The sequence below is a fragment of the Agrobacterium sp. ES01 genome, assembly GCF_050320885.1.
Taxonomy (GTDB): domain Bacteria; phylum Pseudomonadota; class Alphaproteobacteria; order Rhizobiales; family Rhizobiaceae; genus Allorhizobium.
Map to the genome: position 1 here is coordinate 57,672 of NZ_JBNQTH010000008.1, position 57,671 is coordinate 115,342.

Genomic DNA, 57,671 nt, shown 5'->3' on the forward strand with positions numbered 1-57,671 from the left:
GGCCAGTCTGGACGTTCATCGGTTCAGTCTTTCACGACAAGTTTGCGCGGCACATTAGAGAGGCATTCCACGCCGTTTTCGGTAATCAGGATGCTTTCGGTGGTCTCGAAGCCCATATCTTCCAGCCAGAGACCGGTCATGAAGTGGAAGGTCATTCCGGCTTCCAGAACGGTCTTGTCGCCCGGGCGCAGGCTCATCGTGCGCTCGCCCCAATCCGGCGGATAGGACAGCCCGATGGGGTAACCGGTGCGGTTGTCCTTGACGATGCCGTATTTGTTGAGGACCGCGAAGAAGGCGTTGGCGATGTCCTCGCAGGTGTTGCCGGGCTTGGCCACGGCGAGACCGGCTTCCATGCCCTCGAGCGTTGCCTTTTCCGCATCGATGAAGGCCTGCGTGGGTTTGCCGAGGAACACCGTGCGCGATAGCGGCACGTGATAGCGATTGTAACAGCCGGCAATCTCGAAGAAGGTCCCCTCGCCCGATTTCATCGGTCGGTCATCCCAGGTCAAATGCGGTGCGGATGCTTCGACGCCCGATGGCAGTAGCGGAACGATGGCCGGATAATCGCCACCGATCCAACCGTCCGGTCCCTGCACACCCCGCGTACCAGCGTCATAGATGTCGGCCACCAGATCGCATTTGCGCATGCCGACTTCCATCTTGTCGAAGATGCGCTGATGCATGGCTTCGACGATCCGCGCGGCATTGCGCATGTATTTGATTTCGGTCTCGCTCTTGACCGCACGCTGCCAGTTGACCAGCGCGGTCGCATCGACAAAACGGGCATTGGGGAGGTTCTTGACGAGCGAGGCGAAGGCGGCTGCCGAGAACCAGTAATTGTCCATCTCCACGCCGATGGTAAGCTTGCCATAGCCCTTGTCGGCCAGAACGTCCGACAGATAATCCATGGGATGGCGCTCGGTGGACTGCACATAGTTATCGGGATAGCCGATGATGTTGTCGTGCTTGATATAGGCCGTCAGCTTGGCACCATTGCCATCCTGTCCGCGCCCGAACCACATCGGTTCGCCAGATGGCGGCACGATCACACCCTGATGCACATAGAATGACCATCCGTCATAGCCGGTCAGCCAATTCATGTTGGAAGGGTCGCTGACGATCAGGAGATCGATGCCCTTGGCCTCCATGGCGCGGCGGGTCTTGGCAAGACGCGCCTCGTATTCGGCAAGAGAGAATTTGAGATTGGGTTGGGTCATGCGTCTTCCCTCATTGACCGGTCTTTGCCGGTGTCAGCTTTCGAAAATGGTGCCCGCCCCGGCGGTGCTGGCGCGGTCAAAGGCAAGCGTTGCAATGGCGGTGTCCTGAATGCCGGTGCCCGTCAGATCGGCAACCGTGATCTGTGACGTATCCGTCCGGCCGGATTTCTGCCCCGCGATAATCTGGCCAAGTTCGGCAAACTTGGCATCCGGCTCAACCAAACCCGCTTCAATGGCGTGGTGAAGTTCACCCAGCCGACGTGTCTGCTTCAGGCTGTCCGCAACATAGAGCCCGGCCTTGGCGATCAGCGCCGGCTCCAGCTCGTTCTTGTGCTCTGCATCCGATCCCATGGCCGTCACATGCTGGCCGGGAGCAAGCCAGTCGTATTTCAGGATCGGCGTCTCGGATGGTGTTGTGGTGACGATGATATCGGCGTCCTTGACCGCCTCTGCCGGATCGGTGATGGCCGAGACGGCATAACCGAGTTCCAAGGTGAGCTCGGCAGCGACCTTGCTGGCCTTGTCGTGATCACGCGCCCAGATGCGAGCGGTGCTTATCGGCCGCACAAGTGTCAGTGCCTTCAGTTGAAGTCTGGCCTGCATGCCCGCGCCGAAGATTGTGGCGATGGCGCTTTCCGGTCGCGAAAGATGTTTGGCTGCCACAGCACCGGCCGCTGCCGTGCGTACATCGGTCAGATAGCCATTGTCGAGCAACAGCGCCTGAACCAGTCCGGTACGGCTCGACAGCAGAACCATCATGCCATTGGTGCTGGGCAGGCCGAGCTTGTAGTTGTCGAAAAAGCCGGGGCTGATCTTGACGGCAAAGCCATCTATGCCGGGCACATAGGCCGTCTTCACGTCGACTTCGCCGCGATGTTCGGGAATGTCGAGCCGAAGGATCGGCGGCATGGCAACGGGCTTGGTTGCCAGCGCCTCAAAGGCCGCCTCAATGCAGGCGACAGTCTCCTGATCGAGGCTGACGATCTGTCGGAGGTCTTTTTCAGTCAGGATCTTCATCTGGCTCATGCAGCCTCCCTGAACGGATCGCTCTCGCCGTTGATCACCTTTCGATGCAGCTCCATGTCGACATTGCGCCCCGACAGGATGACGGCGACGGGACCGCTGATATTGGAGATCTTGCCCGCCACAAGCGCTGCAATCCCGACAGCTGCTCCGCCTTCGATGATCTCGCGCTCTTGCGTGTAGGCATGGCGGATGCCGGTCGCGATTTCGCTTTCAGAGAGCAGGATCAGATCATCCAGCAGGTGCCGGCACATGGCGAATGTGACGTGATTGTCGAGACCGATGCCACCGCCCAGTGAATCTGCAAGGCTTGGATATTCCTCCACCATGACCGGATGGCCGGCATCGATACTCGCCTTCATTGCAGCACCGCGCTCCATGGTGATGCCGATGATACGGGCCTTGGGCAGACGCGCTTTGACGGCAGCGGCAACACCTGCCGCCAAACCGCCGCCGGAGACGGGAATGAGAACTGTCGCGAGGTCTGGCATGTCATCGACAAGCTCCAGCCCCAGCGTGCCCTGGCCCGCTACGATATCGCGGTGGTCGAAGGGCGGCAGCATGACCATGCCCTCCTCCGAAACCAGACGATCGACCTCTTCCTGGGCCTCGTCCTGAGACTTGCCGATAATGCGAACATTGGCACCCAGACGCCTGATTTCGGATACCTTGTTGTCTGGCACCAGTCGCGACATGCAGATGGTGGCAACAGCACCCTCGGCTTTGGCGGCAAAGGCAAGGGCTCGACCATGATTGCCGGTGGATGCGGCAACGACGCCGCGGGCCCGCTCGTCAGGTGTCAATGCCAGCACCGCATTGGTGGCACCGCGCAGCTTGAACGCGCCTGTTGTCTGGTGATGTTCGAGCTTGAGACCAACCGGCACGCCGCAAAGCGAACTCAGCGACGAAGACGGGACAAAGGGCGTGCGCAGGACCTTGCCGGAGATGCGGACGGCTGCAGATTCGATATCGGACAGGGTGACGGGCAAAGCTGTCGTGGACATGGTTTATTCTCTTGGTAATGGCAGCGCCATCAACTGACCGAGTTCGGGCAATTCGGCATCGTCCCCGCAAAGGCGCAGACAGGCCCAGGCAGTCGCCAGATTGCTGGAGACCACAGGCTTGCCGACCGCAGCTTCGATTTCCGCGATCACAGATGCCGCACGGACCGCCGTGCAGGAGATGAACAGCGCATCGGAACCCGGTGCCATTGATTGCTTGGCGAAGGCCACGATTTCGTCGGTCGAAATACGGGCCATTTCCCTGTCATCGGTAAGGCCAAGGCAGGTGAAGCGGTCGATCTCGAAGCCGAGTCCGGAAAAATAATCGGCCATCGGCGTGCTGGTCCCGACCGTGTAGGGCGTCATCACAGAAATCCGTTTGGCGCCGAGCGCGCGCAATCCCTTGACGGCAGCAGCCGTGGGCGTGACCACCTGAGCTTCAGGCTTGGCCGCCTTGATCGCTGCTTCAATTTCGCGGTCGCCGATGACGACCGATGCCGACGTGCAGGAATACATCACCACATCGAGTGTCTCGTCAGGCAGGATCAGTCCGGCAGCCTCGGTCAAAGATGGCTGCATGGCGCGCAGGTTTTCAGAGGTCACCGGATTGGCATAGGGGATGCGTGTCACATAGACCCCGATGCGGTCGCTTGCGACCATGCGGCTGAAGTCCGGCTCTGTCGTGTGATCGGTCGACAGGATGATCAGCCCGATACGTTTCTCAAGCGGCCGGTCATCGAGTTGTGGCGGTCTGGAGGCCAGCTGAAGGGGAACGCCATGCGCCATCAGTGATCATCCTGATTGGAATAGCGGGCTTCCAGCAGCTTGAGGAACATCACCGAGATCAGGCTGATGACGAGGAAGAACACGCCGACCAGAGTCATGGGCTCGATATAGCGGTAATTGCTGTTGGCGATGCTCTTTGCCTGGTTCATCAGTTCCAGCACGGTAATAGCCGACAGAAGCGGTGTTTCCTTGAACATCGCGATCATGTAGTTGGCGAGCGCCGGGATCATGGGTGGGATCGCCTGCGGCAGGATCACATGGAACCAGGTCTGACGTGTGGTGAGGTTCGTGGCCTTGGCGCCTTCCCACTGGCCGCGCGGCACGTTTTCGATACCGCCGCGATATACCTCGGCGACATAGGTGCCGTAATGGATGCCAAGGCCGATGACGCCGGCCACCAGTGCTGGAAGGCGGATGCCGATATCCGGCAACACGAAGAAGATGAAATACAGCTGCACCAGCAGCGGCGTGCCGCGAATGAATTCGACGACGAAACCGGTGGCGCGCGCAATCGGCTTTGGAGCCGTCATGCGCAAAATGGCAAAGACCAGTCCGATCACAGCCGCCAGGGCTGCGCCGAGAACTGTGGCCAGCAAAGTGATCTTGAAGCCTTCAAACAGGGTTGGCAGGATCTGCCAGACGAATTCCCAATCCCATTCCATGGTTTAAGCCCTCACCCCGTCAAGGCCGCGTGTCACACGCCGCTCCAGCCATTTCATGCCGCGGGCAATCAGCCAGGACATGGCGAAATAGAGAACCAGGATGGTTGCGAACGGAATGAGCGTGCTGCCCGTTTGCGCCCGCACCACCTGCGCCTGAAAGGTCATGTCGCTGAGCGAGATCAACGAAACGACCGCCGTCCCTTTGAGCAGCTCAATGGCATTGTTGCAGAATGTCGGCAGCATCAACGGCAGCGCCTGTGGCAGGATGATATGGCGCATGGACTGGTAGCGCGTCAGGTTCAGCGCGACACAGGCTTCTTTCTGTTCGCGGCCCGTCGCCTTGATCGCGCCGCGCACCACTTCTGCGCCATAAGCCCCGACATTGAGGCCCAGGGCCAGAACGCCTGCCTGAAGCGGCGTGAGCGTAATTCCGGCAAAGGGCAAAACGAAATAGACCCAGAATAACTGGACGAAGATCGATGTGCCGCGAAAGAACTCGACATAGGTGGTTGCCAGTATGCGGACAGCCCGAAAGCGGCTGACCCGGCCCAGCCCGGCGGTAAAGGCTGCAACAAGCGCAAGTGCCGAGCCCATCACGGTCAGTTCAAGCGTGACGAGCGCCCCTTGCAGGATCAGCCCGATATAACCGGCCCAGTCAATCATCTTGGATGGCTTCCCATATCAGAGACATCGCGTATCAAGTGGCCTGCCCGGCCCCGCACACTGAATTTCCAATGCGGGGGCCGGGAAAGGTCGAGACGAAGCTTACTGCGCGGAGCACAGCTTTTCGCGCGAGGTCGACATCGCCGCTGCAGCCGAGAAGCCGTAGGGCTCGATGATCTTCGCGAATTCACCGGATTCCTTCATCTTGGCGAGTTCGACGTCGAAGGCATCGCGAAGGGCTTCATCACCCTTGCGGAACGCAGCGCCGTCGCAATAGACCGGCGCGCCCATGACGGGTGCCACGACTTCCAGCGTCGGGTCTTCAGCCTTTGACAGCAGATCGTTGATCGACAGAACCGGCAGCGAATAGACGTCGATGCGGCCATCCTGCAGCATCTTGATGCCGCTCTGGCCATCCGGCACCACAATCACGCGGTCGCGCGGCACACCGGCTTCAAGGGCCAGCTTTTCTTCCGTACCGCCGCCTGGCGCACCGATCTTGGCATCCGGATTGTCAGCGATATCCTTGTAGCTTTTCAGGCCGAGCGGATTGCCCTTTTTCAGCGCAAAGGCCTCTGCGTCGCAAAGGATCGGTTCGGAATAGGCAACTGCCGAGCAACGCTCAGGCTTCATGAACAGGCCGGCCGTGATGGCGTCATGGCGACCAGCCTGAAGGCCGGGGATCATGGCGCCGTATTCCGAAATAGAGGCGACCACATCCGGCACGCCCAATTTCTTGAAGATGGCGCGTGCAACATCAGGTGCGGCACCGGAAACCTTGCCGTCGGCACCGACTGCGGTGAACGGCGGCTCGTTGGCGATGGCGATACGGGCAAAGCCCTGATCCTTCAGTTCCTGCAGCTTGTTTTCATCGGCGGAAACCGGCGCGACCCAGAGGGCCACCAGAGCCGCAGCACTTGCGGCGAATGTGACGAGATGACGTGATTTCATGTTTCCCACTCCATTGTTTTGATTGTCAGATTGCTCGGGGCAATATCCAGGGCGAAAAGGCCTCAGACGCGGTGCCCCGCCGCGATGATCTTCTTGAGGAAGGCCTGCGTGCGCTCTTCCTTCGGATGACTGAAAATGTCGTCCGGCTTGCCCTGTTCGACGATTTTCCCCTTGTCGAAAAACAGCACCCGGTCGGCAAAGTCATGGGCAAAGCCCATTTCATGGGTCACCAGCAGCATGGTCATGTCGGTTTCGGCGGCCAGCCTGCGCATCACGCTCAGCACTTCTTCCACCAGTTCCGGATCAAGCGCCGACGTGACTTCGTCGAACAGCATGATCTTTGGCGACAGAGCCAGTGCACGGGCGATGGCGACACGCTGCTTCTGACCGCCGGAAAGCTGGGCCGGCATGCTCTTCGCCTTGTCCGCCAGCCCCACCATGTCCAGCAATTCCATGGCCCGTGCTTCGGCGTCGGCCCGCGAGACACCCTTGGTCAGCATGGGGGCAAGCGTCACATTGTCGAGCACGCATTTGTGCGGAAAGAGGTTGAAGTGCTGGAAGACCATGCCGATCTTTTCGCGCATCTTGTGCAGATGGCGCTCGTCGGCTGGCACCGTCGCACCGGCTTTTTGCATGTGGTAGAGCTGGTCGCCGTCGACCTCGATTTGGCCGCCATTGATATGCTCGAGCGTCATCAGGATGCGCAGGATGGTCGTCTTGCCGGAGCCGGATGGGCCGATCAGCGCCAACTTTTCTCCAGGCATGACATCCATGGACAACCCGTCGAGCACGGTCAGCGGACCAAAACTCTTGGTAATCTTGTCTATGCGGATGATCGGCGCAGTCATTTGCGTCTTTCCCTCTAGTCCCCGAAGTGGCCTAACGATGAACAGCGCTTTAAATCATGTCAATGTGTATAATAATATCAGTACAATATTTTCGGGGATGCCCAAAAAATGGCCAGTTGCGTTAAATCGCGTGCACCAGCGCTTCCGGGTTTCCGAGACATAAAGAGGCAATTATTCCAAGACCGGCACGCAATTCCGATTCCGACGTCGATCCGAGCGAGATGCGTACGGCCGGATGATCGCTGTCTGGCGTGGTTCGGAACGACAGGCCGGGGGCAATCGCCACGCCGCGCAGACGCGCCTGGGAGACGAATCCGTTTTCGGTGTGCCCTTGCGGCAGCTTGAGCCAGATGTGCAGGCTCTGTGGATGGCAGTGATAATCAAGCCCTGACAGCTTCTCGTCTGCAATGGCGTGTCGTTTTAAGAGTGCATCGCGCTGCCACTGAACAAGCGCTTTTGCCGTCCCGTCCTCCACCCAGCGTGTGGCAATCTCGGCGATTGCCGGCGTTGCCATCCAGTTGGTGACCAGATGCCGATTGGTCACTGCCGAAATATAGCGGTCAGGAGCGGTCAGATAGGCTATCCGCAATCCCGGAACAGTAATCTTTGTAAAGCTGGTGATGTAAATCGTCCGCTCTGGCGCAAAGGCCGCCATCGGCGGTGCCCGCCCTTCAACAAGTGGTCCGAGAATATCATTTTCGATAATCGCCAGGTCATGCCTGCGCGCCACCTCGGCAAGCGCTGCACGGCGCTCGGCACCCATCAAGGTTGCGGTGGGGTTGATCACCGAAGGTTGCAGAAATACAGCGCGGATGACGCCCGACCGACAGGCCTCGTCCAGCGCCTCCGGGATCATACCCTCATCGTCAATGGGCAGGCCTTCCAGATGTATTCCGAGATAGCTGCAGAGCGGTGTCAGCGTATGGTGGCTGATCGCCTCAGCCGCCATGGTGCATCCGGGAGGCACAGCACCCATGATGGCCACGGTCATTGCCGCCGTCGCCCCATTGGTGATGCTGATATTGAGCGGCGAAACCACGATCCCGCACGATGCCAGCCAATCGGCCGCGACCTTGCGATGGCGGGGAAAGACGGTGTTCGGGCGGAAGGAAAGTGCAGCCGTCGCTGGCAGATTGTCGGCCAACCAACCAAAGGCTTCGCGCATGCGGTCAAGATGGATCTGCTCGCAGACCGGCTTCAGGATCGACAGGTCGATGAGTTCGCCAAGGCGTTCGGGCAGATAGGGTGTTGCAGGCTCCTTGGCCTGCGTCTGCACGAAACTGCCGCGCCCGATCTCGCCACTGATGAGACCCCTGCGGATCAGTTCGTCATAGGCGCGACTGACGGTCTGCACTGACAGATGAAGGTCTTCCGCCAGTCGCCTATGGGTGGGCAGGCGGGCGCCATTGGGCAAATCCCCTTGCTGGATTGCACGAGAAAACTGCTCAGCCAACGAAAGATAGGCCGGACGACGAAGTTGCGAAGGATCAGGCTGCCAATTTGTCATGATATGACAGTGCAAAACATCATATCAATTGACAATGCCTAAATGCGTCCCCATTCTGTTTTTCCAGAATTTGACACGATTTGCCGCACTGCGGGACCCCATTTGCATGAAACTCGACGCGATTGATCTTCGCATTCTGGCTGCCGTTCAGGCTGATGGCCGGATTACCAAGCTTGCTCTTGCCGAAAAGGCCGGTCTGTCGCCGACGCCTTGCTGGATGCGGCTACGCAAGCTGGAAAAGGCGGGCGTCATTTCCGGTTATCACGCCCGTGTCGCCGTGCGTCGCATCGCGCCGGTTGCCAGCGTCTTGATGGAAGTGACACTTGCCAATCATCGGCAGGCCGACTTCGATCGCTTTGAACGCGCGGTTGCGGCCACGCCCGAGATCACCGCTTGCTGGTCGGTGGGCGGCGGCGTCGATTACATCTTAAAAATCGTTGCCTGCGATATCGACGCCTATCAGCGTCTGGTGGACAGCCTGCTTGGCCGCGAACTCGGCATCGACCGCTATTTCACCTACATTGTCACCAAGACAGTGAAGGAGGAAACCGAGCTGCCGCTGGATATGCTTTTGCCGCAAGCGCAGTAGACAATCTCTCTCTTTGGCGTGGTCTTTTTGGTCCAGCTGTCTGCCGCACTCCCCCGGAACAGACAATCTCTCGCCGTATGCGTGACACACTGCGATCATCAACCGCCGAGGAGATCCGCACATGAATGCCGTGTTTGCCCGCGCCGACTTCCATGATGGCCTCAACCGCCTGACTGATCGCCCCTTGCTGCGTCAGCTTGCCTATGTCGACGGACAGTGGACGGCTGGAAGCGATGCAAAGGCATTCGAAGTGACCGATCCCGCAACCGGGGCCACGCTTGCATGGGTCGCCTCGCTTGGCCGCGATGAGACCGAGCGGGCCGTCACCGCCGCGCAGAGAGCATTCAAGCCCTGGGCCAGTCTGCTTCCGCAGCAACGCGCAACGATCCTGCGCAAATGGTACGATCTGATCGTCGCGGCAAAGGACGATCTGGCACTGATCATGACTTTGGAACAAGGCAAGCCGCTCGCTGAATCGCAAGGGGAAATCGACTACGCCGCCGCCTTCGTCGAATGGTATGCAGAGGAAGGCAAACGGCTCAATGCCGAAAGCGTCACCAGCCATCTGCCGGACGCCGATATGAGCGTCAGCCGCGAGCCGCTTGGTGTCATCGGCATTGTCACACCTTGGAATTTCCCGCTGGCGATGATTACCCGAAAGGCCGCAGCAGCTTTGGCTGCCGGCTGCACCGCGATCGTTCATCCGTCTGCCGAAACGCCACTCTCCGCTCTGGCGCTGGCCGAACTTGGCGAGCGGGCAGGCATTCCAGCCGGCGTCTTCAATGTTTTAACCGGCGATGCCGCCACCATTGTCGGCAGGCTTTGCGAAGACAAGCGGGTGCGGGCCATGAGCTTTACCGGCTCGACCGGCATCGGCAAGATGATTGCTGGCCAATGCGCCCCGACCATGAAACGGCTGGTGATGGAACTGGGCGGGCACGCACCGCTCATCGTCTTCGCTGACGCCGACATCAGCAAAGCCGTCGACATTGCCATCAATGCGAAATTCGCAACCTCGGGCCAGGATTGTCTGGCGGCCAACCGCATTTATGTCGAGCGCGCCGTGATGGACGATTTTTGCGCAGCCTTTGCCGCCCGCATTGCCGCTTTGAAGGTAGCACCGGGACTTGAGGCAGGATCGGAGATCGGACCGCTGATGCATGAACGTGCTGTCCGAAAGGTCGAGGAACAGGTTGAGGACGCGATTTCCCGCGGCGCTAAGCTGGCCGTCGGTGGCGCGCGCGACAAGACAGGCCCGCTCTTCTATCAGCCAACGCTGTTGACCGATGTCCCCGATGACGCCCTGATCATGCGCGAAGAAACCTTCGGTCCGGTGGCCGCCGTTTGCGCCTTTGACGAAGAGGACGAGGTGGTCGCGCGGGCGAATGACAGCGAATACGGGCTGGTTGCCTATGTCGTGACAGACAATGGTGCGCGCCAGCGGCGTCTCTGCCGTGCGCTCGAATATGGCATGGTGGCCGTCAACCGGGTGAAGATCACCGGCGCCCCCGTTCCCTTCGGTGGCTGGAAGCAATCCGGAATCGGCCGCGAAGGCTCCCGCCACGGCATGGAGGCCTTCACCGAACTCAAATATCTCTGCATCGATACGGCCGCCTGACCGGGCGAGAAGACACCACGAAAGGAAAAGATATGCTCGACAGAAGTAACGAACTCACCGCCTGGGATCGGGACCACTTCTTCCATCCGTCCACTCATATGGGCATGCATGCGCGCGGCGAAATGCCGACCCGCGTGATCGCCGGTGGTGAAGGGGTCTATATTACCGATACCACGGGCAAGACGAGCCTCGATGCGTTTGCCGGCCTATACTGCGTGAATGTCGGATATGGTCGCCAGAAGATTGCCGACGCCATTGCAAGCCAGGCCAAGAACCTCGCTTATTACCATGCCTATGTGGGTCACGGCACGGAGGCGTCGATCACGCTCTCCAAGATGATCATCGACCGGGCACCCGAAGGCATGAGCCGTGTCTATTTCGGCTTGTCTGGATCGGATGCCAACGAGACCAACATCAAGCTGATCTGGTATTACAACAACATTCTCGGTCGCCCGGAGAAAAAGAAGATCATCTCGCGCTGGCGCGGTTACCACGGCTCGGGCGTCATGACCGGCTCGCTGACCGGGCTTGAACTGTTCCACAACGCCTTCGACCTGCCGCGCGCACCGATCCTGCACACCGAAGCACCCTATTACTTCCGTCGTGCTGACCGCTCCATGAGCGAAGAACAGTTCGCCCAGGACTGCGCAGACAAGCTGGAAGAGATGATCCTTGCGGAAGGCCCGGATACGATTGCAGCCTTCATCGGCGAGCCGATCCTCGGGACCGGCGGCATTGTGCCGCCGCCTGCGACCTACTGGCAGAAAATCCAGGCCGTGCTCGACAAGTATGACATTCTGCTTGTGGCCGACGAGGTCGTGACCGGCTTTGGTCGTCTCGGCACCATGTTCGGCTCCGACCACTACGGCATGAAGCCGGACCTGATCACCATCGCCAAGGGCCTGACGTCGGCCTACGCACCTTTGTCCGGGACGATCGTCTCTGACAAGATGTGGCAGGTGCTGGTGCAAGGGTCCGACAAGATGGGCGCTCTGGGCCATGGCTGGACCTATTCGGCCCATCCGATCTGCGCTGCCGCAGGCGTTGCCAATCTTGAACTGATTGATGAGCTCGATCTGGTCACCAATGCCGGCGAGACCGGAGCCTATTTCCGCGCGGAACTGACCAAGGCGCTGGGCGACCACAAGCATGTCGGTGAAGTGCGTGGCGACGGCATGATGGCTGCCGTCGAGTTCGTCGAGGATCGCGATGACCGCAAGTTCTTCGAACCGTCAGCCAAAATCGGCCCGCAGATCGCAGCCGCCATGGCAGCACGGGGCGTTATCGGCCGGGCCATGCCGCAGGGCGATATCCTCGGCTTTGCACCGCCACTCTGCCTGACACGGGAAGAAGCCGACGTCGTCGTCAAGGCAGCTGCTGCTGCCGTTGATGAGGTGTTTGAAGGCCTCTGAAATCACTGCCCGGCGAGAGCCGCAGTCCTTTCGCAGACATAAACGAATCCGTCCCGGAACACGGGGCGGATTTTTTCTGCCGGTCTCAAATGTTGGGTAGAGCCTCGGACTTCTTGAGGCGGGTCAGTTGATAAAATGCCAGACCTATACCCAGTAACGAGATCAGCGTGGCGCCGCCAAACAGGGCGGAATAGCCGAACCTGTCGGCAAGGAAGCCGGCGACTGACGACCCCAGCAGATACACCACCAGTTCCGCACAGGTCAAAATTGTAAAATCCGTTCCCGGCTGATCTGAAGAGGACGAGCGCATGAAGAAGGAATAGATGGCAACCAATTCCATATAGCGGATCAGCGTCTGAAAGGCGGAGGCGGTCATGGCGAACATGAAGCCCGGCAAAATATGCGCCGCACTGAGGGTGAAGCCCAGAAAGCATGTCGTTCTAAGAAGACCAAGCAAAACCAGTGTCGTCGTGAGCCCCGCACGGCGAATGATCAGCGCAGCCATGGCCGCCCCAACCAAACCCGCCGTCGCCGCAGCAGCGCCTGACAGATAACCGATCCAGTCGACCGGCAGTCCCAGATCGACAAGGAACGGGCCCTCCATGCCGCGCACCAAGCCTTCGCTTGCCCGGTAAGTCAGCGCAAAGCCCAGAACCAGCCAAGCGCTCGGCCTCGCAAAAAAGCCGCGCAGGCTAGCCCGAGCCCTGCCTTCAACGGGCTCAAGATCCGGCGTCTCACGCATCCAGATTGTCGCGAAGAGTGGTAACAGCGACAGTCCCGCCACCAGTAAAATGGTCGGCTGCCAGCCAAGCTTGTGAAATAGCACAAGCGCCAGCGTACCGCCCAGAATGACGCCAAGGGCAATCGATCCTGCCTGGATGGCATTGCCAACGGGACGGGAGGACTCATCCAGTTGCCGCACCGCATATCCGTCGGTTGCGATATCCTGCAACGACGAGAGAACCGTAATCAGGAAGCCGATCATAAAGAGCGGCCCTGCTTGTGAGGGATCGATCAACGCCATGGAGGCTATCAGGGCGCTGACCAGCAATTGTGTGGGAATGACCCAGCCGCGACGATGTCCAAAGCGGGCGATCAGCGCGGTTCGGTCCACATAAGGCGCGACAACGAATTTCAGGATCAGTGGCAGCATCAGCAGGGAAAACAGCCCGATGGCCGTTCGTGAAGCGCCGCTTTCACGCATTAAAGGCGGTAGTGCGACAAGCAGCAGATAGGAGGGTATACCCTGGGCAAGATAGAGGCCGCCCAGTACGGCATAGAGACGGCGTGCCCGCGTCGACAAGGCCCTGGCCGCCGGAACGTCTCCGCCGGCCTGCAAATCATATGCGGAACCAACCATGCTTAAAATACCTTGGTCAGCGATACGGCGAAGGTGCGACCGCGGCCCTTGTAGTCGAAGATCGATTCATCGGCCAAAGCGCCATAGAGGGCCTTGGCACGCTGGCCCCATATGGTGGTGTAATCCTTATCGAAGAGGTTATGAATGCCGAAGTTCAGGGTCGCATCCATGCTTTCCACACGATAGGCACCCGTCAGATCGAAGAGTGTATAGCCGTCGATCTTGTATCCATCGCTGTCGGACAGATCGAACACATGCTGGCCCTGCAATTGCACGCTGAGGGCCTCGCCTTTCCAGCCGATATGCGCGCCGAGCTTGGAGACGCTGGAGGAACCGACCGTATATTTGCTCCAGCCATCATCGTCCTTCACTTCAGTCTTGATCCACTGGCCCAGCATGCCGACGTCAAAGCCGTTATCGAGCTTGGCCCCGACCTTGCCCTCGATCCCGTAGACCCGCCGTTTCTGATCCAGCATTTCGATGGCAAGCGTTGTGCGATTGAGCGCTATGGATCGGTCGGAGAGCGAGTAGAAAGCGGCGGCATCAAAGCTGTATGTACCGTCATCCAGACGATAGCCGATTTCGAAGGAATTGGTTTTGATCGCCTCCAGTGCCGAATCGCCCACATTCACGCTGTCGGTAAGGGTGTAGTGCCCGCCGGCGAGGCTGTAGTTGCCAATGCCATAGTATTTCGCGGGGTCAGGCAGTTCGAAACCCTGACTGAAATTGGCATAGACCTGCTGGTCAGCGTCGACGCTATAGGTTGCTCCGGCATTGAACAGAAAATCGCCATAATCGGTCGACCCTCCGGGGATTGCGTCTGCAGATGTCGCTGAGCCTTGCAGGATCGCAATCTGCTGGGCAACGCCTACAAAATCGCCGACTTTGGTGTTCACATACTGATAGCGCACACCGCCACTGACCTTCAGAGCATCGGTTACATCGAAGGACGCCTCGGCAAAGGCAGCAACGGTTGTCACATCGATCGCCGGATAAAGCCCGGTTACGCCGACCGTATCGAAATCCATGGCGCCGGAGGCCATCGCCGTTGCCATGTCGAAGATGTTCTGGCTCGATGAGAATGAATCCCTGTCTGCGTCAATGCCATAGGTGATGCGCAGTCTGTCGGTCGGCTCCGCCACCAAGGCGGCCTTGATGCCGTAATAGTCGGTATCTTGGGAACTGCCGTAAAAATAGGTTGAGGCTGGAAACGGGTGGAAGCGTACTTTTTCGTTGCGATAAAATGCCTGCAACAAAAGGCTCTGCCCCAGAAAATCGTCGTCGGTATAGGTGGCATTGAGCATGGCGCGGCGCGTGCGGGGATCGAAATCCGACGCGTAGCCGCTGCGCGTTTCAAACAGGCTCGGATCGGCAAGTGCAGCCAGGTTGGTCCCGAAGAATATCCCGTAATCGGAATCCTGTTCGCTATCGAAATACTGGCCGCTGAATTCAACGCGCCGATTGACGTCGATCTGGTAACCGACCGAGCCCATGACGTCGACACGCTTGTTAAACGCCGTCGAGGTTTGAGTGATGTCGGGCACCAGCATCGTTCCGGACCCATCGTAATAATTACCGGTTCCACTGCCAGCGACAGAGATGCGACCGTCCCAGTCGCCCTTGTTGTAGGTCACTGCCGCTGCGGCATTCTTGTCGAGGTCATGACTGCCGCTGAAACCGCTTTCGAAGCCTGTCGTGACTTCAGCGTGCACGCCTTCCTCAGCGTCCTTACCCTTTTTGGTGATGATGTTGATAATCCCCCCGGTGGCATTGCCGCCATAGATCGAGGTGGCGCCGGAGAGGACTTCGACACGCTGGATGTTGAACGGATCGATAGAATCAAATTGCCGGCTGACACCACGCGTGGAATTCAGCGACACGCCATCCAGAAGAACCAACGCCGTGCGACCTCTAAGGTTCTGGCCATAGGAGGTCCGTGAACCATAGCTGGCCGCGTCGAAGCTTGGGATTTCCTGGGCCAGTATCTGCGGGAGGCTTTCTCCGGAACGGGCACGGGCCTGGATGTCTTCCGCGGCAACCACATGGATTGTCTTTGCCATTTCGGAGATCTGTTGCGGCGCTCGGCTACCTGTGACCGTGATGGCCTGGAGCACTGTGGCGTCGTCCCCATCTGCCGCTTGCAGATCAGTGTTGTCTGCCTCCTGCCCATGCGCTTGCATCGCCACCGCAAGCGTCAATATCGATACACCCAGTCCAATTCTCCAACGCATGGAACTACCCCTGAAATCACTGACCCAAGTCTTATCGAGAAGGTCGTTGTAAAACACGATTAATATAGTCATGTTTATAGAGATCCCCTCGGCAATGCGCAGACAGTCGCGAACCGGATTTGGACCAGGGCGAACGAAACGGAGTTTGTACACAGTGCAGCATGTCAGGCAGCTCACCCCTCTTGCATTCGGAATGCAGACAGCTCCGGACGATTCCAGGCCGCTCTGGAGGCTGATCCTGCGAGACATGATGGGAGACGTGGAAACCGAAATGGAAGACCGGCTTGCGGGGACACGCGGGTTGTTCTGGGCCCATGGCGGAGTTGCCATCACCACGCTCTATCTGCCGGAACAACAGGTGAAGCTGTCTGCCAACGGTCTTTCCGAGTCCGGAATTCTTATTATACGCGCAATGGACGGACCATTGCATGTGGCCCAGCAAGATAAGCATGCCGAGGCCGCGCGCGCAGAAGTCCTGTTTGCGACGGCTGGACATCCTCTGTCGATCGCCCTTCCGCAGGGCGGACGGCTCGACTGTGCCTATTTGCCCCGTCATGCCTTGGGAAGTACGGCTCAGCAGCTATCGGCAATCGTGATGCGCCCGATCGCGCATGACTGCCTGCCGCTTCAGCTCCTCATCACCTATGCCGGGTATCTGCTTCAACAACAGCGCCAAAGCGAAATTCAGGCGGAAATGATGGTGCGGCATTTCTATCAACTGCTGCCGGTGCTTGCTGCAGAACTGGCAGACGGCAGCGAACGCGGCGGCGCACCGGGGCGGCTTGCATCCATAAAGGCACGAATTACAAAGCAACTGACGAACAGTGGCTTTTGCCTTGCCGATATTGCCAAGGCTGAAGGCGTGTCACCCAGATCCATACAGAAACTGCTGCATGGCGAAGGCACGACCTTTTCGCGCTATTTGCTTGAGCGCAGGCTGGATGCCGCCAAGGAGGCACTGTTGTTGCGAGGGGCATCTGCTTCGGTCACACAAGTCGCGCTGGACTTCGGGTTCAACGATCCCGCCTATTTCAGTCGCGCCTTTCGCAAACGTTACGGCATGCGACCGATGGACCTCAGGCGGTCTGCCCGGACGTCCGGCAACACAAGATGACAGAACAACCTGTGTCCTAAAGCTTCACATGAGCGCCCCGATCTCCACGATGGCATTGGAAAGCCCGCTCCCGTTCCCACCTTCACAGTGATGGCAGCCATTGCATCGCGTTGCTATTTTCAGGGCGGAATTCACCGTGGACCCAAACAAGGAGGACGCCATGTCTTCCGGTTCTCTCGACCGCCAAATCGATGTTGCCGATGCAGAACTGGCACGGCAAAGGATGGATTACGCCGGCGTTCTGAACAATCCTGCTTTGAGTGAGACGATACAGGGTATTGTCCGGTCACTCGGCATACAGGTTCAACGGGGTATGCGTACCCAGCAAGGCCTTGTGGAGGCTCTGGCCGAACCTGCCTTACCTGTCACACCAAGACGTCAGGCCGTTCCAATTTCAGCCAGGACACAAAGAGGATATCAGTCTTGCCCCTCTCCTTTCCCAATCCTGTAGGCAGCTATGATGACGTTAAGCGCCGAGTGCGCTTTCTGGGACATGACGTCCTTTCCGAGAAAGATCCATGGGCGTATGCCATGATTGCCCTGCCCCATGCCGTGTCTGACGGCTATTCAAACTTCACCACCATGAAGATCAGTGCACTGCTTCAATCCATGCAACCGTTTAGCTGAGAGGCGATCGCAATCGTTTGCTGAACGAACGCAAGCCGGCTTCGGCACACTGGGCTAGGCCTTGCCGGCAGCGATCGGCGGCAAGATCGCGGCTGCAGAAATACCGGTCGCCGTCAGCGTTGGCGATGGTGGGTTTCAATTCACGCTGGAGGAATTGGAACGGTTGTCGAAAACAAGCTTCCCCTCGCCGTCATTCTTTGGGACAACAATAGTCTGGCCCAGATTCGCGTATTCTTTGGAACAACATGGGATGATGGAGCGGAATATTCCAACCATTGGCGTCAATCAGCGCAATCCGGATTTCGGGGCGTTGGCGAAGGCTTGCGGTTGCTATACGGCAGTGTCTGAACACTATATCGAACTGGAAGCCGCCGTGACCAATGCCTTCCGTGCGGATGGACCGACAGTCATCCACCTTCGCGAAAGCGCCGAATTTCTTGCCTGAACACAATGTGAGCCTTGATATGACCGAGACACCGCAAGCAACCCTTTCCAATTGGCGCAAAGCGCCCCACAACACATGGGGCTTCAGCCATGTCGATCGGTTGGTGAAGACGGATACGATCAAGGCGGGGATGCAGTCAGCGCCGCTCTCCCATGGGCCAGACCTCGATCTCGATGCAATCCGGCTATCGTCCGGCCAGACTGTCAGCGAAGCGCTGGATGCGAGTTTTACCGATGGTTTCATGATCCTGCGCGAGGGTGAGATTGTTGCCGAACGCTATGGCCCGGCGCTGGATGCCGATACGCCACATATCGTCTTTTCCGTCAGCAAGTCGATCACGGCCACGGTTGCCGGTGTGCTTGTCGAGCGCGGCGAACTTGATGTCGACCTTCCGGTGATCCACTATCTGCCGGAACTGGCTGGCACCGCTTATGGCGATTGCACCGTCCGCCACGTTCTCGATATGACCGTCGCAATCGAATTCAACGAGGATTATCTCGACCCCAAGGGCGATGTCTCCCGCTACCGCGTCGCCATGGATTGGGACCCGGAGGGCAATTTTGCCTATGAAGGTGGTCTGCACGCTTTCATCGCCACCATGCGGCGCGGAGAGGGTGCACATGGCGACAAGTTCCACTATGTTTCGCCCAATTCCGACGCGCTGGGCTGGATTCTGGAGCGCGCCAGCGGGCTTTCCATGGCAGACATTCTCACGCGCTATCTCTGGCAGCCGATGGGTGCCGGCACAGACGGATTGATCACCGTCGACCGGCAGGGCGGTGCACGAACAGCAGGCGGTATCTGCACAACGCTTTCGGATCTTGCCCGCATCGGCGAGTTGATGCGCCTGAAGGGCCGCGTTGGCGACCGCCAGGTGATACCGCAGACCTGGATCGACGATATTCTGGAGGGTGGCGACCACGGGCCATGGGCGCGTGGCGACATGACCGACCTCTTTGCCTCGGCCCGCTACCGCTCGAAGTGGTATATTCCGGATCAGGTCCCGGGCGAATTCTGCGCCATCGGCATCCATGGTCAGTGGATTTATGTCGATCCGGTTGCAGGTCTGACCATCGTCAAGCTTTCCTGTCAGCCGATACCTGCCGATGACGATCTGGATGCGCTCAATCTGGATATCTTCCGTTCGATCGGCAAAGACGTCAGAGCCAGATAAAGCCCACAGCCGGAAAATCACGCGCTCGGGAACATGGCGACAGCTTTCGGCTTTACTGCTGGATGGTTGATCAGGTTTCAGTAAAGCGATGAGTGACAGTCTTGAACCACGGATCCTGCGCAAGGCAGGTCTGGTCTATGTGAGCGATCAGGATCCCGGTCTTACACGCCACCGTCGGGGGCGTGGTTTCTGCTATAAATTGCCATCCGGCGATTTGCTCAGCGACGAGCAGATCAGGCAGCGGATCAAGGCGCTCGGCATACCGCCCGCCTATCGTGACGTCTGGATCTGCACGCTCGAAAACGGTCATTTGCAGGCAACAGGCCTCGATGATCGCGGACGCAAACAATATCGCTATCATGCCGACTGGCAGGCCCTGAGGGATGAGCGGAAATATCACGAGCTTCGATCTTTCGGCGAGGTCTTGCCGAGGATCCGGCGCAAGGCCCGGCTGGACTCAGAACGGACCGAAGATAGCCAGACCGCAACATTGGCAGCGCTTGTCTTGCTGCTCGATGCTGCGCATCTGCGGGTGGGCAATAGCTATTATCTTGAGACCAACGGCACCTATGGCGCAACCACCCTGCTCAAACGCCACCTGTCGTTCGACGAAGGGCTGGAACTCAAATTCACGGCCAAGGGAGGCCGCAGGGTTCGCCACAAGCTGCGTGTGCCACGATTGCAGCGGATACTGGAGCGCATCGCCGATTTGCCCGGTCGCAAACTCTTCGTATGGCAAGACGGTGACGGAGACATTCATCCGGTCGATTCCGGTCAGTTGAACCGCTATCTCTGCGACATCAGTGGCGTTGCCATTTCGGCCAAGACCTTCCGCACATGGGGTGGAACCGTTGCGGCCTTCAGCCAGGCGGCAGAGGCGATCGGCAGAGACGAAAAACCAACCGTCAAAAGCATGTCGGAAGCGGCAGCAGCCGAACTTTCCAATACCCCGGCAGTCTCCCGTAAAAGCTACATCCACCCAAAAGTGCTGCAGCTGGCAAGCGATCCGGAACTGGCGAGATTGCTCACCGGCATAGTTTCGACCCCTCAACGCCCAAGGCAAGGTTTAAGATCGATGGAACAGCGGCTATTGCAGTTCTTGAGCGACTGAGGGCTGGCCGAGTGGTGGTCGATCCCGTCTGGAGGTTCGGGCAGCCTCGACAATCATCAGGACCACAGAGACGAGCATCAGGGCCATGATGAAGGAGAATGGCACCGCGCCGACAATCATGACGTCGCGGATGGAATCCACACCTCCAACGGCCATGACCGCGCCGGTGATAGCGGCAATGACGACAGCCCAGGTCATGGAGTGAAACGGCGTTTCGCCATGGTCGCTGCCGGCCGCCCCAATGGACTTGATGGCAATGATCGCAGCCGTCGACGAGGCGATGATCAGCACCAGAAACAGGAAGACCAGCACGGCTTTGACCACATAGGCGAAGCTGCTTGCGTTTTCGAGCATCACATCGACGGCGGCGTAGATCCGAAACGCATGTTCCGCCTCCAATATGCGCCCGGCAGCGCGGCCATCGAGTTCCATCAGCAAGACCGAACCTCCGGTGGCTGAAAACCAGACGAAGCACATGGCTGCGGGTGCCAGCATGGCACCGAGGATGAATTCGCGCACCGAGCGGCCATAGGATATGCGGGCCAGAAACAGGCCGACAAAGGGTGAAAACGCAATCCACCACGCCCAGTAAAATACCGTCCACTGGTTTTGCCACTCACTTTGGGCTTTAGACGTCAGTGAGCCGGCGGGGTCATAGAGCGTGGCAATCTGCGCCGGTAAAGTTGTCACATAGCGCCAGGACGACTGGATGAAGACGTTGAACAGTTCGGCACCGCCACCGAAAATCACGAAGACGAGCAAGACGGCAAAGACAATCAGAATACCGAGCTGCGACACCCATTTGACCCCGCGATGCGGCCCGGAAATGATCGAGCCGATGGCACACGAGATCGAGACCACCAGCATCGTCAGGAGCGCTGCAAGCGGAGGATTGCCAAACTGATCTGCAAAGAAGGCATTGCCGGTCAGCACGGACAGGCCGGAGCAAATCTGTTCGAGCCCAAGCACGATGGTGGTGGTGATGCCAGCGATGATCGCCATCAGCGAGAGCACATCGACAATATGCCCTCCCATTCCTTCAAGCCGCTTGCCGAACAATGGTGCAACCGCCGACCGCATGGCCATGGGTTGACCGAAACGGTGACAGGCGAGACCGAGTGCCAATGCGGTTACCGCATAGCAGGCCCATGCCGATAAACCCCAATGCAGAAAGACGAAGCGCATGGCCGAGATGGCCGCATCGTGGGATCCGGGAAGGACGGCCCCTTCCAGCAGGGCAGGATTGGTCTTGAAGTGGGAAATCGGTTCGCTCACAGAAAAGACCAGCACGCCGATACCGATGCCCGAGCAGAACATCATCGACAACCACGCTGCCGTGCTGTGTCGGGGCGGAGCGCCGTCCGGGCCAAGCGTAATGCGGCCTGCGACTGGAAGCATGACCAGCACCAGACAGAAAATCACGAAGATGGCGAGAAGATAGACGTACCAGCCGGCGAAAAAGGTGAGCGTCATATGCTTGAGTATATCCAGCACGTTGCCGGAGGCAATTGGCGCGGCGACCAGCGCCAAGACGAGTGCGCCGACCAGCAAAGTCGTGACCGCCGCGACAACGGGATTGAACCCCTGATAAAATCCTGTGCCCACGACCAATATGTCCAGCCGTCTCGTGGTGTTTGTCCCTGCCATGATGAATTGCCCCCAAACCTATAACAGGCGGGCGCTTGCACGCAGTGATCTCTGGTCCAGAGACCGGGTGGATATTGGACTGAATCTGCGCGAAACCCCGCGTTCCCTTAAGGCGCGAGAGTCGCGGGCAATTGTTGCACAATGATTTGCAACTCACGTTTTGTCGGATGAGCGCTCGAATAGCGATGGGGCAGAGGCGACAAGTTCCGCAGGGACAACGGTGTGACCGAACCGGCGCACGAAAAGTGCTATCGGGGTGCGCAGAGCGTTTACTCTGTGCTCGGGATCATCGAACAATCTGGAATGGATGTGATGGAGGAAGCGAAGAACGCCGCAGGCGCGGGACCTCGACATCGTGAGCATGGCACCCTTGGCGCGCAGGGACGGCTGCTCGGCATCCGTCATGACCAACTCATAGAGAAGCCGCGCCAGGGGATGGAAATTGTAGACTTGCGCCCGCACAGGCTCCAGCGCCGCGCGATCATCTGCCGCAATCAAGGCCTGACAGATGAAAACCTGAACATAATGCCGGAAGCGCGATTTTGGCATCGCCAAAGCCTCGGCCTGCCGTAGCAAGACAAGCGCTCCGTCGGTATCGCCCGTAAATGCCCGCAATTGCCCGAAAATCGCAAGCGAGGACGCAATCGTTGTACTCTGACTGTAGGCTTGTTGCGCGAGTTCAAGGGCCAGCGACTTGTAACCGCGATCGACATAGTAGAGCAGCTTTGCGGCAATCATCAGCAGTTCGGGCTTGTCCTGGCAACCAGGCAGGGCACCTTGGACAAGCTGTTCTATCTCGGTGTCGATGGACCGGCATGCATCTGCGCCAGTCTGGAAGAGATCGCGTCCGTGGATGATCACCCTGGAATGCAGATGATGCGCATAGCTGACGGCAATTTCCGGGTCATCAGGGTGGTCAGCACGCATCTTGCTGAGATGAACATTATTCTCCAGCCAGGCCTTGGCGGTGCTCTTCTCATTGAAGGAGGCATTCTGCATCGCCACAGCCAGTGGTTCGCTTGAAATCTTATAGCCCATTTCACAGCGCCAGCGCGCCAACAGGATGAGGGGGATCAGGCGATCTGCTTCTCGTCGCAAACTCGGATAGGGAGCCCCTTCGCGGATCAATGTCATGCGCTCAACGAAGAACACGCCGCCGGAAATACGCGACCAGCATGTCACGACGCATTCGGGGCGCTCGGCGACGCGGAAAAAGGAGATTTCCAGGTTGAAGCGTGCTGGGCCGTCCGATGGCTGCTTTGTGGGATCAAAGTCGGGTTCAACCGGGACACTCCGCTCGATCTCCGCCTCCAGGGCTTTTGCCAGATAGCCAGCAAAGGCTTCCCCTGCACCGCTTGCCGCGCCGAGCAGATCCAGTCCGCGCACCGGGCCGATCACGGCCTCAGCTTCGACGATCTTCTGGACATCCATGACCACCGGTGGGGGACCGAGCCACACATAACCTCCGCCATAGCGGGTGCCTATGAAACGGGGATCTCTGGGACTGTCGCCAAGTTTGCGCCTGACGCGATTGATCAGAAAGTCCACGCTACGGTCGCTTTTGTCCGAGCCGACGTCGGACACAGCGTCCAGTATCTGGTCGCGCGTCAGCGTGCGCCCGGCATTGCGTGAGAGCACCTTTAATACCCGTGCTTCGGCGACGGTAAAATGCGCCACGTCATCGCCGAATTTCGCTGTCCTGTAGTCAGTCCCAAACACTGGCCACACCCCCGCTCGAACAGTCTCATCAGCGCAAAACCCGCTTGTTATTGCGCGTTCGCGATCAGGGCCACCAATGACTATTCAGAAACGACCGCCCCACCCTTGGTCGTTAAAAAACAATGTAGCACGCAAAAATTGAATTCAAGCTATAAAATAAGACATAGCGCTTCGGGCGTTCAAGGCCAGGCCCATGCGGACGGGCAGTTATCCGGGGAAATGGACCTTATCGCGAGGCGAGAAACAGTCGGTCGCGGGAGCCTGTCAGATGTTTCAGCATCATCTCGCGTGCCAGATCCGCGTCGCCATCTGCGATAGCCCTGGCAATGGTTTCATGCTCGGCAAAGACACGCGAAAGCCCGCTCGCCTCACGCTTGACCGACGCCCCGTGGAACTTCATGCCAACGGCAATATGCTCCTTCAAAGCTTCCATCGCGGTGGAGAAGTAATTGTTCTGGGCGGCGCGCGCGATGGACAGATGGAACTGGTAGTCTGCATCTTCGCGGTGGGATTGCCTGTTGGTGGCATCGCGCAACAATTCGAGTGCCCGCCTGATGGCATCGAGATCTTCGGGTGTGTGGCGGGCTGCTGCTGCTGCTGCTGCTGCCGGCTCAAGCGTCAGGCGAAACTCGTAACAATTGAGCAGATCAGCCACGTTTTCGAGTTGGCCGAAACCGAGCGGTTCGCGCAGACCGGTGGAGCGGATGAAACTGCCGGCACCGCGGCGCGAATAGATAAGTCCCTGCTCGCGCAACCGCCGCAATGCTTCGCGGATCACGGGCCGGGATACTTCGAACTCGATTGCCATGTCGTGCTCCGTCGGCAATCGTTCGTCCGGCTTGTAGGAACCTGACTTGATGGCGCGGTGTATCCGTTCGAACACCATGTCTGGCAGACCCTTGCGGGACGTTCCTTGCTGAAGTCCCATCGTCAGGCCGCCTTTCTCAGGATCTGTCGCACCAGTTTTAGCAGTGTATCGGGTTGGCCGAAGCCGCCCGACTTGGTGACGATATGGCGCCCATCGGCAATGGCGAGCCCCATGCCGGGCATGCATTCGCCCAGAAGCCGGAAGCGCAAAATACCCATCTTCTCAAGAACGGCTTCGGCAGTCGCTCCGCCGGTGAGTACAAGAGTAGATGCACGGTCGGTGAACGCTGGAACAACCATATTGGCAAGATTTGCAGACATCTCTAACGGTTGAACGGGTGCTGACCCTTCCGTGGCCTGCACGACGACAACCATCTCACGCGCTTGGGCGGGGGAAGTGTCACACTTACCACCGGGCGCTGCGACATAGTCGATCACGCAGCGGCTTCGAAGATCATCAACTTGTTTAACCGTGATCGGATCGCGCGAACCGACAACGATCAGCGTCGGCACTTCCGGCACAGCGATCAAAGGCTGCGGCTCTTTTGACGTCATTGTTTGGGCCAGGCTATCGGCAAGGCCTCTGGCGCCGATCAGCAAGTCGAAGCCCTCATTCTCCGCCAATTTCAGTGAGGTGAGCATCTCATCTTGTGATGATGTATCGGGAATATGGGCGCGAGCCGCATGGGCACCCAGTTTTTCGGCCACGGCAATCGGTGTCTCAATGCCGAAGCCGCGCACATGACCGCCAACAACCAATCGACCGAAGTCGGGAATAGCCGGCGCGACCAGCGCCCGTTCAAACGACATCGCATCGAGCTCGGCCACGATATTGCCCTTCAGGCGCGAGTCGACCTTCTTGAATATTCGCACACCCACGGGCAATCGCTTCAGCGCTTCTGCCGTCGCGCGTGCGGCCTCACTGGCTGTTATTTCTCTCGATCTGAGATTGACGGCCAGCACGTCAGGCGCCTGAGCGAGGGCTTCATCCAGCGCGTCTGGATGAAGCACCACTTCGGTTGCCAGGCCGCGGCCGGCAAAAGGTGCAGCAGAATCGAGCGTTCCCGTTAGGTCGTCGGCGAGAATGACAAGCATGAAAATTGGCGCCCGCTAGCTGTTGTTATCTAAATTTCCGAATTTTATTCATATTTGTCAAGCAATTGACGCTGGTGAATTACAAATAAAGGGCGGCGCAGATTACGACCCTGGCGTGTTGTCCTATGCTCGATGCGTTTCAATGCGCGCATTTTCTTCTCAAGCGTTTCTTGCGTCTCCCGCCAAGGGGGAGGAAAATTTCCTGGCGGGAGACACAAGGCGGGTCCAGGCAATGCCTAGAAGGCCCCGCGGTAGATCTCCAGAACGTCTGTCTCACTCATGTCGATGGGGTTATTATCCATCAATCGTCTGATCGCATGGGCATCACTGGCGTATCGCGCCAGATCCCCTTCGGTTGCCCCATGGGCCGCGAGCGACATCTCGATTCCGAGGTCAGCACAGAAGCCGTGGGCGGCAGAGCGAAGATCGGCTTGCGACAGCCCTTCTCCAAGGTTCAGCGCCAAGGCCACCTCAGCCGTTTTGGCTGCGACCACCGGCTGATTGAACGCCAGCACATGGGGGAAGATAATCGCATTGGCGAGACCGTGCGGCAAATGCAGCAATGTGCCGAGCGGATAGGAGATGGCGTGTCCCGCAGCCGTGTTTACCGGCCCCAGACAAATACCGCCATAATAAGAGGCGAGCATCATGCCCTCGCGCGCTTCGGTATCGGCACCGTCCTTTACGGCGCGCGCCAGAAACTTCCCCACCAGATGAAAGCCCATGCGCGCAAACCCGTCGATCATCGGGTGGGCCTTGCGGTTGGTGAAGGCCTCAACGCAATGCGCCATGGCATCGACACCGGTCGCAGCCGTCACGGCAGGTGGAACGCTATAGGTCAGTTCCGGATCGAGCACGGCCAGATCGGCAATCAGATGCGGGCTTTCAACCGCGATCTTGTTGCCTTTGCCCGGATCGGTGATCAATGAGCGGATGCCGGCCTCCGATCCTGTGCCAGCCGTCGTTGCGACTTGCGCCAGACGCGTGTTTCGTCCGCCGACACGATTGGGACCGGTGACATCGGCCAGCGTCTGCTCGCTGTCCCAAAGGGCGGCGACCAGCTTGGCTACATCCATGACGGAACCGCCACCCAGGCCGACAACGAGGTCCGGCTTTAGTTCGCGCGCCGAACTCAGCGCTGCCTCAAGCGTTGCGATATCCGGTTCCCCCGGAATGGCATCAAAGACGACGACCTTTCCGGAAAGCTTCAAGCGGTCGGCAAAACCGGATGTGATCGGTGTGGCGATGACGAGCGTTGATGCGGCGTCATGCGCCCAGGCTCCGACCTGTTCGATGGAGCCTGCGCCGACGACGAGGCGGCGCGGCTGATGAAGCGTGATCTGTGTTGCCATCATGACGCGTTCCTCGTCTCGTCCCGGCCGGCCACGAGCTTGCGGGCATAGGCGATGGCGGAGTTCATGTTGCCGTGATTGGCGATCCCGCGGCCGGCGATGTCGAAGGCGGTTCCATGATCAACCGACGTGCGGTCAATCGGCAGATCGACGGAGACGTTGACGGCTGTATCGAAGGCGACCAGCTTGATCGGGATATGGCCCTGATCGTGATACTGGGCGACGACCAGATCGAAACCGCCCGAATAGGCCCGATGGAAGACCGTATCCGCCGAAATCGGGCCTTCCACATTGATGCCTTCGGACTTCGCCGCCGCCACAGCAGGTGCGATCTGGTCGTCATCTTCAGTGCCGAACAGCCCGTTCTCACCGCAGTGCGGATTGAGACCGGCAACGGCAATGCGCGGGCTGTCATAGCCAATGCGTTTCAGGTGGGCATCGCCCGCGCGAATGGTGGCAAGCACGCGCTCGGTCGTCGCGCGGCGGATTGCCTCCTGCAACGACACATGGGTCGAGACATGAATGACCTTCAACCGCTCCGATGCGAGCAGCATATAGGCTGCGGTCGAGCCGGTCAGGCTGCGCAACATTCCGGTGTGACCGTCATAGTGGTGGCCCGCCAGATTCAGCGCTTCCTTGTTGATCGGGGCAGTCACAATACAGCCAATCGCATTGGCCTCGGCATCGCGCACGGCCTTTTCGATAAAGCGGAAGGCCGCGTCGCCGGCGACTGGAGAGAGTGTTCCCCAGGCAAGCGGCGCACCTTCGACGGGCAGATCGACGACGAAAGGCTTCAGATCCAGCGTCAGACCAAGGGCCTCGCGGGCCGCTTCCAGCGTTGCCAGATTGCCGTAGATACGAGTCGCGTCCCGATCCTTAGGCGACATCTCGGCCAGTGCCTTGACGGTGATTTCGGGGCCAACGCCACAGGGGTCACCCATGGTAATGCCGATGATATTGCTCATGCTTGTCTCCCTGCCGCGCTGGCCCAACCGGGCGCCAGACGGACATATTTTATAGCGCGCCTGTGATAGGTGTAGGCGATATGAAGGCTGCCGTCTTGACCCTCCAGCAACCAGGGATAGGACATCTCCTTGTTGCGGCCATCGATGGAATCGTTGGAAAGGCAGGTGCCGGGTCCGTCTTCGATCAGGATGCGATGTGGAAAGCTGCATCCGTTATCCTGCGACACGGCAACGATAACCGGCGCACGCGGAACGCCCCAGACCGGCACGCAGCCGCCGGTCGGATCTGCATCCGGCCTTGCGTCATCCTCGCCCAGTTCATCGTAGAGCGAAGCGCGACGATCGGGCGACAATTCGGCATTGATCGGATTGCAGATCATCGCGATGGTACCATCCTTCAGCCGAATGGCGGCGATGGAAGAATTGTTATTGGGCAGGTCTGTCGCCGCAGGCGCAGACCAGGTGCGCCCGCCGTCTGTGCTTTCAGTGCGGTAGACGAAATCGGCTTGCCGGCGGCGAAAGAATGCGGCGAAATGCCCATCATCCGTAGCGACCGGGCTCATATGGACACAGCCGGTGGACTGGTCCAGATCTTCGAGCGTCCAGCTTTTGCCGCCATCCATTGAAATACCAACCGCTGCACGGTCGTGGCTGCCATTCCATTTCTGGCCAGGGCGTTGAATGCAGCGGAAAATCGGCAACATCCATGCACCGTCTTCGCGCACCACCAAAGGCGCGCGCACGAAGCAGCCGCGCGGCAGATCGAGATAGCGCCCTTCTTCGGCGTGAAGGACAGCGGGATCGTGCTGATCGCGGCGGATTTCGGCCATGCGGATCTGGCACTCATCCTGATTGCCGGAAGGCTGCGAGGTGTGAAACAGCAAAAGCCGGCCATCGGGTGCCGGAAACAGCACGGGGTTCTGCTCGGAATGATCCGGATCGAAGCTTAGTCGCTGGGGTTTGCCCCACGCGCTCGCGCCCGCCGCCAGCACGGAGGCGAAGACGGAGATATCCGACTTCCCTTCCAGCGTTCCGCCGAACCAGGCACATACGAGATCACCATTTCCAAGCATATGCAGGAAAGCTGCATGGTTCTGCACCATGGGCGATGGCAGCGAGGCTTCGTGTCTGCCGGGCGCCGGATTTTCAAGCACGCCTGTCATGGATCGGGCGATGTCGTCAGGTGTCATAGAATACTCCTCCATGGTGGCGACAATCGTCACTTTTACAAAGTTGTCAAGTTTTATAGGTTCTAGATCGTCGCGGTAATCATCCTGATGTTGTGCCTAAATTATTGTTTTCATGATATTTATTTTGTAAATAAAAAATATCTGAAATCAGAAACGTAAAATAATTTGACAAACTTGTCGTCACGTTGGATGTTTTGGTCAACGTGAAAAGCTCAATGACGCGGGAGGAATGTTCCGTCACAGGGCGATAGTCGCGGAGGGTATCCAAAAGTGCTGTCTGCACCCGGTGCCCGCACTTGCCAGCCGTTACACTGCGCATTCAAAAGGGAGGAGAACCCAATGAAAAGATCACTATTGCTCGCAGCACTGCTGCTGGGCTCAACGCTGTCTTCGGCCCAGGCCGCTCCGGGCCCAATCACGATCGTTCTGCCGGAAGAGGCCGATCTGCTTGAGCCCTGCATGGCGACCCGCTCGAATATCGGCCGTGTCATCATGCAGAATGTGTCTGAGACATTGACCGAACTCGACGTTCGTGGCGACAAGGGCCTGATGCCCCGCCTGGCGACCAGCTGGGAAGAAACGGAGCCGGGCACATGGCGCTTCCATCTTCGTGAAGGTGTAACCTTTTCGGACGGCACATCATTCGATGCGAAAGACGTCAAGCACAGCATTGAACGGGTGATGAGCGACAAGAATGCCTGCGAGTCGCGCCGGTATTTCGGGGGCATGACGATCACGCCGACCGTCGTCGATGACAATACCATTGACGTGACAGTCGATCCGGCCCAGCCGATCCTGCCGCTTCTGCTATCGCTTTTGACCATCGTGCCGGAAGAAACACCGATGGAGTTCGTCCGCGAGCCTGTCGGCACCGGCCCATACAAGCTGACGGAATGGACCCCCGGCCAGCGCATTGTTCTCACAGAGCGCGACGATTATTGGGGCGACAAGCCCGATGTAACCGAGGCCACATATCTGTTCCGCGCCGACCCGTCCGTTCGCGCTGCCATGGTGCAGACCGGAGAGGCCGATATCTCCCCCTCGATCTCCCAGATCGAAGCCACCAATCCGGCCACCGATTTTTCCTATCTCGACAGCGAAACTGTCTATCTTCGCATCGACCATAATATCGAGCCGCTCAATGACGTGAGAATTCGCAAGGCGTTGAACCTTGCCATCGATCGTGATGCCTTCCTCGGTACGCTGGTTCCGGAAGGCGCGATCCTGGCAACAGCCATCGTGCCGCCGCCAACCCTTGGCTGGAACCCGGACGTCAAGGTATTCCCTTACGATCCGGCTGAAGCCCGCAAGCTGCTGGAAGAGGCCAAGGCCGACGGCGTGAAGGTCGATACACCGATCACCATCATTGCGCGCTCTGCAAACTTCCCGAATGTCACTGAGATCATGGAAGCGATCCAGGCGCAGCTTCAGGAAGTCGGCTTCAACATCGAGCTGAAATTCGTCGAAGTGGCCGAACACGAAGTCTACTATTCCAAGCCGTTCAAGGAAGGTCGCGGTCCGCAGCTCGTTGCTGCCATGCACGACAATTCCAAGGGTGATCCATCCTTCTCGATGTTCTTCAAATATGACTCGAAGGGTACCCAGTCGGGCTTCTCCGATGCCAAGGTCGATGACCTCATTGCGCGGGCCTCTGCTGCCACCGGCGACGAGCGCGCCAAGTTGTGGTCGGAGCTGATTGCCTATCTCCATGACGATGTCGTGGCCGATGTGCTGCTGTTCCACATGGTCGGTTTCTCCAGGGTCTCCGAGCGCCTGGACTACACTCCGACCATGGCAACAAACTCCATGCTCCAGCTGTCCGAAATCAAGATCAAGTAACGGCTTCGGCGACCCGCTCGCCGAGATCCAGGACATACCGACGGCGGGCCATGCCCGCCGTCAACCGAGACCGAGGCAAGCATGTTCAGATTCATCCGCAAACGGGCTTTGGCCAGCCTCTTCTCCCTCGTCGGGCTTCTGGTGATGGTGTTTTTCCTGTCACGCCTGACCGGTGATCCGGCCGCACTCTTCCTGCCGGTTGAAGCCTCAGCGGAGATGAAGAACCAGTTTCGCGAATTGCATGGCCTGAACGATCCTCTGCTTGTGCAATTTGCCCATTATGTTGGCGACGTGCTTACCGGCAATCTGGGAGAGTCGCTGCGCAAGGCGCGCCCTGCCCTCGACGTGGTGCTGGAAGCCTTTGTCTGGACGCTGTGGCTTGCCGTTATCACCATGTCGCTGGTGACCGGTGCCGCCATCGTCGTCGGTTCGCTCGCGGCATTCCGGTCTGGTGGCTTCTTCGACCGGTTTTCCTCGATCATTTCACTGATCGGCGCGTCGGTGCCGGATTTCTGGCTGGCAATCGTTGCCATCGTTGTCTTTTCCATCCAGCTCGCCGTCCTGCCGACCTCCGGCACGGGTTCCATATCGCACTGGATCTTGCCGATCGCCGTGCTCTTCGTTCGCCCCTTCGGCATTATCGTCCAGGTCGTGCGCGGCTCAATGATCGGAGCGCTGTCGTCAGCCTATGTGAAGACAGCCCGTGCCAAGGGCGTCAAATCGGGCCCGATCATCTTCATTCATGCGCTACGCAATGCCATGCTTCCGGTCATCACCGTGATCGGCGACCAGGCTGCAAGCCTGCTCAACGGGGCCGTGATCGTGGAAACCATTTTCGGTTTTCCGGGCGTCGGCAAGCTGATGATCGATTCCATCCTGCAACGCGACTTCAATGTGGTTCTTGCGGCCATTCTGGTCACTGCGCTTGCCATCTTTGTCATGAACCTGCTGATCGATCTTGCCTATGCGCTGCTCGATCCTCGCATCCGTCACTGAGAGGACAGACGCATGGCAATGCCATCAACAGACAGCCTTTCCGCAGCCGAGCCTCCTTTCGTCATTCGTCTCGGACGCATGCTTCTTGCCGACAAATTCGCGCTGTGTGCAGCCATCTTCCTCGTGATGATGCTGGTCTTCGCATTGCTCGGTCCTGCCTGGCTTGGCGATGTCGCCACCAAGCAGAACCTGCGCGGCCGCAATCTCGCACCCTTCGATTTTGAGCGCGCCTGGTTCTGGTGGATGGGTGCCGATGCCCTTGGTCGCCCGCTTTTTGCCCGCATCATTGTCGCCACCCAGAACACACTGATGGTCGCTGCCGGCGCCGTCCTTCTTTCCTCGGTCATCGGCACCGTTCTGGGCCTCATTGCCGGCGTCGCTTCCGCCCGCGTCAGCCAGATCATCATGCGGCTTGCCGATGTGATCATGTCGTTCCCCTCGCTGCTGATTGCAGTGATCGTGCTCTATGTGCTGGGCTCGTCGATCCTGAACCTCATGCTGGTTCTGGCGATCACCCGTATTCCGGTCTATCTGCGCACCACACGCGCCGAGGTGCTGGAAATCCGAGAGCGCATGTTCGTACAGGCGGCCCGGGTCATGGGGGCCTCCGGCAAGCGCATCCTGTTTCGCCATATTCTGCCCGTGGTGTTCCCCACGCTGACCACGCTTGCCACGCTCGATTTCGCCTATGTAATGCTGGCTGAAAGCGCGTTGTCATTCCTCGGCATCGGCATCCAGCCGCCCGAAATCACCTGGGGCCTGATGATTTCGCAAGGCCGCCAATATCTCACCAATGCCTGGTGGCTGTCCTTCTGGCCGGGGCTTGCCATCATCCTGACCACCATGTCGCTCAACCTGCTGTCGAACTGGCTGCGCATCGCGCTCGATCCGGTGCAGCGGTGGCGGCTGGAAATGAAAGGCCGCTGACATGGCAGATCATCTGCTTGAGGTTCGCAATCTTTCCGTCGAATTCCACACCGTCAATGGCGTGGTGCATGCGGTACGCGATATCTCCTATCATCTCGACAGAAGCGAAACGCTGGCCATTCTCGGCGAAAGCGGTTCGGGCAAGTCCGTGTCGTCGTCTGCAATCATGAACCTCATCGACATGCCGCCCGGTCGCATTACGTCCGGCGAAATCTTGCTGGATGGCGAAGACCTGCTGACCATGCCAGCGGAGCAAAGGCGTAGGGTCAACGGCTCGCGTATTGCGATGATCTTTCAGGATCCACTCAGTCATCTCAATCCGGTCTATACCGTTGGATGGCAAATCTGCGAGGCAATGACGACCCACGGAATGGCGTCTGATGGTGCCCGAAGCGAGGCCTTGCGTCTGCTGGGTCGCGTCGGCATTCCCGATCCCGAAAACGCGATGGACAAGTATCCGCATGAATTTTCGGGCGGCCAGCGACAACGCGTGATGATTGCCATGGCACTGGCGCTGAAACCGGATCTCCTGATTGCCGACGAGCCGACCACCGCCCTGGATGTGACGGTACAGGCCGAAGTACTGGCGCTCCTCAAAGAGTTGCAACAGGAAACCGGCATGGCCGTCTTGATCATCACCCATGATCTGGGTGTGGTTGCCGATATCGCAGACCGCGTCGTGGTCATGGAAAAAGGCGTGTTGGTCGAGGGCGGCACGGTGCGAGACGTCTACAAGAATGCGCGCCATCCCTATACCAAAAAGCTGATTGCCGCGGCACCGGGTAAAGGCAATATGCATGAGCCGATTGCTGTTGGCGAACCGCTGCTGGCCGTGAAAGACGTGCGCAAGTTTTACGGCGCCTTCGAAGCGCTGAAGGGTGTCTCCTTCAACCTGATGGCCGGGGAAACCATGGCCGTGGTGGGCGAAAGCGGGTCAGGCAAGTCGACGCTTGCCCGCGTCTTGCTGCGGCTTGAGGAACCCGACGGCGGCAGCGCGCAGTGGAAAGGCAAGGACCTTTTCCAGATGCCGCCGGGCGAACTCTACAAGCTCAGGCGCGATCTGCAGATGGTGTTCCAGGACCCAACCCAATCGCTCAATCCGCGCATGACCGTCTATCAACTTGTCTCTGAAGCCTGGGTCATCCATCCCGATATTTTGCCCAAGGCGAAGTGGCGCGAGCGGGTGGCCGAGTTGCTGGATCAGGTGGGGTTGTCGCAAGAGCACATGAGCCGCTATCCGCACCAGTTTTCCGGCGGACAGCGTCAGCGTATCGCCATCGCGCGGGCGCTGGCGCTGGAACCGCAGTTGATCATCTGCGATGAGGCCGTTTCGGCGCTTGATGTCTCTGTCCAGGCTCAGGTGATCGAGCTTCTGGACAGGTTGCGCCGTGACATGGGCATTGCCTTTATCTTCATTGCCCACGACCTGCCGGTTGTCCGGGATTTCGCCGACCATGTGATGGTGATGGAAAAGGGTGACATCGTCGAACTCGGCACGGTAAGGCAAGTCTTCGACAACCCGCGCGAGGATTATACCCGCGCACTTCTCGGCGCCAGCCTCGACCCCGATCCAGACGTCCAGTCTGCCCGCCGCAAGGCGCGTCAGGCGGGCCTTGCGGCCACTGTCCCCCCTCTCAAGCGGAGTTTCTGATGTCCAAGAAAGCCTTTGTCGCGCTCGTGACCTGTTTCAACGAGGACGAGACGATCAATTATGAAGCCACCCGCGCCCAGGTGCGCCGTCAGGTGGCGGCGGGCAACAACATCATGTGCGCCGGCACCAATGGCGACTTTAGCGCCCTCACCCATGGCGAAAAGATCCGCCTGACGGAAGAAGTGGTCGACGAGGTTGCCGGCAAGGTGGATGTGATCGTCAATGCCGGCATGCCGGCCACCTTCGAAACGCTCCAGCTTGCAAAGGAATTCGACCGCATCGGCGTAGACGGCATTGCGGTTATTACGCCCTTCTTTATCGCCTGCACGCAGGACGGTCTGATCCGCCATTTCTCGACAGTCGCCGATGCAGTGAGTACCCCTGTCTACCTCTACGATATCCCGGCCCGCACACAGAACCATATCGAGCCGGAAACCGCTCGAAAGCTTGCAAGCCATAGCAATATTGCCGGCATCAAGGATTCGGGCGGCGCACAGGAAACACTGGAGGCCTATCTGGCGATTGCTCGCGACCTGCCGGATTTCGAGGTTTATTCCGGGCCCGATCATCTCGTCTTGTGGGCGCTGCAAAATGGGGCCGCTGGCTGCATCTCCGGCCTTGGCAATGCGATGCCCGACGTCCTTGCCGGCATCTTGAACGGGTTCAACTCCGGCGACATGGCCGATGCCGAGCGGCAACAGGAAATCTACACGGCTTTCAGAACGGAACTCTACGCGCTTGGCTTTCCGCCGGCGCTGGTCAAACGGTCGCTTTATCTGCAGGATAATTCTGTTGGAGCCTCGCGCCAGCCGGCACTTTTGCCAAGCGCGGAGCAGGACGCGAAGATCCGGGCTATTCTCGGACGCTTCGATCTGATCTGAACCTGCGATCACCGCTTGCAATGCGGTGAAACAGACTTATCTTCAGAGGCGCCGGTGAATAGATCCCGCGCCTTCAAAAACCTGATACCGGGCCCCTCTGGCGAGAATGACGGCGCTCTCGTGATGTCGGTATCACCCGCAAATAAGCCGGCGGCGAGTGAAAAATGTTCTCACCTGTCTCCCTTGCGACGCGTGTCGAATTCGACACCGTGAACGACGCCATATTGGCTAGCACAATGATCCAGGGTCTGATCTTCGAGGTGCAGCCATGAGCAAGATGCCCTCCACAACATCTACTTTACGCTATTTCAGGTGGGCCTTTATCCTGACCTTTGTCGGACTGGCGCTCGGTGCCTGGCTCGGCTGGCAGTCGACCGGCACCGTGGGTGGAACGGCAACGATCTTCATGATCTGTGCCATTCTGGCGGTGCTTGAGATCTCGCTTTCCTTCGACAACGCCATTGTGAACGCCAACAAGCTCAAGACCATGACACCGGTCTGGCAGAAGCGCTTTCTCACCTGGGGCATCGTCATTGCCGTGTTCGGCATGCGGATCGTCTTTCCATTGCTGGTCGTGGTCATTGCCGCCAGGATCGGCCCGATCGATGCCATCGTCATGGCCGCGTCGCGACCGCAGGAATATGCTCTCATCATGCATGAGGCGCAGTTGCCGATAGCCGCCTTCGGCGGCACATTCCTGATGATGGTGGCGTTGAAGTTCTTCTTCGACCAGGAAAAGGATGTTCACTGGATCGGTTGGCTGGAGCGCCATCTGTCCAATTTCGCGGCCATCAAGGGCATCGAGATCGCCTTCATGCTGGTCGTGATCCTGGCATTTTCCTACACCATTGTTGATGCTCCGCAGACAGAGATGAACGAACCGGTTTCCTTCGTCTACAGCGCCATCTACGGCCTCGTGACCTTCCTGCTTGTTGAAGTCGTCGGCGGATTTATGGACGCGTCTCAGCAAAGTGTGCGCTCAGCGGCAAGCGGTGGTCTGGGTGCCTTCATCTATCTCGAAGTGCTCGATGCCAGCTTCTCCTTTGACGGCGTGATCGGCGCTTTCGCTTTGACCCAGAACCTCTTCATCATTGCCATCGGCCTTGGCATCGGCGCCATGTATGTACGCTCAATGACGATCATGCTGGTCGAAAAAGGCACGCTTGCAGAGTACAGATATCTGGAGCACGGCGCCTTTTATGCCATCCTGATCTTGTCGCTGATCATGTTCTGCCAGACCCAGATCCATATCCCCGAAGCCTTGACGGGCCTTGGCGGCGCTGCCTTGATCGGCATATCGCTCTGGTCCTCCATCTTGTACAACAGACGGGAGCAGAGCTAGCAGCTCTTCGATGAACCGTTGTTGGCATGCGCCGGAAATGGCGATAAAAGCGGGCCGGCATCTCGACCCGCACGGACCTGATCATATCCGGCCTGGCGATGCCCATGGGTTATGGCAGAGGCATGAGGTGATGCAGCGTGAGTGGACCAGACAGGAACAAGCACGCAGGCACACCACCTGAACGGGTTCGCGGTCTGGCGCGCTGGCTTGAACTGCGCGCCATCGCACTCACGCCTGAACATTTGCATCTGGAAGATGGCATTCGCGCCGCATTCATTGTTGCAGTACCATTGCTGGTGGTCGTAGCGACCGGCCAGAGCCACTTCGGATGGGCGATCTTTGCTGCCTTCTGGACCTGTCTTGCCGATACCGGTGGCCCCGAGCGCCGACGCCGCGGTTTGCTGATGGGCTTCGTGGCGCTGGGCAGCATGGCCGCACTGATCGGCTCATTCCTGGCTGGCTACGGCATCGTCTTTGCCCTTTCGGTCGGCCCGGTGCTGGTCACCATTACCGCACTTTTGCCGCTGCGTTGGCCAGCGTCGACAATGGTTGCGACCCTGGTTGGCGTGGTGGCAGTGGTGGCGGCGGGTTATCCGCTGCCTGCAGCCGGTGCAGCGATGCTTGCCTTGACATTCTTCTGCGGTGGCAGCTGGGCTGCCATTATCCTCACCATTGTCTGGCGCACGGACCGGTGGCTTCCAGCGCGACAGGCGATTGCCGCAGTCTATGCGCGGCTAGGCGACATGGCGACCGATATAGCGGAAGCGCAGGGTGCAGACCAGATGGATCCGCGACGTTCAACGCATAGCCAGCACCGCCGGGCCGTGCGCATGGCAATCGAGAGAGCGACCGGTCTCTTGGACCAGAACGCAATCGCCGATGATGCCAAGTCCAACGGACTGGATGAAGCACTGGCCATAGCCGACAGTGTTTTCCACGGCCTGCTGGCACTCGATCATCTGCGCCTGACAAACCAGCTCGATGCGGATTTGCGCGCTGCACTGAATGCGATCGCGCCTCTTCTTGCACAGGCACGGAAAACGATTGTCGACCGCTCGACCGATATCAAAGCGGTTGAGCAGAGAGCGAGGATGTTGGCGCAAATGCTGCCCGCCCAGCATGGCGCCGGTACACGCGCCATTCACGCCATTGCGGCTGCCTTCAAACATGAGGATGATGATGCCAGTGTTGCGCTGAGCGGTTCGCGCATGCAAGCGGCAGACAGCGGACAATCAAGGCGCGTCCTACAGACCGCTGTCCGCTCCGGGGTCGGCGTTGCTGTCGTCACGCTTGTCGCCCATCTGCTGTCGCTCACCTATCCCTACTGGGCGACCATGGCAATCATCGTTGTCCTTCAGCCGGGACCCCGCATGAGCTGGAGCCGCAGCCTGGAGCGCATTCTCGGCTCGTCTGCCGGCGGTGTACTGGCACTGGCAATTCTGTCTGCGCCCATCGGCTACACTTTTTTGATCGCTTTGGTGATTACCATCGCCGCGGCGACAATTGCCGTGCGCTCGGTCAACTACACGCTGTTCGTCGTCTTCCTCACACTACTGTTCGTGCTGGTCATGGACATCCTCAGCCCCGGCGAAGGGATTGCGTCTGCGCGCATTCTCGACAATGTGCTTGGTAGCGTGGTCGCCATTCTGGTTACGTTGATCGTCTGGCCCAATCGGGAAGCATCGGTTTCCAGTCTTGTCGCAGAGGCGGTTCATGCCAACCAAGCCTATCTCGACGCGGTCGGTAGCGGCGATGCGAGACTAATTGCGCCTGCACGTCGCGATGCAGGCCTTGCCAGCACCGAAGCCGAAATCGCCATGCATGCGTCTGACCGTATCATTCGGCGGCGATCGACCGAAGAGGACAAAACGGCCATCATTGCCGCGCGCCAGCTGGCCGGCGAGGCCGCCGCACTCTGGTACTCGAACCATGAGCTGCCGAAGCCTGGCGGCGATGCCCCATCGATCACTTCCCCTGGCGATAGCAGGCCTTGAGCCGTAAAACAGTGATGTCGGGCGGCGACCGGCTTGACCGGGGCTTCTGCATGGACTTCAATCATCCGCGACATGCATTCGCAAAATGAACACGCGCCGAAGGGCGAACATCGCAACCCAAATCAGCTGCGGGTCGGGTTTATCCTGGCGCGCGGCTTTACGCTGAGTGCGTTCGCTCTGTTCGTTGATGCGCTGAGGCTTGGCAGCGATGTCGCCGATCGCTCGGGCCGGATCAATTGCGATTGGGAAGTTCTGAGCAGCAGTCGGCATTTCATGACGTCGAGCTGCGGTGTGCAGGTCTCCCCCACCTCGTCGCTGCGCCCTCCGACAGAGTTCAGCTATATCGCTGTCATCGGCGGACGGCTCAATGTGAGCGAACCGATCGATGCCGAAACCGAGCGCTATCTGAAACAGGCAAGTGCCCTTGGCGTGCCCGTTCTGGGCGTGTGTACCGGCAGCTTCATTCTGGCCCAGGCCGGACTTCTGGATGATCGGCTGAGTTGCGTCAGCTGGCTGCATTACGGCGAGTTCAAGGAACGCTTTCCCAATCTGAGCGTGACCTCGCAGCGCATCTTCGTCGAAGATCGTAACATCATGACCTGCGCCGGTGGCAGCAGCGTTGCCGATCTTGCGACCTTTCTTCTGCGCCGCCATGTCGGTCCGGAGGCGGAGCGCAATGCGCTGGAAATCCTGCAGATCGTTCGCCGCCGCGATTCAGACGAACTCCAGCCGCGCGACCCACTCGATTTCGGTGGCATTCGCGACGAGCGGGTCAGCCGCAGCCTGATGCTGATGGAACAGCGCATTGAAGAAGTGCTGGATATTGCCGCAGTAGCGGACAAGATCGGCCTGTCGCGCCGGCAACTGGAGCGGCTTTTCCAGAAGGAGCTGAATGCGACGCCTGCGGCCATCTATCAGGTTCTTCGCCTGAAAACGGCTATGCGGCTGGTCGCGGGAACGGATATGCCCTTGATCGATATCGCCATTCAAACCGGCTTTGAAAACTCGTCGCACTTCATCCGTCGCTTCAAGAAAGCCTTTGCCGTAACGCCGACGTCCGTCAGGCGGCAGGGCGAGCAGCAGCGGCAGGAATGGGCAAAGCGCAGCATGCCGCAACTGCAGGGACGAACGGAAGCGCGCACCTAGTGCGACCGCGAACGCGAAGGGCTGCAGTGAGGTCAGGCGGATCAGCGTATTTTCGGTATTGAGGTCGCAATCGCCAGTCCGCTTGACGGCGTTCATGGCGTGCAGAGGCGATCCGTCGACATTGCCTCGCCCGATCTATTGCGACAGGGTGAAGGACCAATTGCACGGTGAAGAAGTGATATGAATCAACGACAGATACTGGCCTTTCGCCTTGCCATGCGGCACGGATCGATCACGGCGGCGGCACAAACGCTCAACGTCTCACAGCCCGCCGTCAGCCGTCTGATCGCGGATCTGGAGCAGGCAATCGGGTTTTCGCTCTTTCTGCGCCAGGGCGGCAAGATCCAGCCGACACCGGAGGCGATCCAGTTTCAGCAGGAAGTCGAGCGCATGTATTACGGTTTCGACCGCCTGAAGCAGGCGGCCAACGAGATCAAGGATCTGCGCCGCGCCACCTTGCATATTTCGACCATGCCAATGGTCAGTTTCGAGATCGTACCGGCAACGCTGAAGCGGTTCCTCGACGAGCATCGCGGCATCAGGGTGACCCACAATGTTCACACCTCCTCCCGGATCGTGGACATGATGACGTCGCGACAGCTCGACTTCGGCCTGGCCCAGACCCATGTCGAACGACGCGACATCGACATCATCGCCTCCTATCGCAGCTATTGCGTTTGCGTCATGCCGAAGGATCATCCTCTGGCCGGGCTTTCGTCCATCGGTCCCCGCGACCTCAAGGATGAACCGATGGTGGCGCTCGCACATCACACCGTCACGGCCAATTACGTGACGCAGAGCTTCGCTTCAGCCGGCATCACCCCGAGTATTGCCATGGAAAGCCAGCCATCCTACTCCGCTTGCGGCCTGGCTGCTGTTGGCATCGGCGTTGCAATCGTCGACCCGTTCACGCCTAAAATTTTCGGCGACAGGTTGGCAACTGTGCCATTCGAGCCGGAAATTCCCTTTGATTTCCATCTGATAAAGCCGGCAGAGATTCCGATCACGCGGGCAGCCGAAGGCTTTGCCGATGCGCTCGTCAGGACGCTGGCCGAGATACCCGGCCTGGAAGTTTTCACGCCATAACATTTACGCATGGATCGAAAGATTAATTCTATTTGATTTTATGGGGAACCGGACAGAAGCTCGTCTTAACAAATAGCAAAAGGGAACCACGACCATGCGCGCCAAACGCCTCCTCGCCACAATTGCGTCTTTGACCATCAGCGTCTCGTCAGCAATGGCTGCAGATTTCAACATGCGTCTGCACACGCTGGTGAAATCGCCGCATCCGTATAACGACATGGCGGAATTCATGAAGAAGACGCTGGAGGAAAAGAGCGACGGGCGCATCGCCGTCCAGATCTTCGATTCGGGACAGCTCGGCCAGGATCCGGCTGTGATCAGCGAACTGGCGTTCGGCACGATCGACATGATGATCAGCACGACCAGCAATGCCGCCGAGCAGGTTCCGGAATATGGCATCTTCACCATGCCCTATCTGTTTGACGGCATGGAAGGCATCACCAAGAAGATCGGCCCCGGCACACCGGTTGAGGCCCATTTCGAAAAGATCTACGAAGATCGTGGTCTCGGCATTCATCTTCTCGCACTGGGCGCATCGGGCGCGCGTAACCTCGCGACCAAGGACAAGCCGGTCAATGATCTTGCCGATCTCGCCGGTATGCGCATGCGTACGCCACCATCGCCGATGGATGCCGAAACCTGGAGCGCGCTGGGCATGCTGCCGGTGACGATCGCCTGGGGCGAACTTTACGCGGCACTTCAGACCGGTGTTGCAGGCGCGATGGAAAGCTCGCTTCCCGGTTACTCCGGCGCCAAGCTCTACGAAGTCGCCCCCAATCTGGCCCTCACCCAGCACACGCTTCAGATCAACCACATCTCCATTTCGGATGTCACCTGGAACAAGCTGCCGGACGACCTGAAGGCGCTGGTGCAGGAAACGGCCACCGAAGCCAATGAACTGGGTGTCGAAAAGGCCATCGAATATGATGCCAATCTGGTGGATTCTCTGGCCAAGGATCACGGCGTCAAGGTTACCCATCCGGATACCGCAGCCTTCAAGGCAAAGCTCGAGCCGATCCAGGCCAAGCTTGCCGAAAAGCTCGATCTGTCTGCAGAATATGAGTTGCTGACAGCCAAGTAAGTCTCGGCTGCCCCCTCAATCTGTCTCGGGAAGGTATTCCTTCAATGTTGCGCCGTTTTAACACGCATGTCGCAGCCGTGGCCGAGTTCGGCCTCTGGCTCGGCTTCCTGGGTCTGATCCTTACGGTCGGGCTCCAGGTTCTGGCCAGAACCATCCTCAAGCTGCCGCTCATCTGGACACCGGATCTGGCACAGCTTCTGTTTTCCTGGCTGATTTTCGTCGGTGCCGCTGTGGCACTGCGGCGCAACGCCCACTACACGGTGGACATGCTGCCACCGAGCTGGCGCGCGCTCAACGTGCCACTCGCGTTCTTCGGCATGCTCGTTACCGCACTGGTCGTCTATCTGCTGGTCGTCAACGGCTATGCGCTGGTGGCCTTGCGCCAGTCCGGAACCATTCAGTCACTGGGCATTTCCCGCATGTGGCTGTTCCTGCCAATCCCGGTCAGCGGGATTTTGATGGCGCTATTCTCCTTCGAGACACTGCTCGACATGCTCACCGGAAAGTCCGCCCGATGAACCCGCTGGTCCTCCTTCTGTCAAGCTTCTTCGTCCTGATCATTCTCAGGGTCAATATCGGCTTTTCGCTCATCGCCGCCTCCCTGATTGTCATGTGGCAGCAGGGCCTGCCGCTGACGTCTGCGGTCAACCAGATGTATTCCGGCATCGACAGCTTCACCTTGCTGGCGGTTCCCTTCTTCATGCTGCTTGGCCGTGTTCTCAATGCCGGCTCCATCACCGATCGGCTACTGGCCGTTGCCAATGCAAGCGTTGGCCATGTCCGTGGCGGTCTGGGCCATGTGAACGTGTTCGTCTCAATGGTCTTTGCCAGTCTCTCCGGTTCTGCTGCCGCCGATACCGCAAGCGTCGGCTCTATCCTCATTCCGGCGATGAAAAAGGCCGGCTATGATCCAGCCTTTGCTGTTGCCCTGACAGCCGCATCCTCCACGCTCGGGGTCATCATTCCGCCGTCAATCGTACTGATCGTCTATGGTGCCTTCGGCAATGTTTCCATCGGCGCGCTTTTCCTCGGCGGCGTCGTGCCGGGCTTGCTGATCGGCCTGTCGATGATGATCTACACCTACATCCTTGCTGTTCGTCACGGTTATCCCGCCGACCCGTTCCCCGGTATCAGGGCCATGGGTGGCATCCTCAAGCGCGGTGCAGCCCCCATGCTGATCCCCGTGCTGGTGCTGGGCGGTATCGTTGGCGGTGTGTTTACGCCCACGGAAGGCTCCATCATCGCGGTTGGCTGGGCGTTGTTCCTGTCGCTCGTCGTCTATCGCGACGTGCCATTGCGCAGCATGCCCAAACTGCTCACCGATGCGGTCATCGACTTTGCCGTACCGATGTTCACAGTAGCCGGCGCCGGTATCTTCGGATGGCTGATCGCCTATCTGGGAGCAGCCCAGATCGTGGTGGACTTTATTACCGCGCAGACATCGAACCCTTACCTCATCATGCTGATGCTGGTCGGCTTCCTACTGCTGATCGGCACCGTCCTCAACCCGATTTCGGCGACCCTGATCTTCCTGCCGATCATCCAGGCGCTTGGCACGACCTCGGGTGTCGACCCGGTTCATCTGGGGGTTCTGACCACCATCATCCTGTCGATCGGTCTCGTCACGCCGCCATACGGTATCTGCCTGCTGATCGCGGCCCAGATCGGTGAGGTCAGTATTGGCCGTGCCATGATCGCGGTTCTGCCGATCTGTATCCTGACGATCTTCATCGCCTGCATCTCGCTCTGGGTCCCCGACATCGTTCTGGGCCTGCCCAAGCTTCTCGTTCCACAATATTTCTAGGAGATATTACCATGGCTCATATCAAGCCAAAGGGCTCGTTCGTCGCCCTCGTTACCCCGATGAACAACGACGGAACGATCGACTACGAAGGTTTCCGCACGCTGTTGAACTGGCACCATGAAAACGGCACCGAAGCGGTGCTGATCATGGGCTCGACCGGCGAAGTCTCGATGCTGTCTGCCGAAGAGCGCAAGATGATCATCTCCGAGACCGCCAAGATGAAGCCGGGCAATATGCTGATGTATTACGGCATTACCGGCAACAATACCGAAACCACCATCGATTATGCCCGCTATGCCAAGGCAGAAGGTGCCGACGGTGCCATTCTGGCAGCGCCTGCCTATATCTGCGCCGACAATGCCGCCATCACCGATTACGCCATGGAAGTGCTCGACAGCACCGATCTGGCCATGGGTTTTTACAACAACCCGCCGCGCGTGAAGACCGACCTGCACTGGAACGATCTGCTGAAGCTTGCCGAGCATCCCAATATGGTGGTGCTGAAGGAATCGACCACCCGCGTGGGCCAGGTTGCTCAGGTTTGCGCTGCCAAGCCCGATATGGCGATCATGTGCTGCTGCTCGCCGAACCTCGGTCTGGTTATTCCAACCATGGCGCTGGGCGGCCATGGCACGGCAAACATGACAGGCAACATCATTCCGCGCGAAATGGCGATCATTTCCAAGCCATGGGAAAGCGGTGAGGATGCCTTCAACTGCCGTGAAGCATGGCTGACCAACCTGCCCATGCTGCACTTTGCCTATTCCGCCATCAACCCGGTCGCCGTAAAGACGCTGATGCGCGTTCTCGGCATGCCGTCTGGTCCGCTGCGCAAGCCTTTGCAGCCGATTGACGGTGCCAAGCTGCAGGTCGGCATCCAGGCCTTCAAGGATCTTGGCCTTACAGAGCGTTACGGCTTCGAAGTCGATTTCGCCGCTGCGGCTGAGTGACCTTGTCGGGCACGCATAAAATAAGCCTCTGCCATTGGGGCGCATTCGAGGCGCTGGTCGAAAACGGCCGGCTGATCGAGGCGCGTCCCTTCGGCGATGCCGGCGCCGATCCGCAAATGATCGGCGCCTGGCCAGAACTGGCCTATTCCGATCGGCGCATCGATCGTCCCTATGTCCGTGCCGGCTTCCTGAAAGGGAGCCGCGATGGCAGCAAGCGTGGCGAAGAGGAGATGGTCCCCGTCAGCTGGGACGAGGCGCTTGATCTGGTGGCGGGTGAACTGACCCGTGTCTATGCAGACCATGGTGCAGCATCCATCTTTGGCGGGTCTTACGGCTGGTCGAGCGCCGGTCGCCTGCATCATGCCCGCACGCAGGTGCGCCGTTTCCTGAGCGCTGCCGGCGGCTTTACCGATCAGGTTGGCAATTACAGCTGGGGTGCGGCCAATGTCATCCTCCCCCATGTGCTGGGTGACGCGAGTGCCGTTTCCCATGCAGCAACGAGCTGGGCAAGCATTGCGGACCACACGGATGTCGTTGTTGCCTTTGGCGGCCTGAATCCGAAGAACTGGCGTGTCACCTCGGGCGGTGCCGGTCGCCATGACATGCCCGAATTCATTAAAAAGGCCAAAGCCCGTGGCACACGCTTTGTGGTCGTATCGCCCTTTGCTGGCGATGCACCCGACGATCTGGATGCCACCTGGATTTCACCACGCCCGAACAGCGACACTGCGATCATGCTGGGCCTTGCCCATCAGGCGCTTGTCAGCGGTCGTGCAGATACCGAATTCCTGAACCGCTATGTGACCGGACAGGACGCGTTCTTCGCCTATTTGCAAGGTAGGCATGACGGCGTCGTCAAATCGCTTGGCTGGGCTGCTGAGACGAGCGGCGTGCCGATTGGCAAGCTGGAAGCGCTCTGGCAGATGATGTCGTCCGGTCGTGTCATGCTGAGTGCAGCCTGGTCGCTGCAACGCGCCGACCACGGCGAGCAGCCGTTCTGGGCGCTGATTGCCCTTGCGGCCATGCTCGGTCAGATCGGCCTTCCGGGCGGCGGTTTCTGCTTCGGCTACGGCTCCATGAACGGCGTCGGCGCGATGGCAAGACGCGGTTATGTGCCGGTTATGAGCGGCCTGAAAAACCCGGAAAACAGCGCCATTCCAGTTGCCTGCGTGACCGATTGCCTGCTCAACCCTGGCAAGACGGTCGATTTCAACGGCCAGTCGCTTTCCTATCCCGATATCAAGCTGGTCTATTGGGCGGGCGGAAATCCGTTTCACCATGCCCAGGACCTGTTCAAGCTCGAGCAGGCCTGGAAGCGTCCTGAGACGGTGATCGTGCACGAGCCGTGGTGGACGCCCACTGCCAAGCGCGCCGATATCGTGTTGCCGGCAACCACCAGTCTGGAGCGCAACGATATCGGCGGATCGTCCCGCGATCCTTACGTCTTTGCCATGCCCAAACTGATCGACCCGGTTGGCGAAGCGCGCAATGACTTCGACATTTTCTGCGCCCTTTCAGACCGTCTCGGCTGCCGCCCTGCTTTCGATGAGGGTCGCAATGAGGAAGAATGGCTGCGGCATCTGTGGGAGAAAACAGAAGCCCGTGCCCGTGCCGAAGCGCTGCAGGCGCCATCCTTCGAACAGTTGTTTGCGGAGGGCTATTGGCGCGTTCCGGATCCGGAAGCTCCAGAGGTGATGCTCGAAGATTTTCGTGCCGATCCGTCCCTCAAGCCACTTGCCACGCCCTCTGGCCGGATCGAACTCTTCTCGACGGCAATCGAAGGTTTTGCCTATGCCGACTGCCCGGCGCATGCTGCCTGGCTCGAACCGGTCGAATGGCTCGGCAATGCCAAGCTCGGCGAGTTGCACCTGATAACCAACCAGCCGGAAAAGCAGTTGCATGGTCAGCTTTACCCTGTGCTTGGCAGTGACACGGCTGCGCCGGTGACGATCCATCCCGACGATGCGAATTTGCGCGGCATCGTGGATGGCCAAAAGGTCAGGCTCTTTAATGCACGCGGTGCCTGTTTTGCGACCGCCAAGGTGACCTCGTCGATCAGGCAAGGCGTATTGTTGATGCCGACCGGCGCCTGGTTTGCGCCGACTGATACCGCAGAGGGCACAGTCGAACAAAACGGCAATCCGAATGTTCTGACCGCCGATCGGCAGACCTCGTCGCTGGCCAAGGCCTGCGCGGCGCTCAGTGCCCTTGTGCGGATTGAACCGTGGGCTGCCAATACCGATCAAGGAAACTGACATGGATCTTGGAATTCGCGGGCGCAAAGCTCTGTTGACCGGTGCCAGCAAGGGCATGGGAAAAGCCTGCGCAATGGCATTGGCGGAAGAGGGCGTGGCAATCACCATCGTTGCCCGCAATCTGGATATGCTGGAACAGACGGCCACCGAAATCCGGGAACGGACGGGCGCAGAGGTCAAGGTTGTCTCAGCCGATATCACCAAACCCGAAGGCCGCGCCGCAGCCCTGGCCGCCTGCCCTTTGCCTGACATCCTCCTCAACAATGCCGGCGGTTATCCACCCGGCGACTTCCGCACATGGGAGCGCGAGGACTGGATCGGCGCTCTGGATCTGATGATGCTGGCGCCCATCGAGATGATGCGCGCCACAGTCGACGGAATGATGGAACGCGGCTTCGGCCGGGTCGTCAACATCGTCTCGCGCAGCGTCAAGATCGCGCAATTGGAACTCGGACTGTCGAATGGCGCCCGCTCCGGCCTCGTCGGTTTTACCGCGGGTCTTGCGCGTCAGACCGTTGCGCGCAACGTTACCGTCAACAACATCCTGCCCGGCATCATCGACAGCGATGCGCAGCGCGAGCATATCGCTGGTATGCTGGAAGAAGGCGGTCCAAGCTTCGATGAAATCTGGCAGCAACGCGCCAAGGGTAACCCCGCCGGCCGCTATGGTCGCACCGACGAGATCGGCGCCTATTTCGCCTTCCTCTGCAGCGACAAGGCCGGATTCGTTACCGGCCAGAATCTGCTCATCGATGGCGGCGGCTATCCCGGAACCTACTGATCGCACCTACAGGGCACGCGGGAAGAAACAAAATGAAAGTCATTATTATCGGGGCCGGCGTCGTCGGTGTGACCACAGCCTGGTATCTGACCGAGCTTGGCCATGAGGTGACCGTCGTCGAGCGGCTGCCCGGGCCTGCCGGTGAGGCAAGCTATGGCAATGCAGGCGGGATTTGCCCGAGTTTCGCAGGCCCCTGGGCCGCGCCTGGAATGCCACTTAAGGCATTGAAATGGTTGTTTGACGATTTTCCACCGCTGAAGATCCGACCGCGGCTCGATTTGGCGCAATGGCGCTGGCTTTTGAGTTTTCTCGCCAACTGCAATCCGACTAGCTTTGCCGAAAACAAGTCCAGCATGCAGCGCATTGCTCACTATAGCCGTCATTGCCTGAGCGAACTTCGTCTCAAGACTGGCATCCGGTTCGATGAAGCTGACAAGGGCGTATTACAGGTCTTCCAGACCGAGGAAGAGGCAGAAGGCGGACGCCGCTCTGCCAAGGTTCTGATGGAGCTCGGCATCGCCCACCGCTTCGTCGAAACGCCGGAGATCATGCGTCTCGAGCCGGCGTTGAAACAGGCCGATGCGTCCTTTGCCGGCGGACTCCATTTGCCCGAAGACGGCACCGGCGACAGCCATCTGTTCACACGGGCGCTTGCGGATTTGCTGATCGCTCGCGGCTGCCGTTTTCATTTCAATACGGCCGTCACGGCGCTCGAAAGGGACGGTGGCAAGATTGCCCGCATTCGCACCCGCTCTGACGAGGCCCGCGACAGCGAAATGAGCGCGGATGCTTTCGTGCTTGCCGCCGGAGCCTTTGCACCTTCGCTGCTGAAGCCGCTCGGCATTGATCTGCCCGTCTACCCGGTGAAGGGATACTCGATCACTGCAGCCATTTCTGACGACCAAGCCGCACCGGTCTCGTCTGTCATGGACGAGCATTCCAAGGTCATGGTCACGCGTCTTGGCAATCGCTTGCGCGCCGCCGGCGTGGCCGAAATCGCCGGCTATGACAGGGCCTTGAGGCCCGAAGCCCGCAAGGGACTGATTGCACGTGTCAAAACGCTGTTTCCCGATGCCTGCGACTACGAACAGATCGAGTTCTGGTGCGGTTTTCGTCCGATGACGCCGGGCGGACCGGCCAAGGTTGGGCCAACGCAATTTGCCAATCTCTATCTCAATGCCGGTCATGGTTCCAATGGATGGACGCAATCCTGCGGAACCGCGCGCATTCTCGCTGACCTGATGTCAGGGCGCAGACCGGATGTTGAACTTTGATGTGAATTCATAGAAGTCTAGCCCCGGTATCAGACACACGAAAGGACCTCCTCATCATGAACGCTATCTCCACAGACAAGGCACCTGCCGCCATCGGCCCCTACTCCCAAGCTGTTCGCCATGGCGACCTGCTGTTTGTTTCCGGCCAGCTGCCGATCGATCCGGCCACCGGCGAGTTTGCAGCCGAGGATGCGGTTGGACAGATGCAGCAGTGCATGAAGAATATTGCGGCCATTGCTGAAGCTGCCGGCACGGATATCTCCAAGACCATCAAGACGACGATCCTGCTGACCGATCTCTCCGGTTTCGCTGCAATCAACGAAGCCTATGGCGCTGCCTTCACCGCACCTTATCCGGCTCGCGCCACCTTCGAAGTTTCGGCATTGCCAAAGGGTGCCAAGGTCGAAGTTGAAGCCGTCATCGCCATCTGATCGGACACATATCCATGACATCCCCTTCCATTGCCTGCCCCAACATTACCGAGCTTCCCGCAAGCGAGGATCGTGTCTGGGCACGCGAGGCCATTGCACTGCTCCAGGGCGACGGTCGGCGTTCTGCCGATACCCATCTCGTCAATCCTGTCTTTCCGGGGCTGAAGGGGATTTCGATCTATCTGAAGGATGAATCGACCCATCCAACGGGAAGCCTGAAACACCGGCTTGCCCGCTCTCTCTTTCTTTACGGCATCTGCAATGGCCGTATCCGCAAGGGCACCACGCTGGTCGAAGCGTCTTCCGGTTCGACGGCAGTCAGTGAAAGCTATTTCGCCCACCTGCTCGATCTGCCTTTCATTGCGGTGATGCCGCATAGCACCAGCCGGCAGAAGATCGAGGCTATCGAACGTTTCGGCGGGCGCTGCCATTTCGTCGATAATCCGGGCGAGGTCTACGACGTCGCCGCGCGGCTGGCTGCCGAAGCCGGTGGTTACTATCTCGACCAGTTCACCTATGCCGAACGCGCCACCGACTGGCGTGGCAACAACAATATTGCCGAGTCCATTTTCCAGCAGATGGAGGGTGAGGTTCATCCCCATCCGACCTGGGTGGTCATGTCTGCCGGCACCGGCGGCACCTCGGCAACGCTCGGGCGCTATATCCGCTATCGCAATTTCCCGACGCGCCTTTGTGTCGTCGATGTTGAACATTCAGCCTTTTACGATGCCTGGCATAGCGGCGACATGAAGGCCACATCTGCCCGCCCCTCGCGGATTGAAGGCATCGGGCGACCGCGTGTCGAGCCGTCCTTTGTGCCCGGCGTGATCGACCACATGATCCGTATTCCGGACGCGGCTTCGATTGCCGCCATGCATGTGCTGTCGGAAAGACTTTTCCGCCGCGTCGGCGGGTCGACCGGCACCAATTTCTTCGGTGTTTGCTGGATTGCCAGCTGCATGCTGGAGGCCGGTGAAAAGGGATCGCTGGTTTCGCTTATCTGCGACAGCGGTGACCGCTACACATCGACCTACTACAATCCGGAATGGCTTGCCGCCAACGGTATCGATATCGCGCCCTATCGCGAGATGATCGAGACATTCCTGGACTCAGGCCAATTTACGCTTCCGGTAGAGACTTGAGAAATCAACGCCGACGCGTATGAGCTTGGCTTAAGTCAATGCATGGATTTTCCGAAATCGAGCGGCAAGGAACGTGAAAGAGTAGTTTTGCACTTTCAAAACAACCTTAAGTAGATACCGGAAGAACACGCTGAAGGCGTCCAATTCGGGCAATGCAATTTCTAATAAATGTGAATTCTTTCCTGGCCGTTAAACAACGTCCGGGAGAACGACTCCGCTGTCTTGCAGCTGCGCAAAAACGCACTTAAGCTTAGCCAAAATTGCAAGATCATAAGAGGGAGTTACCATGAAACACTACAAATTCATCGCGGGCGCAGCACTGGTTCTGGGGCTGGCAACAACCGCAATGGCGCAGGACATTTCCTTCTTCCGGATCGGCACCGGCGGGACAGCCGGGACTTACTATCCAATTGGCGGACTGTTGGCCAATGCGATTTCAAGCCCACCCGGTTCGCGCCCTTGCGAAGAAGGCGGCTCATGCGGTGTGCCCGGTCTCGTGGCCTCGGCGCTGTCGTCCAACGGCTCTGTTGCCAATATCAACGCCATTGCCGGCGGTTCGCTGGAATCCGGTTTTGCCCAGTCTGACGTTGCCACCTGGGCCTACACGGGAACGGGCATCTGGGATGGCAAGCCTGCCGTCGAGACGCTGCGCGCCATTGCCAACCTTTACCCGGAAAGCATCCACCTTGTAGCTAGCGCCGGTTCCGGCATCAACAGCGTTGCCGACCTCAAGGGAAAGCGCGTTTCCATGGATGAGCCTGGCTCGGGTACGCTGGTTGATGCACGCATCATCCTGGAAGGCTACGGCCTTTCGGAATCCGACATTTCGGCAGAATTCCTCAAGCCCGATCAGGCCGCTGACCGCATGCGCGATGGTGCCATGGATGCGTTTTTCTTCGTGGGCGGCTTTCCGGCCGGCGCGATTGCAGAACTGGCCAGCCAGCATGACGTGAAGTTGGTACCAATTTCCTGCGACGAGGCTCCCTCGATCTGCGAGAAATACACCTTCTTCGCCTCCAACACGATTCCGGCCGGCACCTATGAGGGCAGCGACGCCGACGTGAAGACCCTGGCAGTGGGTGCGCAGTGGATCACCAGTGCTGACCAGCCGGAAGACCTGATCTACGGCATCACCAAGGCTCTGTGGAACGACAACACTCGCAAGCAGCTCGATGCCGGCCATTCCAAGGGCAAGGTCATCACCAAGGAAAATGCCTTGAACGGCATTGGCATTCCTCTGCATCCAGGCGCTGAGAAGTTCTACAAGGAAACAGGCCTTCTGAAGTAAGCATCTGGTTACCTGGCCTTGGCCACGTAGCGATCTGATGAGGGCCGTGCAGCCGATGCACGGCCCTTTCTTTCCCATATTTGCAAAAGAGGCAGGTGCCTATGACCGGTGATCAGAACAGGCAGGATACGGCTGAGGACGTCAAACACATGACGGCAGACGAGCTGCAGGCAATCGAAGAAACCTTCGATCCGGAGATGCGGTTTCGCACTCTTGCCTGGCCCATGACCCTGATTACGGCGGCAATCCTGTTTCTGCTGTCGTGCTATCACTTCTACACCGCAGGCTTCGGTATCCCGCAGGCAACGGTTCACCGCGGCCTTCACCTGGGCGTCACCTTGCTAGTGGTTTTCCTGAGCTTTTCTGCCTTCGGCAAGAAGGAGATCAAGCCTGGCATCCTGTCGCCCTTCGGTTTGCCATTGATAGACTGGGTCCTGGGCATAGCCGGGCTGATGGCTGCCCTTTATGTGCCTTGGATCTACAGCGATCTCGCCTTCCGCGTCGGCAATCCACTCCCGATCGACATCATCATGGGGACAATTCTGATTGTCGTTCTATTGGAAGCGGTTCGCCGCTCCATGGGCTGGCCGCTCCCCGTCATCGCGCTTCTTTTCATTGCCTATGCCTATTTTGGCAAGTCGATGCCGGGCATCCTCGTTCATCCGGGTGCCAGCTGGTCGAATATCGTCAACCACCTCTATCTGACATCGCAGGGCATCTACGGCACGGCCCTTGGCGTCATTGCCACCTATGTGTTTCATTTCGTGCTGTTCGGTGTGATGGCGACACGCATCGGACTTGGCCAGTTATTCATTGACGTGGCATCGGCCTTGGCCGGTCGCTATGCCGGTGGCCCTGCCAAGGTCTCGGTGCTTTCCTCCGCATTGCTCGGTTCGATTTCGGGATCGTCTATTGCGAATACGGTGACAACCGGGGCTCTCACCATTCCCGCGATGATCCGCATCGGCTATCCCCGCCACTTCGCCGCAGCCGTGGAAGCCGCCGCCTCGACCGGCGGTCAGATCACGCCACCAGTCATGGGTGCCGTCGCATTCCTCATGATCGAATATCTGGGCCTGCCGCTCACCACCATCCTGACCGCAGCGCTCGTTCCGGCTTTCATGCACTTCTTCGGCGTTCTGGTTCAGGTCCATCTGGAAGCGCGCCGCCTGGGTCTGCGTGGACTATCTCCAGAGGAAATTCCCAATGCGTGGAAGGTACTGAAAAAGGGCTGGCTGACAGTTGTGCCGCTGCTGCTTCTGGTGGCAGTGCTGCTGTCCGGTCGCACACCCTTTGCTGCGGCCTTCTGGTCGATCACAGCCTGCATCGTGGTCCTGATCATCCAGCAGGTGCGTGCAAGCGGCATCGTCGATGGTCTGCGTGGTACCGCCCATGGCGTATGGGAAGGCTTTATCCTTGGCGCCAAGCAATCGCTGTCCGTCACAGCCGCCGCGGCACTGGTGGGCGTGGTGATTGGCGTGGTGACCCTGACCGGCGTTGGTTTCAAGATCGCCTATATGGTGACCAGCGTTGCGCAGGACTGGGCCGGTTCGATCCACGGCCTGCTGGCATTCCTGCCATTCGAACTGATGGGCGTGCCGACACTCACACTGCTCTTCACCCTGATGCTGACCGCCATCGTCTGCATCCTGATGGGCTGCGGCATTCCGACAACCGCGAACTATATCATCATGGTTGCCGTTGCAGCACCGATCCTCGGAATGCTCGGCGTCCAGCCTCTGGTCGCCCATTTCTTCGTGTTCTACTATGGCGTTCTGGCGGATGTGACCCCGCCGGTTGCGATGGCGGCCTATGCGGGAGCGGGCATCGCCGGCGCCAATGCCTTCAAGGCCGGCAATACGGCATTCCGTCTCAGCATGGGCAAGGCACTGGTTCCCTTCGTCTTCGCCTTCCAGCCGGCACTGCTGCTGGTCACCGATAACTTTACCTGGACGGCCTTCTTCCTGGCCTTCAGCGGAACGGTTCTGGGTATCTGGGCACTGGCTGCGGCGGTATCCAACTGGCTCTTCGCCCAGCTTTACTGGTACGAGCGTATTGCCCTGGTTCTGGCCGCAATTCTCCTGGTCGCGCCGGATCTGATCGCCACCGTCGTCGGTCTTCTGCTGATGGCACCGATTGCGGCAAGGCAGTTGCTGTTGAACAAGAGGGCTGCTGCGGCTTAGGGGGCGGGCCAAAGCACGTCATGCCAGGTACGATTTTCGGACGCTGAATTCCAATCGATTCAGCGTCCGATTTGCGATCGGGCATGGACTTCGGCAGTCGAGGCTCTAGACAGCCTGCCCCCCATAGCAAGTCTTCAGATTCAGCCTGCAAAAGGGGCAGCAGTCGTCTCACGCACAATCAATTCCGCAGAGACTTCGGAGATACTCACGGGCATGCCGGGCTCCCGCAAGCGGTCCAGCAGAACCAGCGCCAGGCGCCGTCCCAACTGATAGGGACTGACGGCCATGGTGGTCAGTGCAGGCGTTGCCATTGCGGCGTCCTCGATATCGTCGAATCCCGTTATCGAGATATCTCGTCCGGGTTGTAATCCCGACCGCATCAGCGACAAGCATGCCCCAAGGGCAACCGTATCGCTGTTGCAGACGACTGCGGTTATCTCTGGATGCGCTCGCCGCAATTCGAGCATGGCCTTCAGCCCGGCCAGTTTTTTGTCGCCGGAATCCCAGATCACCGGAACACCGAGATTTCTGTCGGATATCATGCTCGCATATCCGGCGATCCGCTCCTTGCGCACATCGGTCATAGTCGTTCCGCCCAGAAAGGCGATATTGCGATGGCCAAGATCGGCCAGATGTTTCGTCGCGCTTGCGGTTGCCTCGGCGTTGCGAATACCCACGTGATCGAAGGCGCTTTGGTCGGGGCGGCGCAGAAACGTCACGGTCGGGACGGCATGCGTTGCAAGAAAATCGAGTGTTTTCTCGGTCGTACCAACCGCCGGCACCCAGAGAAGTCCTCCACGTCCATTGCGAATGAATGCTTCAAGCTGGCGATCCTGGCGGCTCAGATCGTCGCGCGCGTCCAACACCGAAACGAGATAGCCTTCGGCCTCCAGAAGATCGCTGACACCGCTGATGACCTCGGCATTGAACGGATTGGAGATCTGGTGGATCACGAGTCCGATTTCGCTGTTCTTGCCCGATCGCATCGAGGCAGCTCGTGCATCCGGGACATAGTGCAGCCGGGCGGCAGCTTGCAGGACTTTCTTGCGCGTCTCCTCCGATATCCGGCCCGTCCCGCGCATGACCTGGCTGACGGTCGGGATCGAAACGCCGGCTTCCTTCGCTACGGTCTCCAGTGTCGGCTTACCTGCCATCGATGGACGCGCCTTTGATACAACGATTTCGCGAATGACGCTGCCATTTAGGCGTAAATGCTCAGCAGATCAACAGCTTCACCCGCAGTCACGACTGCGGATGACTGGTCTCGCGGGAGTTTGGCGTTGACTTGGATATAACGATGTACCATGATTTCGACATTCAGCGATGGAGGTCGCTGAGTGCATCTGATGCCAGCAATATGACATCGGGCCGCATGCCAAGATAGCTGGTCGCCAATCGGTGACGAGACTGTCAGAAAAATGCGCATCGGAGGGGAGTCCGGTGCTCGAAATGCATCTTTGGGAGGAATTCATGACTGTGAGATACACGCTCGCTGGCGCCGTTTCCGGCTTGGCCATTCTATGCTCCGCCGCCATTGCCCAGGCAGACATCCTGTTCTGGTCGACCCAGGCACGGCCGGTCGAAGAAGCGCAGGCCATGCGCGAAGAAGTCTTGAGCGGCGCACCGGAGAAAGTTGACTATCAGCCCAATGAAGATGGCCCTTGGTTGACCCGTCTTCAGGCTGAGCTTCAGGCCAATTCGGGATCGATCGGCACTTTGGGTGCCCTGCATGGCAATTTCTCGGCATTGGATCCGGAAAACCTTGTCGATCTGGATGATCTCGGTGTCACGGCCAAGAGCGAGACCTTCAACACACTTGCAAAGCTTGGCACCGAGCACATGCAATATGTCCCGTGGATGCAGGCAACCTACATCATGGCCGCCAATAAGAAGGCGCTGGAATTTTTGCCCGAAGGCGCCGACATCGATGCTCTGACCTATGATCAGTTGATCGAATGGACCGCCAAGGTTCAGGACGCGACGGGCGAACCCAAGTTCGGCTTTCCGGCTGGACCGAAGGGCCTCAAACATCGCTTCTTCCAGGGCTATCTCTATCCGTCCTACACCAATGGTGTTGTGCGCACCTTTGCCTCCGATGGTGCTGTAACCGCATGGGAAAAATTCCGCGAGCTCTGGACGCATACCAACCCCGCCTCGACCAACTTTTCCTTCATGCAGGAACAGCTTTTGTCTGGCGACGCATGGATCGTTTTTGACCACACCTCCCGTCTCGCGCAGGCATTTAATGAACGTCCGGATGATTTCGTCGCCTTTCCTGCGCCCGCAGGACCGGAGGGTCGCGGCTTCATGCCTGTGCTGGCCGGTATCGCCATTCCAAAGACGGCACCCGATATGGATGCGTCCAAGGCGCTGGTGAAATATATGCTCGCACCCGAAACCCAGATTGCGACGCTGCGGGCGACAAGCTTCTTCCCGGTGATCGACGTCGATCTGCCGGATGACCTGCCGCCTGCGGTCAAGGCTGCCGGTGCGGCAGTTGCAAAAATGAGTGGATCAGCGGACGCAAATCCCGGTCTCCTGCCCGCGGGTCTCGGCGAAAAGGGCGGCGAGTTCAACCGTATCTTCGTCGACAGTTTTGAGCGCATCGTTTTGGCCGGTCAGGACATCAGGTCGGTTCTGGACGATGAGAAGGTTCAGCTGAAAGCGATCATGGAGGAAACCGGTGCGCCTTGCTGGGCACCCGATGCACCATCTGAGGGTGCATGCCCGGTCGAATGATTGGCACATCCTTGTGAGATCCATCGCGTCCGGGCTTCTTGCGGCCCGGACAATGCCGCCCTGATTTGCAAAAGAGCGCTTTGCGCAAGCATGGGAGCGATCCAATGAACGCTCGAATTCTGCCCTATGTGCTGATCCTGCCGGTCACGCTGTTTCTGGGGGTGTTCTTCGTCTATCCCTTTGTGCTGGTCGCGCAACAGGCCTTCAGCACCGGCGCGGGCTTGACCATGGATAACTTCCGTGAGGTGGTCGGTTACTGGAAGTTTCCGATCTCGCTGAAAAACACTCTGTTGCTTGCAGCGCTCGTCGTGCCCGTTCAACTGGCACTGTCCCTGTTGATGGCGACGATGGTCAGTCGCATGAACCGGGGACGCGATATGGTCCTCTATATCTGGACAATTCCGCTCGGCATCTCCGATCTTGCGGCGGGCATCATCTGGCTTGCGATCTTCGACCAGTCGGGCTTTCTGAATTCGATGATGAGTGGACTTGGCCTGGTTGATCGCCCTGTCAACTTTCTCTCCTACCAACATCCGGGGATCGTATTTGCCGCCATTGCGCTCGCCGAAATCTGGCGCGCCACGGCGATCATGCTTGTCATCCTCGTGGCCGGCATTGGTTTGATACCCAGGGAATACTATGAGGCCGCCGAGGTGTTCGGAGCCTCGCGCTGGAAGCAGTTCTTGCGCATCACCCTTCCCTTGCTC

At 58.9% G+C, this 57,671-nt stretch carries 51 protein-coding genes (2 of these 51 cut by a window edge); 30 read left to right on the top strand and 21 right to left on the bottom strand.

All coding sequences use genetic code 11. The features are described 5' to 3' along the window. The 10 genes from doeB to ACQQ2Q_RS19270 form a co-directional block, all read right to left on the bottom strand. Positions 1 to 19, bottom strand: the start of a protein-coding gene (doeB, locus tag ACQQ2Q_RS19225) for a N(2)-acetyl-L-2,4-diaminobutanoate deacetylase DoeB (protein WP_428188742.1). 989 nt of this gene lie to the left of the window's left edge; the window shows 19 of its 1,008 coding nt (coding positions 1-19); it begins with the start codon at positions 17 to 19; its stop codon lies off the left edge, out of view. 4 nt (positions 20 to 23) lie between these two features. Continuing rightward, the gene (gene doeA / locus ACQQ2Q_RS19230; RefSeq protein WP_428188743.1) at positions 24 to 1,217 is read right to left on the bottom strand and encodes an ectoine hydrolase DoeA; all 1,194 of its coding nucleotides are present in this window, start codon (positions 1,215 to 1,217) and stop codon (positions 24 to 26) included. 33 nt (positions 1,218 to 1,250) lie between these two features. After that, the gene (eutC, locus tag ACQQ2Q_RS19235) at positions 1,251 to 2,243 is read right to left on the bottom strand and encodes an ectoine utilization protein EutC (protein WP_428188744.1); all 993 of its coding nucleotides are present in this window, start codon (positions 2,241 to 2,243) and stop codon (positions 1,251 to 1,253) included. Next, the gene (gene eutB / locus ACQQ2Q_RS19240; RefSeq protein ID WP_428188745.1) at positions 2,240 to 3,244 is read right to left on the bottom strand and encodes a hydroxyectoine utilization dehydratase EutB; all 1,005 of its coding nucleotides are present in this window, start codon (positions 3,242 to 3,244) and stop codon (positions 2,240 to 2,242) included. The genes eutC and eutB overlap by 4 nt, the downstream gene beginning before the upstream one ends. A 3-nt stretch (positions 3,245 to 3,247) precedes the next feature. Further along, complete coding sequence (eutA, locus tag ACQQ2Q_RS19245; RefSeq protein ID WP_428188746.1) at positions 3,248 to 4,027, bottom strand: ectoine utilization protein EutA; 780 nt, start codon at positions 4,025 to 4,027, stop codon at positions 3,248 to 3,250. Then, positions 4,027 to 4,689, bottom strand: coding sequence for an ectoine/hydroxyectoine ABC transporter permease subunit EhuD (gene ehuD, locus ACQQ2Q_RS19250; RefSeq protein WP_428188747.1), 663 nt, complete (start codon positions 4,687 to 4,689; stop codon positions 4,027 to 4,029). Before ehuD ends, eutA begins: the two co-directional genes overlap by 1 nt. A 3-nt stretch (positions 4,690 to 4,692) precedes the next feature. After that, the gene (gene ehuC / locus ACQQ2Q_RS19255; protein WP_428188748.1) at positions 4,693 to 5,352 is read right to left on the bottom strand and encodes an ectoine/hydroxyectoine ABC transporter permease subunit EhuC; all 660 of its coding nucleotides are present in this window, start codon (positions 5,350 to 5,352) and stop codon (positions 4,693 to 4,695) included. Positions 5,353 to 5,454: 102 nt separating this feature from the next. Then, a complete protein-coding gene (ehuB, locus tag ACQQ2Q_RS19260) occupies positions 5,455 to 6,303 on the bottom strand; it encodes an ectoine/hydroxyectoine ABC transporter substrate-binding protein EhuB (RefSeq protein WP_428188749.1) in 849 nt (282 codons plus the stop codon). A gap of 62 nt (positions 6,304 to 6,365) precedes the next feature. Continuing rightward, the gene (gene ehuA, locus ACQQ2Q_RS19265; protein ID WP_428188750.1) at positions 6,366 to 7,151 is read right to left on the bottom strand and encodes an ectoine/hydroxyectoine ABC transporter ATP-binding protein EhuA; all 786 of its coding nucleotides are present in this window, start codon (positions 7,149 to 7,151) and stop codon (positions 6,366 to 6,368) included. A gap of 121 nt (positions 7,152 to 7,272) precedes the next feature. Beyond that, entirely contained in the window at positions 7,273 to 8,658 is a 1,386-nt protein-coding gene (locus ACQQ2Q_RS19270; RefSeq protein WP_428188751.1) for a PLP-dependent aminotransferase family protein, read from the bottom strand. Positions 8,659 to 8,764: 106 nt separating this feature from the next. Between ACQQ2Q_RS19270 and ACQQ2Q_RS19275 the strand changes: the two genes are divergently transcribed. From ACQQ2Q_RS19275 to ACQQ2Q_RS19285, 3 genes are all read left to right on the top strand, one after another. Then, entirely contained in the window at positions 8,765 to 9,247 is a 483-nt protein-coding gene (locus tag ACQQ2Q_RS19275) for an Lrp/AsnC family transcriptional regulator (RefSeq protein WP_428188752.1), read from the top strand. 121 nt (positions 9,248 to 9,368) lie between these two features. Beyond that, positions 9,369 to 10,865 carry an NAD-dependent succinate-semialdehyde dehydrogenase gene (locus ACQQ2Q_RS19280; protein ID WP_428188753.1) on the top strand — a complete coding sequence of 499 codons (1,497 nt, stop codon included), beginning with the start codon at positions 9,369 to 9,371 and terminating at the stop codon, positions 10,863 to 10,865. Between the two features lie 32 nt (positions 10,866 to 10,897). Continuing rightward, positions 10,898 to 12,277, top strand: a complete 1,380-nt coding sequence (locus ACQQ2Q_RS19285) for an aspartate aminotransferase family protein (protein ID WP_428188754.1) — start codon at positions 10,898 to 10,900, stop codon at positions 12,275 to 12,277. A gap of 85 nt (positions 12,278 to 12,362) precedes the next feature. Here the strand turns inward: ACQQ2Q_RS19285 and ACQQ2Q_RS19290 are convergent, their stop codons facing one another. Together ACQQ2Q_RS19290 and ACQQ2Q_RS19295 are read right to left on the bottom strand one after the other, a co-directional pair. Beyond that, a complete protein-coding gene (locus ACQQ2Q_RS19290; RefSeq protein WP_428188755.1) occupies positions 12,363 to 13,637 on the bottom strand; it encodes a RhtX/FptX family siderophore transporter in 1,275 nt (424 codons plus the stop codon). A gap of 2 nt (positions 13,638 to 13,639) precedes the next feature. Continuing rightward, positions 13,640 to 15,868 carry a TonB-dependent receptor gene (locus ACQQ2Q_RS19295; protein ID WP_428188756.1) on the bottom strand — a complete coding sequence of 743 codons (2,229 nt, stop codon included), beginning with the start codon at positions 15,866 to 15,868 and terminating at the stop codon, positions 13,640 to 13,642. 193 nt (positions 15,869 to 16,061) lie between these two features. Here ACQQ2Q_RS19295 and ACQQ2Q_RS19300 point away from each other — a divergent pair, with 193 nt between their 5' ends. From ACQQ2Q_RS19300 to ACQQ2Q_RS19320, 5 genes are all read left to right on the top strand, one after another. Further along, positions 16,062 to 16,982, top strand: a complete 921-nt coding sequence (locus ACQQ2Q_RS19300) for a helix-turn-helix transcriptional regulator (RefSeq protein ID WP_428188757.1) — start codon at positions 16,062 to 16,064, stop codon at positions 16,980 to 16,982. A 160-nt stretch (positions 16,983 to 17,142) separates the two neighbouring features. Next, a complete protein-coding gene (locus ACQQ2Q_RS19305; protein ID WP_428188758.1) occupies positions 17,143 to 17,433 on the top strand; it encodes a hypothetical protein in 291 nt (96 codons plus the stop codon). 237 nt (positions 17,434 to 17,670) lie between these two features. Further along, the gene (locus tag ACQQ2Q_RS19310) at positions 17,671 to 18,054 is read left to right on the top strand and encodes a thiamine pyrophosphate-dependent enzyme (protein WP_428188759.1); all 384 of its coding nucleotides are present in this window, start codon (positions 17,671 to 17,673) and stop codon (positions 18,052 to 18,054) included. A 19-nt stretch (positions 18,055 to 18,073) separates the two neighbouring features. Continuing rightward, positions 18,074 to 19,228: a serine hydrolase domain-containing protein gene (locus ACQQ2Q_RS19315; protein WP_428188760.1), complete on the top strand. Its 1,155-nt coding sequence runs from the start codon at positions 18,074 to 18,076 to the stop codon at positions 19,226 to 19,228. 88 nt (positions 19,229 to 19,316) lie between these two features. After that, entirely contained in the window at positions 19,317 to 20,339 is a 1,023-nt protein-coding gene (locus tag ACQQ2Q_RS19320) for a DNA topoisomerase IB (protein WP_428188761.1), read from the top strand. Here ACQQ2Q_RS19320 and ACQQ2Q_RS19325 read toward each other — a convergent pair. From ACQQ2Q_RS19325 to ACQQ2Q_RS19355, 7 genes are all read right to left on the bottom strand, one after another. After that, positions 20,316 to 21,986, bottom strand: coding sequence for a BCCT family transporter (locus ACQQ2Q_RS19325; protein ID WP_428188762.1), 1,671 nt, complete (start codon positions 21,984 to 21,986; stop codon positions 20,316 to 20,318). The two genes, ACQQ2Q_RS19320 and ACQQ2Q_RS19325, sit on opposite strands and share 24 nt — an antisense overlap. 153 nt (positions 21,987 to 22,139) lie before the next feature. Continuing rightward, on the bottom strand, positions 22,140 to 23,705 hold the full coding sequence (locus tag ACQQ2Q_RS19330; protein ID WP_428188763.1) for a winged helix-turn-helix domain-containing protein: 1,566 nt from the start codon (positions 23,703 to 23,705) through the stop codon (positions 22,140 to 22,142). A gap of 226 nt (positions 23,706 to 23,931) precedes the next feature. Further along, positions 23,932 to 24,633 carry a FadR/GntR family transcriptional regulator gene (locus ACQQ2Q_RS19335; protein WP_428188764.1) on the bottom strand — a complete coding sequence of 234 codons (702 nt, stop codon included), beginning with the start codon at positions 24,631 to 24,633 and terminating at the stop codon, positions 23,932 to 23,934. A 2-nt stretch (positions 24,634 to 24,635) separates the two neighbouring features. Continuing rightward, positions 24,636 to 25,667, bottom strand: coding sequence for a four-carbon acid sugar kinase family protein (locus ACQQ2Q_RS19340; protein WP_428188765.1), 1,032 nt, complete (start codon positions 25,665 to 25,667; stop codon positions 24,636 to 24,638). 236 nt (positions 25,668 to 25,903) lie between these two features. After that, entirely contained in the window at positions 25,904 to 27,019 is a 1,116-nt protein-coding gene (locus ACQQ2Q_RS19345) for an iron-containing alcohol dehydrogenase (protein WP_428188841.1), read from the bottom strand. Continuing rightward, entirely contained in the window at positions 27,019 to 27,984 is a 966-nt protein-coding gene (pdxA, locus tag ACQQ2Q_RS19350) for a 4-hydroxythreonine-4-phosphate dehydrogenase PdxA (RefSeq protein ID WP_428188766.1), read from the bottom strand. Before pdxA ends, ACQQ2Q_RS19345 begins: the two co-directional genes overlap by 1 nt. Next, complete coding sequence (locus tag ACQQ2Q_RS19355) at positions 27,981 to 29,174, bottom strand: sialidase family protein (RefSeq protein ID WP_428188767.1); 1,194 nt, start codon at positions 29,172 to 29,174, stop codon at positions 27,981 to 27,983. The genes pdxA and ACQQ2Q_RS19355 overlap by 4 nt, the downstream gene beginning before the upstream one ends. Positions 29,175 to 29,513: 339 nt before the next feature. Between ACQQ2Q_RS19355 and ACQQ2Q_RS19360 the strand changes: the two genes are divergently transcribed. The 7 genes from ACQQ2Q_RS19360 (at position 29,514) to ACQQ2Q_RS19390 (ending at position 38,804) form a co-directional block, all read left to right on the top strand. Then, positions 29,514 to 31,013: an ABC transporter substrate-binding protein gene (locus tag ACQQ2Q_RS19360; protein ID WP_428188768.1), complete on the top strand. Its 1,500-nt coding sequence runs from the start codon at positions 29,514 to 29,516 to the stop codon at positions 31,011 to 31,013. A gap of 81 nt (positions 31,014 to 31,094) precedes the next feature. Beyond that, a complete protein-coding gene (locus tag ACQQ2Q_RS19365; RefSeq protein ID WP_428188769.1) occupies positions 31,095 to 32,009 on the top strand; it encodes an ABC transporter permease in 915 nt (304 codons plus the stop codon). 12 nt (positions 32,010 to 32,021) lie between these two features. Then, positions 32,022 to 32,936 (top strand): ABC transporter permease, encoded by a 915-nt coding sequence (locus tag ACQQ2Q_RS19370; protein WP_428188770.1) that lies wholly within the window; start codon positions 32,022 to 32,024, stop codon positions 32,934 to 32,936. A gap of 1 nt (position 32,937) precedes the next feature. After that, positions 32,938 to 34,587, top strand: a complete 1,650-nt coding sequence (locus ACQQ2Q_RS19375; protein WP_428188771.1) for an ABC transporter ATP-binding protein — start codon at positions 32,938 to 32,940, stop codon at positions 34,585 to 34,587. Next, complete coding sequence (locus ACQQ2Q_RS19380) at positions 34,587 to 35,468, top strand: dihydrodipicolinate synthase family protein (protein WP_428188772.1); 882 nt, start codon at positions 34,587 to 34,589, stop codon at positions 35,466 to 35,468. The genes ACQQ2Q_RS19375 and ACQQ2Q_RS19380 overlap by 1 nt, the downstream gene beginning before the upstream one ends. 268 nt (positions 35,469 to 35,736) lie before the next feature. Beyond that, positions 35,737 to 36,810, top strand: coding sequence for a DUF475 domain-containing protein (locus ACQQ2Q_RS19385; RefSeq protein WP_428188773.1), 1,074 nt, complete (start codon positions 35,737 to 35,739; stop codon positions 36,808 to 36,810). Positions 36,811 to 36,947: 137 nt separating this feature from the next. Beyond that, positions 36,948 to 38,804, top strand: coding sequence for an FUSC family protein (locus ACQQ2Q_RS19390; RefSeq protein ID WP_428188774.1), 1,857 nt, complete (start codon positions 36,948 to 36,950; stop codon positions 38,802 to 38,804). A gap of 57 nt (positions 38,805 to 38,861) precedes the next feature. On the opposite strand, the gene ACQQ2Q_RS19395 is transcribed toward ACQQ2Q_RS19390, so the two are convergent. Continuing rightward, on the bottom strand, positions 38,862 to 39,074 hold the full coding sequence (locus ACQQ2Q_RS19395) for a hypothetical protein (protein ID WP_428188775.1): 213 nt from the start codon (positions 39,072 to 39,074) through the stop codon (positions 38,862 to 38,864). Positions 39,075 to 39,077: 3 nt separating this feature from the next. On the opposite strand from ACQQ2Q_RS19395, the gene ACQQ2Q_RS19400 reads away from it, so the two are divergent. The 13 genes from ACQQ2Q_RS19400 to ACQQ2Q_RS19460 all read left to right on the top strand — a co-directional run bounded on the left by ACQQ2Q_RS19400 (position 39,078) and on the right by ACQQ2Q_RS19460 (position 54,225). After that, positions 39,078 to 39,950, top strand: coding sequence for a GlxA family transcriptional regulator (locus ACQQ2Q_RS19400; protein WP_428188776.1), 873 nt, complete (start codon positions 39,078 to 39,080; stop codon positions 39,948 to 39,950). Between the two features lie 180 nt (positions 39,951 to 40,130). Further along, positions 40,131 to 41,036, top strand: a complete 906-nt coding sequence (locus tag ACQQ2Q_RS19405) for a LysR substrate-binding domain-containing protein (protein WP_428188777.1) — start codon at positions 40,131 to 40,133, stop codon at positions 41,034 to 41,036. Between the two features lie 94 nt (positions 41,037 to 41,130). Then, positions 41,131 to 42,117, top strand: coding sequence for a TRAP transporter substrate-binding protein (locus tag ACQQ2Q_RS19410; RefSeq protein ID WP_428188778.1), 987 nt, complete (start codon positions 41,131 to 41,133; stop codon positions 42,115 to 42,117). Positions 42,118 to 42,161: 44 nt separating this feature from the next. After that, positions 42,162 to 42,635 carry a TRAP transporter small permease gene (locus ACQQ2Q_RS19415; RefSeq protein WP_428188779.1) on the top strand — a complete coding sequence of 158 codons (474 nt, stop codon included), beginning with the start codon at positions 42,162 to 42,164 and terminating at the stop codon, positions 42,633 to 42,635. Further along, complete coding sequence (locus ACQQ2Q_RS19420; RefSeq protein WP_428188780.1) at positions 42,632 to 43,921, top strand: TRAP transporter large permease; 1,290 nt, start codon at positions 42,632 to 42,634, stop codon at positions 43,919 to 43,921. Before ACQQ2Q_RS19415 ends, ACQQ2Q_RS19420 begins: the two co-directional genes overlap by 4 nt. An 11-nt stretch (positions 43,922 to 43,932) precedes the next feature. Next, entirely contained in the window at positions 43,933 to 44,871 is a 939-nt protein-coding gene (locus tag ACQQ2Q_RS19425) for a dihydrodipicolinate synthase family protein (protein WP_428188781.1), read from the top strand. Between the two features lie 2 nt (positions 44,872 to 44,873). Further along, complete coding sequence (locus ACQQ2Q_RS19430) at positions 44,874 to 47,126, top strand: molybdopterin-dependent oxidoreductase (RefSeq protein WP_428188782.1); 2,253 nt, start codon at positions 44,874 to 44,876, stop codon at positions 47,124 to 47,126. Between the two features lies 1 nt (position 47,127). After that, positions 47,128 to 47,907 carry an SDR family oxidoreductase gene (locus tag ACQQ2Q_RS19435; protein ID WP_428188783.1) on the top strand — a complete coding sequence of 260 codons (780 nt, stop codon included), beginning with the start codon at positions 47,128 to 47,130 and terminating at the stop codon, positions 47,905 to 47,907. Then, entirely contained in the window at positions 47,907 to 49,181 is a 1,275-nt protein-coding gene (locus tag ACQQ2Q_RS19440) for a D-amino acid dehydrogenase (RefSeq protein ID WP_428188842.1), read from the top strand. Before ACQQ2Q_RS19435 ends, ACQQ2Q_RS19440 begins: the two co-directional genes overlap by 1 nt. Before the next feature lie 56 nt (positions 49,182 to 49,237). After that, entirely contained in the window at positions 49,238 to 49,612 is a 375-nt protein-coding gene (locus ACQQ2Q_RS19445; RefSeq protein WP_428188784.1) for a Rid family detoxifying hydrolase, read from the top strand. A gap of 14 nt (positions 49,613 to 49,626) precedes the next feature. Continuing rightward, positions 49,627 to 50,754, top strand: coding sequence for a PLP-dependent cysteine synthase family protein (locus ACQQ2Q_RS19450; RefSeq protein ID WP_428188785.1), 1,128 nt, complete (start codon positions 49,627 to 49,629; stop codon positions 50,752 to 50,754). A gap of 286 nt (positions 50,755 to 51,040) precedes the next feature. Further along, positions 51,041 to 52,042, top strand: a complete 1,002-nt coding sequence (locus ACQQ2Q_RS19455) for a TAXI family TRAP transporter solute-binding subunit (protein ID WP_428188786.1) — start codon at positions 51,041 to 51,043, stop codon at positions 52,040 to 52,042. A 101-nt stretch (positions 52,043 to 52,143) separates the two neighbouring features. After that, complete coding sequence (locus ACQQ2Q_RS19460; RefSeq protein ID WP_428188787.1) at positions 52,144 to 54,225, top strand: TRAP transporter permease; 2,082 nt, start codon at positions 52,144 to 52,146, stop codon at positions 54,223 to 54,225. A 140-nt stretch (positions 54,226 to 54,365) separates the two neighbouring features. On the opposite strand, the gene ACQQ2Q_RS19465 is transcribed toward ACQQ2Q_RS19460, so the two are convergent. After that, positions 54,366 to 55,379 (bottom strand): LacI family DNA-binding transcriptional regulator, encoded by a 1,014-nt coding sequence (locus tag ACQQ2Q_RS19465; protein ID WP_428188788.1) that lies wholly within the window; start codon positions 55,377 to 55,379, stop codon positions 54,366 to 54,368. Between the two features lie 316 nt (positions 55,380 to 55,695). Between ACQQ2Q_RS19465 and ACQQ2Q_RS19470 the strand changes: the two genes are divergently transcribed. After that, positions 55,696 to 56,964, top strand: coding sequence for an ABC transporter substrate-binding protein (locus tag ACQQ2Q_RS19470; protein WP_428188789.1), 1,269 nt, complete (start codon positions 55,696 to 55,698; stop codon positions 56,962 to 56,964). A gap of 104 nt (positions 56,965 to 57,068) precedes the next feature. Then, positions 57,069 to 57,671 carry the 5' portion of a carbohydrate ABC transporter permease gene (locus tag ACQQ2Q_RS19475; RefSeq protein WP_428188790.1) on the top strand. Its footprint extends 243 nt past the window's final position, so only the first 603 of its 846 coding nucleotides appear in the window; it begins with the start codon at positions 57,069 to 57,071; the stop codon falls past the right edge of the window.

Bases quoted from the DNA above. Each gene is read 5' to 3' on its own strand.
- ACQQ2Q_RS19365 (WP_428188769.1), top strand. From the start codon at position 31,095: ATGTTCAGATTCATCCGCAAACGGGCTTTGGCCAGCCTCTTCTCCCTC.
- ACQQ2Q_RS19460 (WP_428188787.1), top strand. From the start codon at position 52,144: ATGACCGGTGATCAGAACAGGCAGGATACGGCTGAGGACGTCAAACAC.
- ACQQ2Q_RS19415 (WP_428188779.1), top strand. From the start codon at position 42,162: ATGTTGCGCCGTTTTAACACGCATGTCGCAGCCGTGGCCGAGTTCGGC.
- ACQQ2Q_RS19380 (WP_428188772.1), top strand. From the start codon at position 34,587: ATGTCCAAGAAAGCCTTTGTCGCGCTCGTGACCTGTTTCAACGAGGAC.
- ACQQ2Q_RS19425 (WP_428188781.1), top strand. From the start codon at position 43,933: ATGGCTCATATCAAGCCAAAGGGCTCGTTCGTCGCCCTCGTTACCCCG.
- ACQQ2Q_RS19455 (WP_428188786.1), top strand. From the start codon at position 51,041: ATGAAACACTACAAATTCATCGCGGGCGCAGCACTGGTTCTGGGGCTG.
- ACQQ2Q_RS19465 (WP_428188788.1), bottom strand. From the start codon at position 55,379: ATGGCAGGTAAGCCGACACTGGAGACCGTAGCGAAGGAAGCCGGCGTT.
- ACQQ2Q_RS19305 (WP_428188758.1), top strand. From the start codon at position 17,143: ATGTCTTCCGGTTCTCTCGACCGCCAAATCGATGTTGCCGATGCAGAA.
- ACQQ2Q_RS19470 (WP_428188789.1), top strand. From the start codon at position 55,696: ATGACTGTGAGATACACGCTCGCTGGCGCCGTTTCCGGCTTGGCCATT.
- ACQQ2Q_RS19445 (WP_428188784.1), top strand. From the start codon at position 49,238: ATGAACGCTATCTCCACAGACAAGGCACCTGCCGCCATCGGCCCCTAC.
- ACQQ2Q_RS19280 (WP_428188753.1), top strand. From the start codon at position 9,369: ATGAATGCCGTGTTTGCCCGCGCCGACTTCCATGATGGCCTCAACCGC.
- ACQQ2Q_RS19395 (WP_428188775.1), bottom strand. From the start codon at position 39,074: ATGCCGACTGCTGCTCAGAACTTCCCAATCGCAATTGATCCGGCCCGA.
- ACQQ2Q_RS19385 (WP_428188773.1), top strand. From the start codon at position 35,737: ATGAGCAAGATGCCCTCCACAACATCTACTTTACGCTATTTCAGGTGG.
- ACQQ2Q_RS19375 (WP_428188771.1), top strand. From the start codon at position 32,938: ATGGCAGATCATCTGCTTGAGGTTCGCAATCTTTCCGTCGAATTCCAC.
- ACQQ2Q_RS19360 (WP_428188768.1), top strand. From the start codon at position 29,514: ATGAAAAGATCACTATTGCTCGCAGCACTGCTGCTGGGCTCAACGCTG.
- ACQQ2Q_RS19290 (WP_428188755.1), bottom strand. From the start codon at position 13,637: ATGGTTGGTTCCGCATATGATTTGCAGGCCGGCGGAGACGTTCCGGCG.
- ACQQ2Q_RS19335 (WP_428188764.1), bottom strand. From the start codon at position 24,633: ATGGGACTTCAGCAAGGAACGTCCCGCAAGGGTCTGCCAGACATGGTG.
- ACQQ2Q_RS19400 (WP_428188776.1), top strand. From the start codon at position 39,078: ATGACGTCGAGCTGCGGTGTGCAGGTCTCCCCCACCTCGTCGCTGCGC.
- ACQQ2Q_RS19345 (WP_428188841.1), bottom strand. From the start codon at position 27,019: ATGGCAACACAGATCACGCTTCATCAGCCGCGCCGCCTCGTCGTCGGC.
- ACQQ2Q_RS19295 (WP_428188756.1), bottom strand. From the start codon at position 15,868: ATGCGTTGGAGAATTGGACTGGGTGTATCGATATTGACGCTTGCGGTG.
- ACQQ2Q_RS19320 (WP_428188761.1), top strand. From the start codon at position 19,317: ATGAGTGACAGTCTTGAACCACGGATCCTGCGCAAGGCAGGTCTGGTC.
- ACQQ2Q_RS19420 (WP_428188780.1), top strand. From the start codon at position 42,632: ATGAACCCGCTGGTCCTCCTTCTGTCAAGCTTCTTCGTCCTGATCATT.
- eutB (WP_428188745.1), bottom strand. From the start codon at position 3,244: ATGTCCACGACAGCTTTGCCCGTCACCCTGTCCGATATCGAATCTGCA.
- ACQQ2Q_RS19315 (WP_428188760.1), top strand. From the start codon at position 18,074: ATGACCGAGACACCGCAAGCAACCCTTTCCAATTGGCGCAAAGCGCCC.
- ACQQ2Q_RS19435 (WP_428188783.1), top strand. From the start codon at position 47,128: ATGGATCTTGGAATTCGCGGGCGCAAAGCTCTGTTGACCGGTGCCAGC.
- ACQQ2Q_RS19355 (WP_428188767.1), bottom strand. From the start codon at position 29,174: ATGACACCTGACGACATCGCCCGATCCATGACAGGCGTGCTTGAAAAT.
- ACQQ2Q_RS19325 (WP_428188762.1), bottom strand. From the start codon at position 21,986: ATGGCAGGGACAAACACCACGAGACGGCTGGACATATTGGTCGTGGGC.
- ACQQ2Q_RS19405 (WP_428188777.1), top strand. From the start codon at position 40,131: ATGAATCAACGACAGATACTGGCCTTTCGCCTTGCCATGCGGCACGGA.
- ehuD (WP_428188747.1), bottom strand. From the start codon at position 4,689: ATGGAATGGGATTGGGAATTCGTCTGGCAGATCCTGCCAACCCTGTTT.
- ACQQ2Q_RS19340 (WP_428188765.1), bottom strand. From the start codon at position 25,667: ATGCTTGTCATTCTCGCCGACGACCTAACGGGAACGCTCGATTCTGCT.
- ACQQ2Q_RS19450 (WP_428188785.1), top strand. From the start codon at position 49,627: ATGACATCCCCTTCCATTGCCTGCCCCAACATTACCGAGCTTCCCGCA.
- ACQQ2Q_RS19275 (WP_428188752.1), top strand. From the start codon at position 8,765: ATGAAACTCGACGCGATTGATCTTCGCATTCTGGCTGCCGTTCAGGCT.
- doeA (WP_428188743.1), bottom strand. From the start codon at position 1,217: ATGACCCAACCCAATCTCAAATTCTCTCTTGCCGAATACGAGGCGCGT.
- ACQQ2Q_RS19270 (WP_428188751.1), bottom strand. From the start codon at position 8,658: ATGACAAATTGGCAGCCTGATCCTTCGCAACTTCGTCGTCCGGCCTAT.
- ACQQ2Q_RS19285 (WP_428188754.1), top strand. From the start codon at position 10,898: ATGCTCGACAGAAGTAACGAACTCACCGCCTGGGATCGGGACCACTTC.
- ACQQ2Q_RS19300 (WP_428188757.1), top strand. From the start codon at position 16,062: ATGCAGACAGCTCCGGACGATTCCAGGCCGCTCTGGAGGCTGATCCTG.
- ACQQ2Q_RS19370 (WP_428188770.1), top strand. From the start codon at position 32,022: ATGGCAATGCCATCAACAGACAGCCTTTCCGCAGCCGAGCCTCCTTTC.
- pdxA (WP_428188766.1), bottom strand. From the start codon at position 27,984: ATGAGCAATATCATCGGCATTACCATGGGTGACCCCTGTGGCGTTGGC.
- eutC (WP_428188744.1), bottom strand. From the start codon at position 2,243: ATGAGCCAGATGAAGATCCTGACTGAAAAAGACCTCCGACAGATCGTC.
- eutA (WP_428188746.1), bottom strand. From the start codon at position 4,027: ATGGCGCATGGCGTTCCCCTTCAGCTGGCCTCCAGACCGCCACAACTC.
- ACQQ2Q_RS19410 (WP_428188778.1), top strand. From the start codon at position 41,131: ATGCGCGCCAAACGCCTCCTCGCCACAATTGCGTCTTTGACCATCAGC.
- ehuA (WP_428188750.1), bottom strand. From the start codon at position 7,151: ATGACTGCGCCGATCATCCGCATAGACAAGATTACCAAGAGTTTTGGT.
- ehuC (WP_428188748.1), bottom strand. From the start codon at position 5,352: ATGATTGACTGGGCCGGTTATATCGGGCTGATCCTGCAAGGGGCGCTC.
- ehuB (WP_428188749.1), bottom strand. From the start codon at position 6,303: ATGAAATCACGTCATCTCGTCACATTCGCCGCAAGTGCTGCGGCTCTG.